The sequence below is a fragment of the Kribbella sp. NPDC002412 genome (genome assembly GCF_053592935.1).
Genome location: NZ_JBSFBL010000048.1, coordinates 1 through 54,833 on the forward strand (window position 1 = coordinate 1; position 54,833 = coordinate 54,833).

Genomic DNA, 54,833 nt, shown 5'->3' on the forward strand with positions numbered 1-54,833 from the left:
TCGCGGATGGACTTGACGAGGTCTTCGTCGACACGGAGCGGGCTGATGACCAGGCTCGGCGCCCGCCGGGGGCCCGACCGGCAGCGCTCCTCGACCACTCCGCCCGCCGAAGGCGGCGTCAGCACCGGCGGCTCCGCCGAGTCCGTGGGGGCGAGTGACTCCTCCGCAGCCTCTCGCGGGACGGCCGAGGGCGGCCGCCGCCGCAGCTCCAACGGCCGACGTTCCCCCGCCGCAGGCGGCGCCGGCACTGGCCGCCCCGCCGCAGGCGGCGCCGGCGCTCGCCGCTCCGCCGTACCCGCCGAAGGCGGGGTGACGCCTAGCCTCACCGACGTGGTGGCGAGGTTGGAGGACGTTACCGCGTACGACCGGGAGCAGTTGGGGCGGCGGTTGGAGCGGGTTCGGCGGACCAGCGAGCCGCGGAAGCGGGAGCAGGAGCTGCTGGGCATGCTCGGGGCGGTCGAGCAGGCCGAGCGGCGGGTGGAGGTACGGCGGGGCGCCGTCCCGGAGATCTCGTATCCGGAAGAGCTGCCGGTCAGCCAGCTGAAGGACGAGATCGCGGACGCGATCCGGGCGCACCAGGTCGTGGTGATCGCGGGTGAGACCGGGTCCGGGAAGACCACCCAGATCCCGAAGATCTGTCTCGAGCTCGGCCGCGGGGTGCACGGCATGATCGGCCACACGCAGCCGCGACGGCTCGCGGCGCGGACGGTCGCGGAGCGGATCGCCGAGGAGCTCGGCTCCGAGCTGGGCGAGACGATCGGCTTCGCGGTCCGGTTCACCGACAAGGTGAGCGAGCGCTCGCTGGTGAAGCTGATGACCGACGGCATCCTGCTCAACGAGCTGCAGCGCGACCGCGACCTGACCCGGTACGACACCCTCATCATCGACGAGGCGCACGAGCGCAGCCTGAACATCGACTTCATCCTCGGCTACCTCAAGCAGCTGCTCCCCCGCCGCCCCGACCTCAAGGTGATCATCACCTCGGCCACGATCGACCCCGAGCGGTTCGCCGAGCACTTCGCGGACAGCCAGGGCAATCCGGCGCCGATCGTCGAGGTCTCCGGCCGGACGTACCCGGTCGAGGTCCGCTACCGGCCGATCAACGACCCGGACGACCCGAGCACGATCGAGCGCGACCAGACGCAGGCGATCCTGGACGCCGTCGACGAGCTCGAGTACGAGGCGTCCGGCGACGTACTGGTGTTCCTCAGCGGCGAGCGTGAGATCCGCGACACCGCGGACGCCCTCAACGACAAGTACGCCGCGCAACGCGGCCGACCCGGCGCCGTCGAGGTGCTCCCGCTCTACGCGCGACTGTCCAACGCCGAGCAGCACCGCGTCTTCCAGCCGCACTCCGGTCGCCGGATCGTGCTCGCGACCAACGTGGCCGAGACGTCGCTGACCGTCCCCGGCATCAAGTACGTCATCGATCCCGGTACGGCGCGAATCTCGCGGTACAGCCATCGCACCAAGGTCCAGCACCTGCCGATCGAGCCGGTCTCGCAGGCGAGCGCCAACCAGCGCAAGGGCCGCTGCGGCCGGACCAGCGACGGCATCTGCATCCGGCTGTACTCGGAGGAGCACTTCGAGGGCCGGCCCGAGTTCACCGACCCGGAGATCCTGCGCACCAACCTTGCCTCGGTCATCCTGCAGATGACGGCGATCGGCCTCGGCGACATCGCCGCGTTTCCGTTCATCGACGAGCCGGACAAGCGCAGCATTACCGACGGCCTGCAGCTGCTGACCGAGCTCGGCGCGATCGAGAAGGCCGGCCGCCTGACCCCGGTCGGCCGCCAGCTCGCCCAGATCCCGCTCGACCCGCGGCTGGCCCGGATGATCGTCGAGGCGGACAAGCACGCGTGCGTGCGCGAGGTGATGGTGATCGCGGCCGCGCTGTCGATCCAGGACCCGCGCGAACGCCCGACCGACGCCGAGGCCCAGGCGCAGCAGGCGCACGCCCGGTTCCGCGACCCGAACAGCGACTTCCTCGGCTACCTGAACCTCTGGAACTACCTGAAGAAGCAGCAGAAGGAGCTGTCCGGCAACCAGTTCCGCCGGATGTGCCGCAGCGAGTACCTGAACTACCTCCGGGTCCGCGAGTGGCAGGACATCTTCGCGCAGCTGCGCCAGGTCGCGTCGCAGATCGGCGTCACCCTGAACAGCGGTGCGCCGGCCGATCCGCAGAGCGTGCACGTCTCGCTGATGTCCGGCCTGCTGTCCCACCTGGGCATGAAGGACCCGTCGAACCAGCACCAGTACCTCGGCGCCCGCGGCACCAAGTTCGCGATCTTCCCCGGCTCCGGCTTGTTCAAGAAGCCGCCGCAGTTCGTGATGGCCGCCGAGCTGGTCGAGACGTCCCGGTTGTGGGCGCGGGTCAACGCCAAGATCGAGCCCGAGTGGGCCGAGGACCTGGCCCAGCACCTGATCAAGCGCTCGTACTCCGAACCGCACTGGGAGCGCAAAGCCGGCGCGGTGATGGCCTACGAGAAGGTCACCCTGTACGGCGTGCCGATCGTGGCCCGGCGCAAGGTGAACTACGGCAAGGTCGACCCGGAGGTGTCGCGCGAGCTGTTCATCCGGCACGCGCTGGTCGAGGGCGACTGGGACACCCACCACAAGTTCTTCCACGAGAACCGCAAGCTGATCGAAGAGGTCGAGGAGCTCGAGGAACGGACTCGCCGGCGCGACCTGCTGGTCGACGACGAGACGCTGTTCGCCTTCTACGACGAACGGATCGGCAGTGAGGTGGTCACCGGGAGGCACTTCGACACCTGGTGGAAGAAGGCCCGGCAGCGCGACGCCGACCTGCTCGACTTCGAGCGGTCGCTGGTGGTCCGGGAGGGCGCCGAGGTCAAGGAGGACGAGTTCCCGCTGACCTGGACGCGGAACGGGATGACCTTCGACCTGACCTACGCCTTCGAGCCGGGCACCGACGCGGACGGCGTGACCGTACACATCCCGCTGCTGGTGCTGAATCAGGTCACCGCCGACGGGTTCGAGTGGAGCGTGCCCGGGTTCCGCGAGGAGCTGGTCACCACCCTGATCAAGTCGTTGCCGAAGGCGATCCGGAAGAACATCGTGCCGGCCCCGGACCACGCCCGGCAGGTCCTCCCCCGGCTCGACCCGGCGTCCGGCCCGCTGACCGACGCGCTCGCCCGCGAGCTGCGGAACCTCCGCGACGTGGTCATCGACCCGGCCGACTGGGACTGGAGCCGGGTGCCCGAGCACCTGCGGATGACGTTCCGGGTGGTCGACGACCACGGCAAGACCGTGGCCGAGGGCAAGGATCTGGCCCAGCTGAAGGAACGGCTGAAGCCGAAGACCAAGGCCGCGATCTCGAAGGTCGCGTCGAAGGCGGTCAGCGGGCTGGAGCGGTCCGGCCTGACCGACTGGACCTTCGGCGACCTGCCGCGCAGCTTCTCCGAGCACCGCAACGGACTCACGGTCGCCGGCTACCCGGCGCTGGTCGACGAGGGCAAGACGGTCGCGATCCGGCTGCAGGAGACCGAACGCGACCAGGCCGCCGCGATGTGGAACGGCACCCGCCGGCTCCTGCTGCTGACGATGCCGTCGGTGATCGACGTCGTCCAGCGGAACCTGACCAACCAGCAGAAGATGACGCTGATGGCCGGTCCGCACCGCAACGTCGGAGAGCTGCTGGACGACGCGATCTCCGCGGCCGTCGACCAGCTGATGGCAGCGGCGAACGGCCCGGCGTGGAACCTGACCGCGTTCTCCATCCTGCGCGACGCCGTACGGTCGGACCTTGCGGACACTGTGCTGACGATCCTCAAGCAGGTCGAGCAGGTGCTGTCGCATGCGCGAGCCGTGGACAAGCTGATCTCGCGGGCATCGAGCCCGGCCCTGATCGCGGCGTTGTCCGACGTTCGCGGCCAGCTGGAGGGGCTGGTGCACCCCGGGTTCATCACCGAGACCGGGGCGAAGCGGCTGCCGGACCTGGTCCGCTACCTGCGTGGGATGGAGCAGCGGCTGGACAAGATCGGCGCCAACGCGATGCGGGACCGTTCGGGGATGGCGATCATCCAAACGCTCGATGACGAGTACCGCGCCCGGCTGAACGCCGTACCGACCGGCAAGTACCCGAGCCCTGAGCTCCTCGAGGTCCGCTGGATGCTCGAGGAGCTCCGCATCAGCCTCTTCGCCCAGACCCTCGGCACGCCGTATCCCGTCTCGGAGAAGCGCATCCGGAAGGCACTCGCCGCGGCTTGATCGATCGTTGATGCCTGACAGGCATGGTCGGGGTATGACTGGACGATTGGTGAGGGTGCGGGCGGTGTGTGCGCTCGCTGCGCTTGTGATGACGCCGCTGGTTGCTTCGGCGCCGGCGAGCGCCGTGGCGGTCGGTGACTGGACCCAGTTCCGCAACGGGCCGGCGCATCAGGGCGTCAATCCGGCCGAGACAGCGCTGTCGGTGTCGACCGTCAGCGGGTTGCGGCAACAGTGGGTGACGAAGATCGGGGGCAGTGTCTGGTCCTCGCCTGCAACGGCGGACGGCCGGCTGTACGTCGGCGGGCTCGACGGCCGGCTGCACGCGCTCGACGCGGCGACGGGCCAGACGCTGTGGGCGAAGCCGGACAGCGCGCTGACCGGCGACTGGACGTTCACCTCGCCGGCCGTCGGCGACGGCGTGGTGTACCTGGGGATCAACCGGCCGGCGGCCGAGATCTGGGCGTTCGACGCGGTGACCGGGGCGACCCGGTGGCGGACCGGCGCCTCGGTCAGCAACATCAACGGGTCCCCCACGCTCGCCGGATCGGTGCTGTACGCCGCGACGACCGAGGACCAGGTGCTGGCGCTCGACGCCGCCACCGGCGCCCGGATCTGGGACGCGGAACCCAACGGGGGACGCGGATCCGGCTTCTACTCGTCGCCGACCGTTGCTGAAGGCAAGGTATTCGCCGCGTCCCTGAACCAGCGGCTGTACGCCCTCGACGCCGCGACCGGCGCGGTGCTGTGGTCATTCCCGACCGGCGGCCACAACTCGTCGACGCCGGCCGTGGTCGACGGGACCGTGTACTTCGGTTCCCGGGACGGTCATGTGTACGCCGTCGACGCGGCGACCGGTGTGCAGCGGTGGAAGACGCAGTACGGCACGAACATCCTCGCGTCGTTCCAGTCCTCCCCGGCAGTGGCCAACGGGACGGTCTACATCGGCACGAACAACGACCGGCGAGTGCTCGCGCTCGACGCGGCGACCGGTGCAATCCGGTGGAGCTTCCGCACCGGTGGCGTGGTGATGTCCTCTCCGGCGGTCGCGAACGGCGTCGTGTACGTCGGCTCGGACGACCGCGCCGTCTACGCACTGCGCGCAACGAACGGACAACGGCTGTGGTCTGCTCGGCTGTCCGGTGCCGTCGACTCCGGCCCGGTCGTCGCGCAGGGCAAGGTCTACGCCGGGACGTACGGCGACAACGGTGGCGGCAACGTCTACTCGTTCGCGCTCAGGCGCTGACCGTTGCCACGCGGTCCGGGCTGCTGCAGCGCCTCGCTGAGCAACCGTAGGCACTGCGCAGCGCCGCGCCGGTCGTCGGTGCGTTCGCAGATCGCCAGCGCGGACCGCAGACATTCCAGCGCTCGGTCGACGTGACCCAGGTCGCGGTGGGCCATGCCGAGGTGGGTCAGGCAGTGCGCCTGACCCGCCTCGTCGGCCAGGTCGCGGAACATCGCCAACCCCCGTGTGAATCCGGCGAGTGCCTCGCCTGGCGAGCCGGCGGCCTCATACACCTCGCCGACGTTCGTCCACGCCGCAGCACGGCCGCGGCGGTTGCCGAGCTCGGCGAAGATCGCTCCCGACTCCGCCAGGCAGCGGAGTGCTTCGTCGTACCGGCCGAGTCGTCCCAGCACCGGACCGAGGTTGTTCAGGTAGATGCCCTTGCTGTGCGGGTCACCTGCAAGGGACAAGGCCTGGGTCAGAGAGTCACCGGCTTGGTCGTAGCGTCTGAGGCTGTCGTAGACGGTGCCGAGGCCGTTCAGGCACGACGCGCGGTCTACTGGCTCGGTGAACAACCGGAGCGCCGCCCGAAGGTGGTCCACAGCCTGGTCGTACTCCCCCTGCAGCTCGTAAGCCGCGCCCAGATCCCGATGCGCGAAGCCCTCGGCATAAGAGTCCTGCGTACGGCGTGCCACCGCCAGCGCAGTCTGGTTGAGCCGGATCCAGTCCGCCCGATGACCCCTGATGTGGAAGAACGCAAACAGCCCACGCGCCAACTGCAACGGGATGTCGTCCGGTACGCCGTCGGTCGCCGCCGCCTGTTCGACCGTCGCCAGCAGATTCGACCGCTCGGTCTCGAACCAGTCCAACGCAGCCCGTACGTCGCCGAACGCCGTACCGCCCGCTGCCCACTCCCCTGCCGTCCGCAGCCGCGGATCACCCGGGCGCAGCATGGCGTACCCGTTCCACACGGTCGCGACCTGCCAGCGCATGGCTCTGGTCAGGACAGCGCCGAGGTCGTGCTCCGCGGCGACCTCACGGGCCAGCAACCGCAGCAACTCGTGCAGCCGATAGCGACCGGGCGCTGGGCTCTCCAGCAACTGCGCGTCGACCAGAAGTTCCAGCACTGGCGTCGGATCAGCTGAGCCGAGCAAGCGTTCCGCAAACGGCGGACTGAGGTCGGCTGCATCGGGCAAACCCAGCAACCCAAACGCTGCCGCAGCCTCCCGTTCTGCCGCCGACCCGTCGGCCAGCAACCGATGACTCAGCTGGAGCGACGCACGGACGTCGAGGTCACCCGCCCGTAGCTCGTCCAGGCGACTGCGGGTGTCCGCGAGCCGATCGGTCAGCGTCCGGACCGGCCAGGCAGGACGTGCTGCCAGTCGAGCACCGGCGATCCGCACTGCCAACGGCAGTCCTCCGCACAACGCAACCAGCTTCCGCGCGGCCGCTGGGTCAGCCGCGATCCGATCAGGCCCAGCCAGCTCCCCCAGCAGCGTCAGCGACTCACTGGCAGCCAGCGGACGAAGATGCAGGTGCCGTGCACCGTCCAGCGTCGCCAGCACCCGCCGACTGGTCAGCAGTACGGCGCAGCCCGGCCCAGCAGGCAGCAACGGCCGCACCTGCGCCGCGGCCGCCGCGTTGTCCACTACGACGAGCACCCGCCGCGTCGCCGTCTCCGCCCGGAACCGACCGGCCGCCTCGTCCAAGTCGTACCGCCCGGCATCAGGTACGTCGAGCGCACGCAAGAACCGCCCGAGCACCCCGATCGGCGTGCCGTCCGAGGACAGGTCGGCGTACAACTGCCCGTCCGGGAAGCTCGCCGCGACGAGATGCGCGGCGTGAACGGCCAAGGCGGACTTACCGATCCCCGCCACCCCGTCGACCGCCCCGATGGCCGCGTCGCCTTTCAGCAGGCCGGTCAGGTCAGCCAGCTCGGTACGGCGGCCAGTGAAAGCGGCCACGTCGGCCGGCAGCTGGCGCGGGACCACAGTCCGCCGGGCCAGCGACAAGTGGTCGGGTAGATCGAGCACAGGGTCGGCGGCGAGCATCTGTTCGTGGAGGTCCCGGACGGCGCGGCCGGGCTCGGTGCCGAGTTCGTTGGCCAGCCGGTCGCGGAGGCGGCGGTAGGCCGCGAGCGCATCGGCCTGCCGACCGGACCGGTACAGCGCGAGCATCCACTGCTGCCACAGGCGTTCTCGGAGTGGGTTGTCTGCTACGAGTGCGCGTAGCTCGGTAGTGAGCTCGGTGTGCTGACCGAGGGCGAGCCGGGCTTCGACCAGAGTCTCGCTGGCGGCCAGTCGTCGTTCCTCTGCCACGACCAGTCGCCCGTCGGGGTCGGCGTCGACGGGCACATCCTCGAGTGGGCGGCCGCGCCAGAGTGCCAGGCCTGTGCTCAGCTGCTGGGTGGCGGTCAGCGGGTCGCCATCGCGCAGTGCCTGCTCGCCGTGGCGGGTCAGCTCCTCGAAGGCCAGCAGGTCGAGGTCGGCGGCGGTCACGTCCATCCGGTAACCGGCAGCGTCAGTCACCAGTCGCGGCCGGGCTTCAGCTAGGCCTGGCCCGGTGCTGAGCTGGAGGTCGCGGCGCAGGGTCGACACGTAGGTGCGAAGCGCTCCGATCGCGGTCGGCGGCGGCCGCTCGGGCCAGACCGTCTCGACCAAGCGGCCCGCGGTCAGTGGTCGGTTGGCGCTCACGAGCAGAACCGCGAGGACGGCACGCAGCTTCGGCGAGCCCAGCCTCACCGGCTCGCCGCGGCCGTCGCGAATCTCCAGCGGTCCGAGCACCTTGAACCGCACCTGGGCCCCTCCCGTCGTCACCCTGACCAACGGATCACCCCGGCCCACGGTTCAACGCTGCAGCAGACCCGCCTTGTAGGCACTGGCCACCGCGGCCGCGCGGTCCTTCACCTCGAGCTTGGCGTAGATGTGAATCAGGTGAGTCTTGACCGTCGCCTCGGTGATGAACAGCCGGCCGGCGACGTCCCGGTTGGTCGCGCCGGCCGCGATCAGGCTCAGCACCTCGAGCTCGCGCGGACTGAGAGTCGCGCGTGGCTCAGGTCGCCTCGTCAGCACCTCCGCGACTGCGGGCGACAGCACGCTCTCGCCGCGGGCGGCCGCTTGGACCGCCTTCCTGAGCTCGGCTCTGGGTGTGTCCTTCAGCAGATACCCGGTCGCGCCTCGCTCGATGGCGGGCAGTACGTCGGCATCGTCGCCGAACGTCGTCAGGACCAGGATCCTGACCGCCGGCTGCTGCTCGCGGAGCCGGCGGATGACCTCGGCGCCGGGCAGGTTCGGCATCCGGAGATCGAGCAGCACGACATCCGGCTCGGTCCGGCGCGCGAGCGCCAGCGCCTCGGGCCCGTCACCCGCCTCCCCGACGACCTCGAAGGCGTCGTCGGCGGCGAACATCCCGCGCAGGCCGTCGCGGACGATCGGGTGGTCGTCGACGATGATCAGCCGGATCGGCATCAGTCCTCCGGGGCGGGGATCGCGGGAACGGTGGCGGAGATGCCGGTGCCTTCGCCGGGAGTGCTCTCGACCTCGAACGACCCCGCCAGCCGGGTCACCCGCTGCCGCATCCCGATCAGCCCGAAGCCGGCCGCCGTACCGCTCGACGTGAAGCCTCTGCCGTCGTCGCGGATGTCGAGGGCGACCACGTCCTCCATGTAGGAGAGCGTGACGCCGACCCGGGTCGCGTTCGCGTGCTTGGCGATGTTGGTCAGGGCTTCCTGCGCCACGCGCAGCAACGTGTGCTCGACCTCCGGGTGCAGGGCTCTCGGGTCACCGGTCGTCGACAGAACCGCGGGCACTCCTGACCCGTCCACAGCGCTTTGGAGTGCGGCGGTGAGGTCACCTTGCTGGAGCTCGGCCGGGCGCAGCGCGTGAATCGCTCGGCGAGCCTCGTTGAGGCTGTCTCGCGCGAGGCCTCGGATGGTGTCGAGGCGAGCGGTCGGCTCGCCCTCGTCTTCCGCCGCTTCCACCTGGGTGAGGATGCCGGTCAGGCCCTGGGCAATCGTGTCGTGGATCTCCCGGGCCATCCGCTGCCGCTCGGCGAGTACACCGGCCTCGCGTGCACTCGACAACAGCTGGGACTGCAGTACCGCGTTCTCCTCGGCCAGCTCCTGCAGCCGGTTGACGAGTTGCCGGCGCTCCTCGCTCTGCCGGGAGATCGCGTTGAAGAGCATCCCGGTGGCCGAGGCGATCAGCAGGGCGACGAGGAACGACGCCAGCAGTTCGCGCAGGCCGTCGTCGCCGCGAGGCCGGGCCAGCACCAGTACGGCGGACGTTGCGGCGACACCGACGTACGCCTGCCAGCCGGGGAGCAGCGTGAAGACCTGGACGAACAAGCCGACGCCGGTGACGGAGAACAACGAGTCCTGGTGGACGAGAGCGGCAAGGAGGACGAGTGTGCCGGTCAAGTAGAGCACCGCGAGCCCGGTGCTGGTCTCGGATCGGCGGTAGAGGCCTGCCGTCCAGGCGATGCCCAGCATGGTCAGGAGCAGGACGATCGGGCGCCAGTCGTCGATCAGCGCGAAGGTCGCGGGCAGCAGCAGGAACAGGTACGGCAGCGCCGGCAACACCCGCTCCCAGCGCTCGATCGGGGCGGTGCTCACGCGCGGAAGACCTTCGCCGCGGTGGCGGTGGCGAGGACGGAGATGATCGCCATGACCGCAAGGGTAGTGGCGGACAGGTCTCCTCCGGACCAGGCCGCGCGGATCGTGGAGACCACCGGCGCCATCGGCGTCAGGTCGCCGATCGTCCGCATCGCACCGGACGTCAGCTCGCGCGGAACCATCGCGCCGGACACGAACACCATCGGGAAGAACACGCTCAGCCCGACCAGCGTCGCGCTCCGGCTGTTCGGCACCAGCGCGCCGATCAGCATCCCGATCGCGCCAAGGCTCGTCGCACCCAGGATCCAGGCCAGCACGACCTCGGCCACGTTGGCCGGCGCGGCCAGGTCGAAGCCGATCTCCCCGGTCGCCACGATGACCGCCGTACCGAGCAAGGCCAGCAGGAGATGCGCGGCCCACTGCGCGCCGAGCAGCATGCCGGGCGAAGCCGGGGTGGCCAGCAAACGCTTCAGGATGCGGCGTTCCCGGTACTGCGCGAGAGTCCCGGGCAGCACGACCAGGGCCGCCAGGCCGATCACGAAGACGGTGAGCATCGGCACGTTCGCGTCGACCTCGCGGACCCCGCCGGGCAGGTCGTCGCCGCTGCGCATCTTGACCCAGAGCAGGACGACGGGGAACGCCAGCGCGAAGAACGCCGACATCGGGTCGCGGACGATCAGCTTCAGCTCGATCGCGACGACGTTCAGGAGGCCGGTCATGACAGGTCCTTTCCGGTGAGCGCGAGGTAGGCGCTGTCGAGTGAGTCGGTGCGTGCCTGGCGGACGAGTCCGGCGGGGCTGCCGGTCGCGATGATCCGGCCGTTGTCGACGATCGACACCCGGTCACACAGCGCCTCGGCCTCGTCCATGAAGTGCGTGACCAGCACGACGGTCAGCCCGCGGTCCCGCAGCTTCCTGATCAGCCCCCACGTCGTACGGCGGGCCGCCGGGTCGAGACCTGTGGTCAGTTCGTCGAGGAAGACCACCTCGGGTCCGCCGACCAGGGCCAGCGCGATGAACAGCCGCTGCTTCCAGCCCCCGGACAGGCTCCCGAACCGGGCCCGGCGGCGCTCGGTCAGCCCCCAGTCGTCCATCAGCGCGCGCCAGTCGACGGGGTCGTCGTACAGCGAGGCGTAGAGCCGGAAGGCCTCGTCCACCTTGAGCGCGTCCGGCAGCGCGGACTCCTGAAGTTGTACGCCGATCCGCTGCTGGAGCGCCCGGCGGTCGGTCTGCGGGTCCATCCCGAGCACCCGGAGGACGCCGCTGTCACGGTGCCGGAGGCCGGACGCGCACTCGACGAGGGTGGTCTTGCCGGCGCCGTTGGTGCCCGCGATGCCGAAGATCTCGCCACGGTCCACGGTCAGCGAGATGCCGTCGACCGCCGTCCTCGACTTGTAGGTCTTGCGGAGGTTCTCGATCTCGATCACTGTCATGCCTCGAGAATCCCGGCCGGCCCCGCTGTCCCACATCAACCGATCGGTCGATGGCTACGGGACGAAGGCTCGCTGGGAGCGGCGGCGGAACTCCCGCGGCGCGAGCCGGTGCGCGGCCGCGAAACAGCGGCTGAAGTACGACTGGCTCGCGAAACCACACCGCTCGGCGATCACCGCGACCGGCTCATTTGTTGCTGCCAGCAACGACGCCGCGTGCTCGAGGCGGAGGTCGGTCACGAAGTCCGTCGGGGTCACGCCGTACGCCGCCCGCATCGAGCGCGAGAGGTGCGCGGCGCTCACGCCCGCGAGCTCCAGCAGCCGAGGCACACCGCCCCGGAGATTGTCCTCGGCGCGCATCGCCGTACAGGCCCTGGCCAGCCAGTCCGGTGTCCCCGGGCGAGTCGACGGGTCGTGCGGCGAGACCAGGGTGAGCAGGTCGATCCAGAACCGCATCAGGTCGTACGGGCTGGGGTTGTCCTGGAAGCGTTCGAGGGCGCCCTCGAACACCGCGATGGCGGCGGGCGCATGAACAGCCAGGTGCGCACGGCCTGGATCGGTCCGGGTCAGGGCGAGGAATCCTTGCCAGGCCGAGCTCGGAAACGCCACGTTGATGAACTCCAGACCGCTCGGCGCCGAGCCGCGGACGGCATGCCGATCGTTCGGCCGGACCAGAACGACGTCACCGGCGCGGAGCCGCTCGACGCCGGTCGTCAGCAGGTGCTCGCCGGCACCCGAGACCACGCCCATGAACTCGTGGAAGTCCGCGTGGGTGTGCAACTCGGTGTCGCGGGCCCGCGCCGGGATCCGCACCCGGGCCGCGTGGTACGGCCGGCCGAACGCGTGCGACTCGAACCGCAGCACCTGGTCCACATCAACACGCTACAAGTTCTCGTCAGCTCGCTGCTAGTACGCCACTGGCCGGCGACCGCAGCATTGGGGCATGTACGAGACCGAGGGCTATGTCATCTTTCGTGACGTCATCGACCAGGAACTGATCAAGGAAGTGAACGACCATGTCGAGTGGCTGCAGGCTCGGCATCCCGACGTACGGCCCGAGCAGCTCGGGCACGTCTACCTGCGCGACGACCCGTTCTGGGTCCGGCTGGTGAGTGACGAGCGGCTGCTCGACATCGCGTCGGAGTTCGTCGGGCCGGACCTCGCGTTGTTCGCGTCGCACTACATCTCCAAGCCGCCGTACTCCGGCCAGCCGGTGCTGTGGCACCAGGACGCGGCGTTCTGGCCGCTGGATCCGATGCAGGTGGTGACGCTGTGGCTGGCCGTCGACCACTCGACGCCGGAGAACGGCTGCGTGCGCATCATCCCCGGCAGCCACCGGTCCGAGGTGGCCGGGATGCGGGACAACACCGAGGTCGAAAGCGTGCTGGGCAAGGAGATCGCGGTCGAGGTGGACGAGTCGGCGGCCGTCGACATGGTGCTCGCGCCCGGTGACGTCGAGGTGCACCACCCGAACATCGTGCACGGCAGCAACGCGAACACCTCGCCGATCCGGCGATGCGGGCTGACCATCCGCTACATCCCGACCTCGACCCGGATCACCGACCCCGAGACGCCGTACCCGAGTGCGTTCCACCTGCGCGGCGAGCCGGGCGTCAACAGCTACCAGCCACGACCGCGGTACGTCGAGGGCCGCCACTTCCCGTTCACCGGCAGCAGCGAGTGGGTCTGAGACAGCAGAAGCCCGCCCCGGCCGGGTGGCCGGGACGGGCTCTCGATCCAGGCAGCTGTTCCTACTCCAGGCAGATTCGGAACGGGTGGCCCGCGGGGTCGGCGTAGATACGCCAGCCGCGGGCGTTCTCGGCGGGTGGTGGGTCCAGGGGGTCGAGCGGCTCGGCCCCCAGCGCGGTCACGCTGGCATGACCGCTGGAGAGGTCCTCGACGATGAGGTCGAGATGGAGATCCTGCGCGTCGGTGCCGGGCCAGGTCGCCGGCACGAACTCCTCCGAGCGCCGGAAGGCCAGCGTCGAGAACCCGAACGACGAGCCGGGGCCGGTCAGGCTCCGCCAGTCGTCGTCACCGTTCTCATCGATCTCCAGCCCCAGCAGCGCCGAGTAGAACTGGGCGAGCTCGAGTGGGTCCGGGCAGTCCAGCACCACCGAGCCGAGCCGCCCGGCAGTACTGCCCGGCTGCTCTGCCACCTGCGTCATCTGTCCTCCAGCTTCTTTCTTCAACTGCCCGCCCCTGTCCGGGGCAGGACCGGCCAGGCCCGTCGTGGTCGGAAGGCCCGGCCGCCTACGATGACAGGTCGGACGGACACTTCGCATCTTTCGACACGCCTACTTGACGGGTCACGCGATTGCGGACGGTGAGCGTACCGCCTAACCGGTCATACGGTGGAAGCAGATCGGCGCTTCTCGCTGAGCTTGCGGATCTTGGCCCTGGTCCCGCAGTCCTGCATCGAGCACCAGCGGCGTGACCCGTTCCGGCTGCGGTCGAGGAAGAGGAAACCGCAGCCGCCCTCGTCGACCGGACAGGCCCGCAGTTGCCGCAGGTCGACGGTCCGCAGCAGCTCGACCGCGGCGGTGACCAACCGGTCCGGGATCATCGACGCCGGCGACGTGCCGACCATCAGCTCGGCCACGGCACCACCCGGCACGAGCACCGAGCGCGCCGCGGCCGCCGACCAGCGCAGCGTCAAAAGCTCAAGCGCAGCAGCGAATTCGGCGTCTGTGCCGCTCCTGCTCAGCACCGCATAGACGGCCTCCCGGATCTCGACCGTCGCATGCAACGCCTGCTCGGCCATACCTGGCGCACTGCCCCACGCGGAGCCGACAGCATCCGCCTCAGCCTCGGTGAGCAGCTTGGTACGGCGACTCCACGCCAGCAGGTCGCCCGGCACTGGAATGTAGTCGCGCTCGTCGTCCGCACCGCCCACGACTCGCGGTGCGACCGTATTCACCAACTCGAGGGCGGGATGCCCTCCGACGATCCGGAGTTCGTCATTGCGGTCCTCTGCCATACATGACATGCTACCACTATCACCCCTTTTACTGGAATCACAGGTGACGTCATGGTCAACACGTCCCGCCGAACCCAGGCCGTGCTCGCCGTTCTCGGCGCCGGCACCTTCTCCTACGTGACGATCGAGATCCTGCCGATCGGCCTGCTGACGGTGATCGCGGACGACCTGGGACGGTCCCGCTCCGACGTCGGCCTGCTGGTCACCGGGTACGCCGTGCTCGTCGCGCTGGCCGCCATCCCGCTGGCCCGGCTCACCCTCGGGCTCCCCCGCCGGCCCGTCCTGGGCACCACGCTCGGCCTGATGGCCGTCGGCGCGGCCGTCTCCGCAGCGGCGCCGACGTACGAGGTCCTGCTGGTCGGACGGCTGCTGACGGCGCTGTCGCACGCGCTGTTCTGGTCGATCATCTTCCCGATCGCGACCGGATTGTTCCCGCCCGCACTCCGCGGCCGGGTGGTCGCCAGGCTGTCGATCGGCTCCGCACTCGCCCCGGTCGTCGGCATCCCGCTGGGCACGTGGCTCGGTGAGCAGGCGGGCTGGCGGCTGCCGTTCGCCCTGATGGCTGTCGTCGCGGCAGCGACGGGTCTGACCGTCCTGGCCCTCCTGCCTCGCGGCAGCGCACAAGGGACGGAAAGCCGCCGCGGGAGTGCTGGTGGCACGCGCCGCTACGCCGTGCTCGTGGCCAGCACGGCGGTCGGGGTGGCGGGCTTCCTGACGTTCAACACCTACGTCACGCCGTTCCTGCTGGACGTCGGTGACTTCACTACCGGTGCGCTCGCTCCGATCCTGCTGGCCTGCGGACTGGGCGGCCTCGCCGGGACCCTGCTCATCGGCCGGCTCATCGAGCACGACCCGTGGGTAGCGGTCGCCCTGCCGCTGGCCCTGGTCGGCGCGTCGCTGCTCGGCCTCTACGCGGTCGGCCACGAGCAGGGGCCCGCGGTGGTGCTCTACGCACTCGTCGGGATGGCCTTCAGCATGCTGGCGGTCGGCATCCTGAGCCGGACGCTGCTGGTGGCGCCGGGAAGCTTGGACCTCGCGTCGGCGGGGACCAACGTGGCGTTCAACGTCGGGATCGCGGCCGGCGGACTGATCGGCGGGCTGCTGCTCGACCACACCGGCGTCCGCAGCGTGGCGCTGGTCGGCGGCCTGCTGGCGATCGTCGCGCTGACGGCGCTGACGGCGGACGAGCCGGTGCTGGCCCGCGGGCGCCGGTTGATGCAAGAGTGCGAGGATGGCTGTCGAGTTCGTGAAGAGGCGGCATGACGCTCCACCGGGGTTCTTCGAGGTCGAGGCGGCCGGCCTGCGCTGGCTCGCCGTACCCGGAGGGGCGCCGGTTGCGGAGCCAGTGGACGTCTCCCCCAGTCACCTGAGCACTGTCCGGCTCGAGCTCGCCCCGTCGAGCGGCGCCGCGGCCGACGAGTTCGGCCGGCGGCTGGCTGTGACGCACGACGCCGGCGCTCGGCACTTCGGCGTACCACCGGACGGCTGGGAGACCGACGGCTACATCGGCACGATCGGGCTGCCGCACACCCTGGAGCCGGTGAAGTCGTGGGGCGAGTTCTACGCGAACCTGCGACTGCGGCCGTACCTGCGGTCGGCGTACAACCAGGGCACGATCGACGGGCACCAACTGCAGGTGTTCGAGCAGGTCTGCATCCGGCTGGAAGCCGGGACGTACGACGACCCGACCGAGGGGCCGAGCCGGATCCACGGTGACCTGTGGTCGGGCAACGTCGTCTGGTGCACCGACGGCGTCCACCTGATCGATCCGGCGGCACACGGCGGCCACCGGGAGACCGACCTGGCCATGCTGGGCCTTTTCGGGCTTCCACAGCTCGAGCGAGTGCTTCGCGCGTACGACGAAGTGCATCCGCTCGCGGACGGCTGGCGGGACCGGGTCGGACTGCACCGGCTGCACCCGCTGCTGACGCACGTGGTGCTGTTCGGCGGGAGCTACGTCCCGCAGGCGATCGCCATGGCCCACAAATATGGCTGAGACCCTTGCAAGATCTTGACCCGGTGAGTGAGCAAGCGAACACTTCCGGTCATGACGCGACTAGTCCTCGAGCACCCGTTCGAGCAGCCAGGCGGTCGTCTGGTCGAGGTCCTGCTCGGCGACGGTGAGGTGCGTGGCGGGCGAGCCCGGCGCGTCACGCACCTCGACCCGGTACACGAACCGGTCCGGCTGGGGCATGCCCGAACCGAGCCGGGCCTGGTCCAGCGCCCGTACGGCGGCCTCCAGCCGGGCCGCGTCGGGCTGGAACATGGTGTCGAGCTCACCGTGGGCCATCAGGCCGGCGAAGCCTCCGCTGCGGGTCACTGTGACGATCAACCGTGCCTCCTTCGGGCTCACCATTGCGGTCCGCGCAACGATTGTCCAGAGGCGCGCGACACGCCCGAAAAATCGATCAGGTTCGCGCGTCCATCACCCGGCGTACCGGGCGCAGTCCCACGTTGGAACGGTTCGGCCGCCGATCGCGGCGGCGAACGAGCAGGTCGGCGCGGGATTTCGTGGTCCCGGCGGGCCGTTCCGGGCCTGTTCCGGGGTGTTCACGGAACGTGGCGACCGGCGACTATTAGCGACACGTGTTCTCGGTCACCCCTACCACCCGGCCGGATAACGGCTACAGTTATCGCGTTGCAGTTTTGGACTCCCTGACTTTTGCTGTGCTGCATGGCCGGTCTGTCGTCTGGGGCCTTTCGGCGACGCGTGGCCCATGAGGTGTGGGTCGCGGATTGTTACAAGCCATCGAGGAGATAGACACAAATGGCTGTCGGTACTGTCAAGTGGTTCAACGCTGACAAGGGCTTCGGCTTCATCACCCCGGATGACGGTGGCGCGGACGTGTTCGCGCACTACTCGGCCATCCAGATGTCGGGCTTCCGTTCGCTGGACGAGAACCAGCGGGTCGAGTTCGAGATCACCCAGGGCCAGAAGGGCCTGCAGGCGGAGAACATCCGCCCGATCTGATCCGTTCAGATCACCCTTCGAGAAACTGAAGTGAAGGGACCGCACACCCACCGGTGTGCGGTCCCTTTACCGTTTCCCGGCGGGTACCGTCAATGACATGACCGACAGTGAGGCTCGGTACGACCGCGACGGTGAGCACAAGACCGAGCGGCTCGACCGGCACTGGAACGAACTGCTGCAGGAGCTCCGGCTGGCCCAGACCGGCACCCAGATCCTGTTCGCCTTCCTGCTGAGCATCGCCTTCCAGGCGAAGTTCCAGGAGGCCGACACGTTCACCCACGACGTGTACGCCGGCACCTTGATCGCCTCCGCGCTGGCCGTCGGGCTGTTCCTCGCGCCAGTCTCCTTCCACCGCGTCGTCTACAGGCAGAAGCTCCGCGACCGGATGCTGCCGATCGCCGGTCACATGGCCTCGGCCGGACTGGTCTTCCTCGTCATCGCGATGGCCGGCGGCGTGCTGCTGGCGCTGGACGTCGTACTCTCCCGCTCGGTCGCGATCGTCGTCACCGCGATCGTTCTGGCCTGGTTCACCCTGTTCTGGTACGTCATCCCCGCCTGGGTCCGCGCTAACGCCAACGGGGAATGACCTCACCCGCCACCCTCTCCAGTACGTCGACGGACCCGGCGTACACGCCGTCCGCGCGTGGCCAGTGGGTGATGACGTCGGTGAAGCCGAGGTCGGCGGCGCGGCCGACGACGTCCTCGAAGGCGTCGACGCTGCTCAGGGAGAAGCGGGCCGAGTCGAGGGCGAGGTAGCGGTCGAAGGGCTTGCCTTCGAGTACGTCGTCCATCCGGTGGCTGAGGTCGACCACCGTCCCGAACCAGCTGTCGAAGTCGGCTGACTTCACGCCGGTCGTCACCCAGCCGGCGCCGTACCTGGTCGCGAGTCGCAGCGACCGGGGGCCGTTCGCCGCCATGATGAACGGCACCCGCGGCTGCTGGACGCATCCGGGCAACGTCCGGCCGTTGCGCGTCTCGAAGTACTCGCCCTTGAAGTCGACGCCGTCGGTCGTCAGCAGCTTGTCCAGCAGTACGACCCACTCCTCGAAGCGGTCCACCTTCTGCCGGGGGCTGAGGTCGGGCCCACCCTGGATCGTGGTGTCGATCCCGCCGCCCGACCCGACTCCGCACAGGAACCGGCCGTTCGAGACGTCGTCCAGCGCCAGGATGTCGCGGGTCAGCGCGAGCGGGTGCCGGAAGTTCGGCGAGGTCACGAACGTGCCCAGCTTGATCGTCGAGGTGACGAGAGCGGCCGCGGTCAGTGTCGGCGTCGTCCCGTACCACGGCGCGTCCTGCAGGCCGCTCCAGGTCAGATGGTCGTACGTCCACGCGTGGTCGAACCCGAGCTCTTCCGCCCGCCGCCACCGCGGCGCCGCCTCGCTCCACCGGTACTCCGGCAGGATCGTGATCCCGAATCGCATGAGCGCACCCTAGCCACAGTGTGGCCGAAACCACGATTGTTGCGTTTTGCCACGAACTTCGGCACGGTCTTGAGGCAGTCCCCCTACCAAAAGGAAACGGAGGCGCGCCGAAGCGAGGCGTGATTCACCTGTGGCGATCGATGTCGACAGCCCGGCAGAGAACACGAACCCCGACCATGCCCAACACCCTGCGATCGCAGCACCCCCGCCGCCCGGCAGCCGAAGTCGCGGCTCCGGCCTCGACCGCGTCGTCTTCGGCGTCACCGCGGTCATCGCCCTGGCCTTCGTCGCCTGGGGCTTCGCCGACGCCGCCGGCCTCGGTACGGCGTCCACCTCGGCCCTGACCTGGGTCGAGACCAACACCGGCTGGCTGTTCGTCCTGCTGGCCTCCGCCTTCGTCGTCTACGTGCTCTGGCTGGCGGCCGGCCGGTACGGGAAGATCCCGCTCGGGCGCGACGACGAGGAGCCCGAGTTCAAGACCGTGTCCTGGGTGGCGATGATGTTCAGCGCCGGCATGGGCATCGGCCTGATGTTCTACGGCGTCAGCGAGCCGCTGACCCACTTCACCAGCCCGCCGCCGGGAACCGTCGAGGCCGGCTCGTCCGCCGCGCTGGAGACGGCGATGGCGACCACGCTGTTCCACTGGACCCTGCACCCGTGGGCGATCTACGCCGTCGTCGGGATAGCCATTGCCTACGGCACCTTCCGGCGTGGGCGCTCGCAGCTGATCAGCTCCGCGTTCGCGCCGCTGCTCGGCCGCCGTACCGAGGGACCGATCGGCAAGGTGATCGACAGCCTCGCGATCTTCGCGACGCTGTTCGGCTCGGCCGCGTCACTCGGTCTGGGCGCCCTGCAGATCGGCTCCGGCGTGCAGATCCTGGGCTGGCTGGACAAGACCGGCAACGCGTTGCTGGTCGGCGTCATCGCCGTACTGACCGCGGCGTTCGTCGCGTCCGCGGTGTCCGGCGTCGCGAAGGGCATCCAGTGGCTGTCCAACATCAACATGGTGCTGGCCGTCGTGCTGGCGTTCTTCGTGTTCGTCGCCGGCCCGACCGTGCTGATCCTCAACCTGGTCCCGACCGCGATCGGCGACTACTTCCGCGACCTGGCCGAGATGGCGGCCCGGACCGAGGCCAGCGGCGGCGACGCGATGTCCAAGTGGCTGTCCGGGTGGACGGTCTTCTACTGGGCCTGGTGGATCTCCTGGACGCCGTTCGTCGGGATGTTCATCGCGCGGATCAGCCGCGGGCGCACCATCCGGCAGTTCGTCACCGGCGTGCTGCTGGTGCCGTCGCTGGTCAGCCTGGTCTGGTTCTGCATCTTCGGCGGTACGGCGATCGACCTGCAGCGCAACGGGGTCGACGTCGCCGGTCAGTCCACCACCGAGGGACAGTTGTTCGGGGTGCTCGACCACATTCCGCTGACCGCGGTGACGACGATCGTGGTCGTGCTGCTGGTGGCGATCTTCTTCGTCTCCGGAGCGGACGCCGCGTCCATCGTGATGGGCACGTTGTCCGAACGCGGCGCGATCGAACCCCGCAAGCCGGTCGTCATCTTCTGGGGCGTGCTCACCGGCGCCGTGGCGGCGGTGATGCTGCTGGTCGGCGGTGGTGGGTCCGAGGCGCTCCAAGGACTGCAGAACCTGACGATCGTGGCCGCGTTGCCGTTCGCTTTGGTCATGGTCGGGCTCGCGGTCGCGCTGGCCAAGGACCTGCGCACGGATCCGTTGATGCTGCGGCACGCGATCGGCTCGGAGGCGGTCGAGGCAGCAGTCATCGAAGGCGTCAGCAACCACGGCGACGACTTCACGCTGGTCGTCACCGGCAACGGCCACGACACCGCCGGCACCGATGTCCCGGAGTCACCGCAACCCCGGGACGAGGTCCCACCTCCCAAACCCTGACCTCGGCGGCACCGCGCCGGCCAGCGACGACCGTCCCCCGACGGCCTGGCCGGCGCGCGTGCGTCGGAGCGGGACGGGTTCAGCGGGTGGGGGTGGGGAAGGTCGCCAGGGAGTTGGTGCCGATGCTGCCCAGCCAGACGTGACCGTCGCGTTCGCGGACTCCGGTGGGCATGTGGAAGTTCGGGTGGTGGCCGCGGAGGTCGTGCACCAGCGTGCCGTTGTCGTCGTACGCCTGGATCTCGATGATGTCGGCCGCCTTCGGCTTCAGCGCCTCGGGCAGGTTCCACACCACGGTCCGCAGGAACGGCTGCTTCGGCAGCAGGAAGTCCAGCAGCGCGTTCCGCGGTGAGCCGATCGTCACCCAGATCAGCCCGTCAGACCCGCGCGCGATGTTGTCCGGCAACCCCGGGATCGCGGCGACCAGCTCCGGCTCCGCGCCCTCGGTCGCGAGGTCGAGCTTGTAGAGCCCGTACGTCGCGGTCTCGGCCCAGAAGAGCGTACGGCGGTCGCCGCTCAGCGCCACGCCGTTCGGGAAGGCCCGGCCCGTGGTCAGCCGTGTCAGCTCGCCGTCCGGGGTCAGGCGGTACACGCTCCCGGTCGTCGAGTGCTCGAGCAGGTCCGCCATCCACTCGTCGATGCCGAACCGCGTCGAGGAGTCGGTGAAGTAGATCGTCCCGTCCGGGGTGATGTCCGCGTTGTTGCAGAACCGCATCGGCCGGCCGTCGACCTCGGACAGCAGCGTCGCGATCCGGCCGTCCTTGTCGAGCGTCAGCAGCCCACGGTTGGCGTCACAGACCAGCACCTTCCCGTCTGGCATCCACTCCAGCCCGAGCGGCCGCCCGCCGGTGTCGGCAAGCGTCGTGATCGTCTTCCCGTCCGCGCTGACCCGCAGGATGCGACCGTCGTACAGCCCGGTGAGCACACTGCCGTCGTCGTCGATCAGCGTGTCCTCCGGCCCGTCCCCCGGCAACGCGACCGTCTGCACCTCGATCCGCGTCGGCTCACGCTTCGGCGGCGCAGCAGGCGGAGTCCAACGCACAGGCGAAATCGACGACTTCATGCGCCGACATTAGCGCTCCTCCGCGACGCAACGGAAAGAAACCGTAAACGCGTCGCGGCACAGTGCTGGAGTCAGGTTGGTTCCCAGCAGGAGGTTCGGTCATGTTCAGGGTCACGCAGGTCATCGATGCGCCACCGGTGGAGGTGGCTCGGGCGTTCACCGAGCCGGAGGCGTTCGCGGCGTGGTTCGTCGCGGAAGGGTTCAGCACGCCGTCGGATCGGGTCACGATCGACGCGCGGCAGGGCGGCCTCATCTCGGCGGTCTTCGTCGGCGACGGCGGGGCGGAGGTGCCGTTCAGCGTGCGGTTCGGGGAGTTCGATCTGCCGCGCAGCGTGGTGCTGCACATCGACGATCCGGAGGTGGTCACCGTGCGGTTGGAGGACCTTGGTGATCGCACCCGGCTCGACTACGAGAGCACCGGTATGGCGGCTGAGCACGAAAGCGCGATCCAGGCCGGCGTGACCACCATGCTCGGCCACCTGGCCGCCTACTTCGGTCAGCCCGGGTAGAGACCGGGGGCGGCTGGTGGGGGTGGGGTGTAGTCGGGGGTTTCGCCGTTGGTGGCGCCCAGGAGGCGGCGGGTCAGGGCGTCTTGGGCGGAGAGGAGTTCGGCGGTTGCCGCGCGGAGGTGGTCGGCGTCGGGGGGTGTGGCGGATTCGGCTGCCAGGAGGACGGTTCGCCGTACCAGCTCTTTGGTGAAGGAGGCGGTGGTGCCTTCGGTTTGGGCGACGATCTCGTCGATGACGGCGGGGCGGAGGTTCAGGTCGGGGCCGTAGAGCCGCAGCAGGCGGGCGCGGCCGTCGGCGTCCGGCAGTGGTACTTCGACAGCGAGGTCGACCCGTCCGGGGCGTTGCATGAGCGCGGGCTCCAGGAGGTCGGCGCGGTTGGTGGTCAGGAGGAAGGCGACGTCGGCGTCCTCCGCGAGACCGTCCATCTCGTTGAGCACCTGGAAGAGCAGCGGGTTCTCCATGCCGCGCGAGTAGTCGCGCGCCTCGGCCACCAGGTCGCAGTCCTCCAGCACGACCAGCGCGGGCTGCAGCAACCGCGCCAGCGAACACGCCTGCGAGATGAACCCGATGCTCGTCCCCGCCAGCAGTACGACGGTGAACTTCGGCAACCGGGAGAGCAGGTACCGCACGGTGTGCGTCTTCCCAGTCCCAGGCGGCCCATAGAGCAGCACGCCCCGCCGCAAGTGCTGACCGGCATCGAGCAGCGTCTGCCGGTGGTCGGCGATCCCGATCACCTCACGCTCGACCCGCTCCAGCACCCCAGCCGGCAGTACGACGTCCTGCCGGCCGATGCCCGGCCGCGGATGCAACCGGAACGGCCCCACCCCGTGCCCGAACTCGTGCCCTTCGAACGACACCACCTTCCCGCGGAAGATGTTGTGCTCCCGGATCAGCTCCGGCAGCGCATCGAGGAAACTGTCCGCCTTCCCGGTCGCCAGCACCTCCAGATCGACCCGCATCCGCCCGTACTGCGGGTTCGCCGACCGCAGCAGCGCGACGTACCGGTCCGCACCCCGCACGCCGAGGTAGAACCCGAACGCGACGCAGTCCATCTCCTCGTCCACGTCGATCGGCAGCCGCTCGTAGTCGACCGCCCCGATGCCGAACCGGTCGTACTGCGCGAGCTCGAGCACCTCACCGAGCGAGTGGTGACCGCGGTTCGACCCGGCCAGCCCGATCACCTCGAACGAGTCGAACCACGCCTCGATCGCGAGCTGCACGTTCGGCAGGTCGTACGACGCGAAGTTCGACGCGACCACCGGCAACTGCTCGGGATCGGCGCCGAGATGTGTCCGCAACCGGTCCAGCAGGCTGTCCCGGTCGCCCGCGCGGCGGTGCTGCTGCATCCGCTCCAGGAACCCGGTGAACAGCCGCGCGAACTCGTCGATCTCATCGCCGTTCGGCATCCCGCCGTACCCCCGCCTCGTTCGGATACCGGCCTGATCCGGAGGGTCCTCCGCAAAGCCGGATAGGATCTCCACCATGACAGATTCCGAGTCCACCGACCGTCCGTACGCCGCCTTCCCGGTCCGGATCGGCCTGCAGGTCCAGCCCCAGCACGCCCAGTACGCCGACATCCGGCGGACCGTGGCCGCGGCCGAGGAGATCGGCGTCGACGTGGCGTTCAACTGGGACCACTTCTACCCGCTGTCCGGTGAGCCGGAGGGCCTGCACTTCGAGTGCTGGACCATGCTCGCCGCGTGGGCCGAGGCGACCGAGCGGATCGAGTTCGGCGCGCTGGTCACCTGCAACTCCTACCGCAACCCCGACCTGCTCGCCGACATGGCCCGCACGGTCGACCACATCAGCGACGGCCGGCTGATCTTCGGCATCGGCTCGGGCTGGTTCGAGAAGGACTACGACGAGTACGGCTACGAGTTCGGTACGGCGGGCGGCCGGCTGGACGCGCTCGGCGAGGCGCTGCCGCGGATCGAGAAGCGGTGGGCCAAGCTCAACCCGCGGCCGACCCGGGACATCCCGGTGCTGATCGGCGGCGGCGGCGAGAAGAAGACGCTGAAGCTGGTCGCGCAGCACGCGAACATCTGGCACGGGTTCGGCGACGCCGAGACGATCGCGCACAAGCACGCCGTACTGGACGAGCACTGCAAGACGATCGGCCGCGACCCGGGCGAGATCGAGCGCTCGGCCGGCGTCGGCAACAAGTCCCCCGAGGACCTCGGCAAGTCCCTGCTCGACGTCGGCACCCGGCTGTTCACGGTCTCGTCGTCCGGCCCGGACTACGACCTGGGCCTGCTCCGCGAGTGGGTCGCCTGGCGCGACGAGGTCAACGCCGAGTAAGCCGCAGCTGCCGGGTGGCGCGAGCCACCCGGCAGGCGTGGTCGCCGGAGTGGATAGGATTTCCGGCATGTCTACGTTGCCTGAGAACGGTTCGGTGCGGCCTATCACCCGGTGGGGTGAGGACGTCATGCACCGGGTCAACAAGCCCGTGACCGACTTCGGGGACGAGTTCCAGACGCTGATCGCCGACATGGTCGCCACCATGAACGCGGCCGAGGGTGTCGGGCTGGCGGCGAACCAGGTCGGCGTGGACCTGCAGGTGTTCGTGTTCGACTGCCCGGACAAGGACGGCAACCGGGTCCAGGGCGTCGTCTGCAACCCCGTGATCGAGCTGCCCGAGGGCAAGGACCGCCGCCTGGACGAGGGCGACGAGGGCTGCCTGTCGCTGCCCGGCGCCTTCACCAAGTGCGCCCGCCCCGACTTCGCCCGAGTCACCGGCGTCGACCAGCACGGCGAGCCGGTCTCCTACGAGGGCACCGGCCTGCTGGCGCGCTGCCTGCAGCACGAGACCGACCACACCCAGGGCACCGTGTTCGGCGACCGGCTCTCCCGCAAGTACCGCAAGCGCCTCTTCGGCGAGGCCGAGGAGCTGGCCCCCGACTACCCTGCCGACTGGCCCGTCTCCCCCATGATCGAGCACGAGAACGACCACGAGGGCACCCCGGCGACCTGACCTACCAGCGGGCCTTCTCCAGGTCCGCGAGGATCGCCTCGACCGACTCCTCTGGGGTCAGGCTGGTCGTGTCCAGCCAGAGGCCTCGGCGTGGGGTGTTGTCGACGTACGTCTGGAAGGCTCGTACGGCGTCGATCAGACCGTCTGATGAGCCTTGCCAGTCGCGGTACGCGTTGTTGCCGCCGCGGGCGAGCTCGCGTTCCACCACGGACTCGGCCGACGGGGTCAGCATCACGAAGTACGGATCGACGTCGTGCAGCCGGCTGAACCATCGCTCGACGTCGTCCTCGAAGATGTTGTCGCTGCAGACGAAGTCGAAGCCGGCGTCGGCGTAGTGCTGGGCCACCAGCGCCGAAGCGTCGTACCGGAGGTGCAGCTGACGCAGTGCCTCGGGTGACGGGTCAGGCGTCATGATCTCGGCGCCGGCGACGACGCCGCGGTAGAACACGTCGCCGTCCAGCGTCGCGGCGGGCGGTCCGAGCCGAGCGGCCAGCAGCGGCGCGATCGTCGACTTCCCCGCGGCCTGCATCCCGGTCACGAGCACTACCTTCGGCATGCCCCCATCAGATCACCCGCGTCCACCGGTTTTCGCCGTACGCACGACTTCCCTACGGTTGCGTCGCGTAGAAGGCGACAGCGGCCGAGGATGCCACGTTCAGGGAGTCGACACCCCCAGCCATCGGGATGCGTACGGTCAGGTCTGCCTTTTCGAGCACGTGCGGCTTGAGCCCGTGCCCTTCGGTCCCGAAGATCAGCGCGAGCCGCTCGTCGCGGCGGGCGACCAGGTCGTCGAGGCTGATCGAGTCGTCGGTGAGCGCGAAGGCCGCCGCGACGAACCCGCGGTCGTGCAGGGTGTCCAGGTCGCCCGGCCAGGACGTGAGCCGGGTCCACGGGACCTGGAAGACGGTGCCCATCGAGACCTTGATCGACCGCCGGTACAGCGGGTCCGCGCAGGTCGGCGTGACCAGCACGAGCTCGACGCCCATCGCCGCGGCCGCCCGGAACCCGGCGCCGACGTTCGTGTGGTCGACGATGTCGTCGAAGATCGCGATCCGTCGTACGTCGCTCGTGAGCAGGTCGGGCAGGGGGACGGCCGGTTGACGCCGGTACGACGCCAGCGCGCCGCGGTGCACGTGGAAGCCGGTGACCTGCTCGGCCAGCTCCTCCGAGACGACGTACACGGGTGTGCCGGGCCACTTCGCGAGTACGTCGTGCAGGGAGTCGAGCCAGCGCGGCGCGAGCAGGAACGAGCGTGGTTCGAAGCCGGCTTCGGCGGCGCGGCGGATCACTTTGTCGCCCTCGGCAATGAACAGGCCGTGCTCCTCCTCGAGGAGGCGGCGCAGATTCACCTCCCGCAGCTGCACGTAGTCAGCCAGGCGCCGATCGGCCGGGTCGTCCAGCGGAACGAGCGGACTCATCCCGCCCCAGGCCGCACGCCGCCAACCCCGCCGCCCGCCTCCGCTCCGGCTTCTGCTTCCGCCTCCGCGGTGGCGGCGCCGCGGCCTTGCGCCGCGACGTCGACCACGTTGCCGATGACAACGATCGCGGGGGCGCCGACGCCGGCCTCCTTCATCGTCTCGGCGATTCCGGCGAGGTCGGAGGTGACCATCCGTTGTCCCGGAAGGGTGCCGTCGGCAATCGCCGCGGCCGGGGTGCTCGCCGGGCGACCGGCGGCGATCAGGCGCTCGGTGATCGCGGGCAGGTTCTCGACTGCCATCAGTAGGACCAGCGTGCCGGACAGCTGCGCCAGCGCGTCCCAGTTGATCAGCGAGTCCGGGTGCGACGGCGGGATGTGCCCGGACACCACGGTGAACTCGTGCGTCACGCCGCGGTGTGTCACCGGGATCCCGGACACCGCCGGCACCGAGATCGAGCTGGTGATCCCCGGCACGACCGTCCACGGTACGCCGGCCTCCGCGCAGGCCAGCGCCTCCTCGAAGCCGCGACCGAACACGTACGGGTCGCCGCCCTTCAGCCGTACGACGACCTTCCCCTGCCGACCGCGGTCGACCAGGATCCGGTTGATCTCCTCCTGCTGAGCCGCACGACCGCGCGGCAACTTGGCCGCGTCGAACAGCTCAACGTCCGGGTGCAACTCGTCCAGCAACTGCTGCGGCGCCAGCCGGTCAGCCACGACGACGTCCGCCTCGGCGAGCAGCCTGCGCCCGCGGACCGTGATCAAATCCGGGTCGCCCGGTCCCCCGCCCACGAGGTACACGCCCGGCCGCTTGTCGACCTCGCGCGCCGCCAGCGCACCGGTGCGCAGCTCCTCCAGGATCGCGTCCCGGACCGCGGCCGAGCGCCGGTGGTCACCGCCGCCGAGCACGCCGATCGTCACGTTGTCGTGCTGCCCGGACGCGGGTGTCCACGCGGTGGCGCGGGACCGGTCGTCGGAGCGCACGCAGAAGATCCGGCGCTCCTCGGCCTCGGCCGACACCCGGTCGTTGACATCCGGGTCGTCGGTCGCCACGACGACGTACCAGGCGCCGTCGAGGTCGCCGTCCTCGTAGCCGCGCTCGATCCAGCTGAGCGACGGGTTGGAGAGAAGGCCCTCGATGGTCGGGGTGATCGCCGGGGAGATGAGGTCGATCTGCGCGCCGGACTCGATCAGCCGGGGCAGCCGGCGCTGGGCGACACCGCCGCCACCGACCACGACCACGCGGCGGCCTTCGAGCACCAGGCCGGACAGGTACTGACTCGTCACGAGCTGATCCCCGCGGACTCGAAGGTGGCCATCTCGCCGAGCGCGCGGACGGCGCAGGTCAGGATCGGGTAGGCCAGCACCGCGCCGGTCCCCTCGCCCAGCCTCAGGTCGAGGTCGACCAGGGGCTGCAGGCCGAGCGTCTTCAACGCGACCGCATGTCCCGGCTCGGCCGAGCGATGCCCGGCGACGCAGTAGTCGATCACGGCCGGGTGCAACGCCTGCGCGACCAAGGCCGCGGCGCCCGCGATCACCCCGTCGAGGACGACGGGCACCTTGTTGGCCGCGGCACCGAGGATGTACCCGGCCAGGGCTGCGTGTTCGAGGCCGCCGTACGCCTCGAGGGCTTTGACTGGCTCCGTCGCCGGTACGTCGTGCCGTGCGAGCGCATCCTTGATCACTTTGGTCTTGTGGGCGAGCGTGGCGTCGTCGATGCCGGTGCCGCGGCCGGTGACCACGTCCGCGGTCGAACCGGTGAAGGTTGCGATCAGAGCGGCCGAGGCGGTCGTGTTCGCGATGCCCATGTCGCCGGTCAGGAGGCAGCGGTAGCCGTCGTTGACCAGAGTGTTCGCGAGGTCGAAGCCGACCGCGATCGCCGCCTTCACCTCGTCCTCGGTCAGGGCCGGCTCGGCGGACAGGTCTCGCGTGCCGGGACGGACCTTGGCGTGCACGATGTCCAACTCGTCCACATCGGCCGCGACGCCTACGTCGACCACGCGCACGTCGACCCGGTTGTTCGCCGCGAACGCGTTGACCGCGGCGCCACCGGCGGCGAAGTTCGCCAGCATCGCGGCGGTCACTTCCTGCGGCCAGGGCGATACGCCTTGTGCGTGGACGCCGTGGTCGGCCGCGAAGACGGTCACCACGGCGGGCGCCGGCACGGCGGGCGGGCAGCTGCCGGTCATCCCGGCCACGCGGACCGACAGCTCCTCCAGCACGCCGAGGGAACCGGCCGGTTTCGTCAATGCGAGCTGGCGCTCCGCGGCCGCGCGCATCGCCACCGCGTCCGCCGGGCCGATCCGGGCCAGGTACTCCTCCACCGCACGTCCTCCACTCGTCGCCTGGTCCGATCTTCGCATCTCCACCCGGGTGCCCCTGGACGAATCCATGTGATGTGGACAGTAATGTCGGAATCACCACACGTCGCGAGACCCCGGAGGCTCCCAGATGTCGCTCGATCGCCCCGTCGCACCGGACCCGTACCAGCTCCTCCCGAAGGCCGGCACCTTCACCGTCACCAGCACCGACGTCGCCGACGGCGAGCCGCTGTCCGACGACCACGCCTTCGCCGGCGGCAACACCTCGCCGCAGCTGAGCTGGTCCGGCTTCCCCGAGGAGACCAAGGCCTTCGTCGTCACCTGCTTCGACCCCGACGCGCCGGTCGTCTCCGGCTTCTGGCACTGGGTCCTGGTCAACCTCCCCGCGACCGTCACCTCCCTCGACACCGGCGCCGGCACCACCGAACGCCTCGAGAACGGCGCCTTCCACGTCCGCAACGACTTCGGCACCAAGAACTACGGCGGCGCCGCCCCACCCGCCGGCGACCAGGTCCACCGCTACTACTTCGCCGTCCACGCGATCGACGTAGAAGCCCTGGACGTCGACTCCGACGCCACCCCAGCCGTAGTCAGCTTCAACCTCGCCTTCCACACCCTCGCCCGAGCCCTCATCACCCCCACCTACCAGGTAGCCGAGTAGTCAACCCACGCGGTCGACCCACCCGCCCGCTACGCGCGCTCCTACGTCGCTTCGCCGGTCGCTCCCACCCACCCGAAGCTGACTTGCGGGCTGGTCGCCCGCGATCTGCCGGTTCCTTCGTCGCCGGCGGTCGACTGCCACCTGGTCACGCCAGCGGGGATCCGTCGAGGCGGACCCGGATCGAAGCCATCCGCTCCATTCATCATGTGATGGGGAGTCGCCTCACCCGAGGCGGCTCCCCGTTCGATGCTCAGTCTGGTGACCCGGGTCAGGAGCACACCATCGGCCTGACGGATCGCCTGGTGTCGCGACCACGTGGCTGTTGATCGCAGGCGACGAATGAGTCCGGCAGGTCGCGGGCGACAGCCCGCAGGGAAGGCTGGGTGGGTGGGAGCCCGGGCGTAGCGGTGCGTGGGCTTTCCCAGCGGCCGGTGAAATGGGGTGGACAGCGATTTCCGAGGTGCCATACGTTCTCAGTGGTGGCCGCACGTCGAGGGAGCGGAGGCGCCTGTGAGTCGTTGGGCTAGTGGGCACGGTTGATTTTTCGTCGGCTGGTGCTGTCGAGGGTCGCGTAGCCGGGACGGGCCGGGAGGTCGTCCGGCCGATCCAGCCTGGCGGGTTCGGGTGACTCCCGCGCTGTGCGCGGTGACGCTGCCCGGTCCGGCGGTCAACCGACTCTCGAAAGCGGTGCACCAATCGTGATTGCTCAGCAACCGGTGATCGCGGCGCGCGATCTCACCAAGACGTACACGTTTCACAAGCAGGCGGCGGGGCTTGGTGGGGCGGTCAGGAGCCTGGTCCGGCGGAAGTACGAGACGCGGCTTGCGGTCGATGCGGTGTCGTTCAGCATTGACCGGGGTGAGGTAGTCGGGCTGCTCGGGCCCAACGGGGCGGGGAAGACGACGACGCTGAAGATGTTGTCGGGGTTGCTCTACACGACGTCCGGTGAGTTGCAGGTGCTCGGGTGCACGCCGTCGGATCGCAAGTACGACTACCTGCGGCGGATCGCGCTCGTCATGGGGCAGAAGACGATGCTGTGGTGGGACGTGCCGGCCATGGAGAGCCTGCTGCTGCACAAGGACATGTACGGACTGCCGGCGGCGGAGTTCGAGCGGAACGTCGCCGAGCTCGCCGAACTGCTCGAGGTCCAGGACCTGCTGAACGTGCAGGTCCGCAAGACCTCCCTCGGTGAGCGGATGAAGCTCGAACTGCTGGCTGCCCTCGTCCACGGGCCGGAGATCCTGTTCCTGGACGAGCCGACGATCGGCCTGGACGTGGTCGCCAAGGCGCGGGTCCGGACGTTCCTCGAGGACCTGAACCGGGTTCGCGGTACGACGATCCTCGTCACCAGCCACGACATGGACGACATCGAGGCGCTCTGCTCGCGGGTGATGATCATCGACCACGGGCGCCTGCAGTACGACGGCGGCCTCGACGATCTCGTGCGTACGGCGCGACCGCGCAAGCTCGTCCAGGCGACGTACGCGAACGAGGTCGACGCCGGCCCGCTGGCGACGCTGGAAGGTGTCACCGCAGTCGAGAGCTCCGGCCTGGTCGTCAAGCTCGAGGTCGATCGGGAGCGCGCCGGGCAGGTCCTCGAACGGCTCACGCGGATCGGTCCGCTGGTCGACCTCGACGTCGCGGACGCCGACATCGAGGAGATCATGCGCGACCTGTTCCTGCGCCGCAGCACGCTGGCGGACCCGTCGTGAGCGCGCTGGTCCGCAACCTCCGGGTGCTGCGCCGGATGACCGCGGCCGAGATCGCACAGCAGTCGATCTACCGGGGCGCCTGGATCATCTTCATGGCGGCCAACATCTGCGTGCCGATCATCTCGTTGCTGATCTGGCGTACGGCGATCGCGACCGGGGCCCGGCTTCCGGTCGACGAGCGCTACCTCACGACGTACTTCGTGCTGCTGAGCTTCGTCACGATGGCGACCTCGTCGTGGATGACCGGCTTCCTCGCCAACGACATCCGGCTCGGCAAGCTGTCCAGCTGGATGGTGCGGCCGGCGTCGTTGCTGGTCGGGTTCGTCGCGAACAACCTGTCGGAGAAGTTCCTGAAGGTGATCGCGCTGGTCCCGATGATCGGCGTGCTGTGGTGGATCTTCCGCGACTCGATGAGCATCCCGGCCGGCCCGGGGCACTGGGCCTTGTTCGCGGTCAGCCTGGTGCTCGGCGCGATCCTGGTGTTCACCATCGACATCCTGATCGCGTCGCTCGCGTTCTGGATGGACGACGTGACCGCGCTCGCGCAGGCCCGGGTGATCATCGCGGGGGTGCTGTCCGGCTCCGTCGTACCGCTGGCCCTGATGCCGGACTGGTCGCGGGGGTTCATCGACCATCAGCCGTTCCGGTTCACGGTGTCGTTCCCGGTGGAGATCGTCGCGGGCTCGTTGTCCGGTCCGGAACTCCTGGTGGGGCTGACGCTTCAGTTCGGGTACGTCGTCGTGTTCGGCGTACTCGCTCGACTCGTCTGGTCGGTCGGGATCCGCGCGTACTCGGCGGTGGGCGCATGAGCGACCTTCGTACACAAGCGGATGAACGGCAACCGCTGGATCGCAGCTGGCTGCATGTGCAGTGGCGGCACATCAGGCTGTGGCGCCGGTTCCTTGCGCAGGCCGTCGTCCGCGAGACGCACTACCGGGCGCATTTCCTCACCACGCTGCTGGTCGGGTTGGTCCAGCTCGGGCTCGGGACCGTGCCGATCCTGTTGCTGTTCGGGTACACCGACGAGGTGCAAGGCTGGTCGCGGGCAGAGGTCATCGCGCTGGTCGGGATGTATCAGATCGCGACCGGGCTGCTGGCCACATTCGTTGCCCCGAATCTGAACCGGATGACGTCGTACATCACCGAGGGCGAGCTCGACGGCGTGCTGCTGCGGCCGGTGTCGAGCCAGTTCTACCTGACGCTGCGGTGGATCAACGTCGCGGAGCTGAGCAATGTTGCCAGCGGCATCGTGGTGCTGGTGGTCGGCCTGGTGCAGGCCGACGCCGCGCCGAACGCGTTGGACATCCTGCAGGCGCTCGTCCTCGCGGCGGCCGGTTTGGTGCTGCTCGTCTGCGTGTGGAGTGCGATGTCGTTCCTCGCGTTCTGGTTGCAGTCGGTGAGCCCGATCGGGTTCATCTTCCTCAACCTGGTCGAGGCGGGGCGCTATCCGCTGGTGTTCTTCCCGACCGCGGTGCGCGCGTTCCTCACGTTCGCGTTTCCGGTGGCGTTCGCGACAACGTTCCCGGTCCAGGCGCTGGCCGGTGGGATCGGGTGGACGCCGGTCGCGGGCGGAGTCGGGCTGGCTCTCGTGGCCGTCGTACTCGTGCGGCTGTTCTGGCGGCACGGGATTCGGTCGTACGCGAGTGCGTCCAGCTAGCCTCACAGTTCGGCCGGCCGCTTCGTCGTACCGGTATGACACAGACGAGCTATGACGTGGCAATCGATGAACTGCTGGAGCGGCGGGTCGAGGCCTGCCGGGCGAAGGACATCGACGCGCTGATGTCGCTGTACGCCGACGACATCGTCTACTACGACGTGATCGCGCCGCTGCAGTTCATCGGCACGGATGAGGTACGGCGGAACTTCGTCCGCTGGTTCGACGAGTACGCCGGCCCGATCGGCCTGGAGACCCAGGACCAACGCGTGGCGGTGAGCGGGGACGTGGCGTTCGCCCACATGCTCCACCTGGACAGCGGCACCCGCCGAAACGGCCTAGAACTCGCCGTCTGGGTCCACTCAACCGTCTGCCTACGCCACCTCGACAACCGCTGGCTCATCACCCACGAACACATCTCAATCCCCCACGACCCCAACGACTGGAAGGCCGTCGTCGACGCAACCCCCTAACGATGGGCGCGACCGGGCGGACGCCGGGTCAGACCGCTATCCGGTCCCTCACGTGTTCACAGGTGCTCGCCGGACGGCGCCGACCCGGGTGACGGCCGGCGGCCCCGGCGAAGGCGGCCGATAAGACAGCCGCCGCCCAGCGGTGTCCGATTGGCCCGCCCGCTACGTCAGGCGGAGGTAGTCGAGGTTGAAGCCGCCGGTCTCGCAGTGGACCGTCAGGAGTTGGTCTCCTGCTGGGAGAGTGAGTTGGGTGTGGATGGATTGGTAAGTGGACCACCCGCCGGTGTCGGGGACCGAGAGCTTTGCGAGTACGGCGCCGGAACCGTCGCGGATTGAGATTGCGTCAGGAGCCGGGGCGCCGGTGCCGTTGGCTACGCGGAGTTCCAGGTCGTAGGTGCCGGCGTTGGTGATGTCGAGGCGGTACTGCAGCCAGTTGCCGGCCGCGGTCCAGCCGACGTTCTTGCCGCCGCTCGCCGCCGGATTGCTCTCGATGAAGTTCGCGCCGCCCTCGGTCCACCCGTGCTGAGCGACGTACGACTCCGCCTCCGCCTTCTCCCCCACCGGCGTACCCCGCGGCCGGACAGTCACCGCGACCGTCACCTCGTCGTACACCGCGCCGTCAGTGACCCGGAACTTCAGATTCAGCGACCCGGCAACAGTCGGCCGGATGCTGACGAGCCCACTACGCGCGCCGACGCTGACCCCAGCCGGCAGGTCGACCGCGTAGTACGCGAGCCGATCCCGGTCCCGATCCGACGCCGACAACTGCACCTCGGTAGCGGCGTACTGATCAGCCACGACGTCCGGCACATCACGCAGTACCGGAGCCGAGTTGTGGTGCGACGACGGCACATCGCCACGCCAGCGGTACGTCGCGTACGACGACGCCGGCACCGTTACCTGGAACGACTTCCCGGCCAGCACCACGCGCACCTTGCTGGGCGTTGTGTTGGCGTTCCCCACGATCGCTACGAAGTCGTCATGCCGATCCTTGAACACCACGTTGCTGATCCCGTTGGCGGTCGCGCTCGACTCGACCCGCGTGTGCTCCGGACCGAGGTACCTCGCAAACTGCCCCATCGCGTACAGCTCGTTGCGGACGCTGAACGTCCGCGTCGTGGTGTCGACCTTGACCAGCCGATTCGGCCACTTCGTCGTACGCCCGACCTCCGCCCAGTCGACGTTGTTGTCGCGCAACGGCGTCCAGTGCAGCGTGCCGCCGTCCTGGTCGGTCGCCTGCGCCCACATCACGTACGACGACGCGTCGAGCCGGAAGTAGTTCAGGATCGTCGCGGGCGACAGGTCGCTCGTCTCGGTCATGTGGACCGGCTTGCCGAACTCCTCGTACGCGTCCCGCATCACGGCGGGGTCACCCCAGTACGGGTGGAACGCGATCCCGTCAGCGGCGCGGCGAGTCGCCGGGTCTTCGAAGATGCGGTGGTAGTTCTTCGTCTCGGTGCTGTTGGGGTCGCGCCAGTCCCAGAAGTTGAAGTCGTGCACGTACAGGTCGGTGTCGAGGCCGGCCCGCCGTACCTCACGCTTGATCGCGACCGCGAGCTTCTGCTGCTGCGGGATGCTGATGTCCATCGCCGGGTAGACCACGTCGATGCCCGGCTCGTTCAGCAGGGTCAGGGCGTCGACCTTGATCCCGTGCTTGGCGTAGGCCTGCAGGTACTTCACGTAGTACCGGGCGAACACGTCGATGCAGTCGTCGCGCAGCTTGCCGACCTGGTGGTACGACGTGGTGCTGCCGGGATTCAACGCGACCTCGCCGGTGAACCGGTTGTTCGTCTTCATCCACGCCGGGGCGCTCCACGCCGACGCGAAGAACGTCGCGCGCGGGTTGTACCGCTTGATCAGCTGGGCCGTCTCGACGATGTGGGTGTCGAGGTCGCGCTGGATCGAGAAGTACTTCAGCCCGAAGTCCTCGGTGACGCCCGCGGGAAGCTCGTCGTACGACCAGAACGGCAGGTGCTCGATCAGGTCCGGGCTCCCGATCGTCAGCCGGAACCGGTCCAGCCCCGCGCCGGTCTTCGAATCGACCAGCAGCCGAATCGCCCGCTCCCGCTCGGCCGGCGTCAGCTTCCAGAGGTTCGACACACTGGTCTCGTCGAGCGAGAACCCGACACCGGAGTACTGCTGCCGCTCAGCACTCGGATCGATCACCACCGTGGCGTCCGTCGCTGTGCCGTCGTCATTCCCGACGTACGTCGTCGGCAGCGCACGCCAAGACTGGTCCGGCCCACTCGAATAGGTCCCGCCGACCACGGCACCACGCCCAGCCCTGTCCGCGGCGGCCGGCCCGGCGTTCATCACCCCACCAACCAACGCCGCCACCACAACCGCCACCCCAAGAGTCCGCCTCACAAACCCTCCTCGTCCCGGCAAGCGCTTACTCGCAGCCGCGACAATACGCACCCAACCCCCTTCCCACACCCCTCTCCCGGTTCCGGAACTTCCCACCCCGGTTCCGGAACTTCTGGGCATGCTGCTGCCCGTCCCCCGATCCGTTGCGCGCGCCGATCTGGCGACTGCATCTCGCCGACTCGTGGGAACATTCGAGGATGGTCGAGCCCATCATTCGGCGCGGTATCAAGATCGCCGGTGAGAATCCGATGATCATTCTGTATCGCCCTGGCAGCGACGACATCGTCGTACTGGTGAGCATGTGGACAGCGCGGTACTCACCTGTCGGGGCGGGACGGGCGCTGTTGATCTGGACCGATCCGGCCGGCTCGGGACTCGGATCCGATGCGCCGGTCGGCATGTACGCCGACAACCCGGAGCTGGCCGGGTACGTCTGGGAGCACTTCTCTCGCGACTACGACCTGATCCGCGGACGCGGGATCGAGTCCGGTCCGCCGGTGCCGGCCCGGTTCGTCGAGGTCTCCGGCGGCGACCGGTTCCACCGCATCACCTGCGTCGCCGCCACGACCACGATCGAGCTCGAGTGGCGCGACGTACTCGATTGCTTCGAGGTGAGGACGCAACTCACCGGCTTCGAGACCTGCGCCGTCGCCTGCCCGTGCGCCGCAGCCGACGTTCGCGTCAACGGCGTCGCGGCCCGCGGCGAGATCCACCAGCCGGAAGGCTGGTTCGGAAGCTCCGCCGCGCTGGCCTTCGCCGAAACCTGGCGCGAGACCTGATCCACCGCCGGCCGGAGCTGGTCTGCGAAGCTAGCCGCCGAACATTTCGCGGAGCGCGGCCTCCTGCTCGGTCGTGAGGTTCGACTGGATGAGTTGGGGCATCTGGAGGCCGGTGGCGGCGAAGGTGGCTCTGATCTTGTCCTGTACGGCGTCGCTCGACAGCAGGAACAGGGCCGACGTACCGGGTGTGACCTGGTCACGGACCGACTTGATGAAGTCGTCGCTGATCCCCACGTCGACCAGCGATCCGGCGAGCGCACCCGACGCGGCCCCGATCGCAGCACCGGCGAACGGCATCAGGAAGATCATCCCGAACAACATCCCCCAGAACATGCCGCCGATCGCACCGACCCCGGTCAGATTCCGCACCTGCCGAGTCCGCGGCCGCCTCGCCTCCGGCTGCCACGACACCGACGCAGCATCATGCACCTTGATCAACCCCTGCTTGGCCAACGACTCCAACGTACCGATCGCCTGATTGGCCCCATCCCAAGTCCCAAACTTCCACACCGTCAAAGCCGCCATCCGAACCTCCCCCACCACCCTCCCGAACCAACCCCACCCCCACCTCATCCCGCCCAGGTGAGACCTACTCGCCGCGGTCCGCTGATGCGAGCGGCAGCGCACGGGCGCTCCCCCACAACGTCTCGAACTGACTCGCGACGAGCTCGGCGGCGTCCTTCGCCGCCGGGGTTGCCGTCTATGCAGCTGTTCGCCGGCGTACGCCGGGTGCGTTCACGATCCGCGGCGCGGGCAGAGCCGGCTAGCAAGACAGCCGCCGCGCAGCGGCGTCCGACCGGCGGGCGTTGGTGGGGCGACCGGCGGGGAGCCTGGTGGACTCCCCGCCGGAGTCTCAGTTGTCCGCCGAAGACGCCGAGGCGTGGTCACGAGCAGCGCCGACGAAGTCGGCAAACGGGACAGCCGCCGCGCAGCGGTGTCCGTTGTTGCCGTCTGTGCAGTTGTTCGCCGAAGCGGTGTCCGTTCAGTCCTTCAGGCCGGACTGCGTCACTCCCTGGATCAGGTAGCGCTGAAGGAACAGGAAGATCAGAACCAACGGAAGGATGGACACCGCCGCAGCCATGAACAGCTCGTGGATGTTGATGGTTTGTGCAGTGACGAAGGTGGACATGGCTACCTGGACGGTCCACGAGGACGAGTCCTGGCCGATCACGAGCGGCCAGAGGAACGAGTTCCAGTTGCCGATGAACGTGATCGCGGCCAACGCCGCGAAGAACGGCAGAGAGTTCGGTACGACGATCCGCCAGAACACCCCGAAGTGCCCGGCACCGTCCACCCGCGCCGCCTCCTCGAGCTCCCGCGGGAAGTTCAGGAAGTACTGCCGGAACAGGAACGCGGCGAACCCGCTGAACAGCGTCGGGATGATCAGCCCGCGCAGTGAGCTGACCCAGCCGAGTGACGACACCACGATGAAGCTCGGGATGAACGTGACCGCGGCCGGGATCATCAGCGTGGCGACGATCGCGTAGAAGACCTTGTCGGCGTGCCGGTACGGAATCCGGGCCAGGCCATAGCCGGCCATCGATGCCAGCAGCAACTGTCCGGCCGTGCCCACGATGCCGACGACGGCCGAGTTGTACAGCGAGCGCGCCATCGGCACCTCGGTGTCGTTGAACAGCTCGCTGATGTTGCCCCACTGCAGCTCACGTGGGAACAGCGTCCAGTCCGGCGCGGTGATGTCGGCCTCGGTGGCCAGCGCGTTGCGCAGGATCAGGTAGAACGGCAGCAGGAACAGCACCACCGCCACGACCAGCGCCACCCACCGTAGCGCCAGCCCGACCCGGCCGGCGGTGCTACGGCTGAAGCCGATCGGCTGCGGGGTTCCCGTCGTACGCTCGGTGACGGCCATCAGTCACTCGCCTTCCCGAATCCGAAGATCCTGTTCTGCAGCAGCGTGACGAGCATGATGATCACCGCCAGGATCAGCGCGCCGGCCGAGCCGTGGCCGAGGTCCTGGATGGACCCGAGCGAGATGCCGTAGAGGTAGACCAGCGGCGGCCGGGCGAAGTTCACGTTGCCGACCAGGTTGTAGAACTCGTCGAACGCCTGGTACGCCGCGATCAGGTTCAGGATCAGTACGGCGACCGACGTCGTCCGCAGCTGCGGCAACGTGATGTATCGGAAGACCTGCCACCCGGGCCGGGCGCCGTCGACGTACGCCGCCTCGTAGAGCGTCGGCGAGATCCGCTGCAGCCCGGCGATGAACAGGATCATGTAGAACCCGAGCTGCAGCCAGAGCCGGACGGTGATGAGCGGGATCCAGTACCACGGCGGGTCGACCGTGGACAGCCAGGCGATGTTCTCGATGCCGAACCAGCCGAGCACGGTGTTCGCGAGCCCGAACCGGACGCCGTTGAAGATCGACAGCCGCCAGATCAGCGACGCCACCACGTACGAGCACGCGGTCGGCAGGAAGAACACCGACCGGAAGAACGCCCGGGCCACCTTCACCTGGTTGACCAGCAGCGCGAGCCCGAGCGACAGCACGAACGTCAGCGGCACGATGAACACCGCGAACACGGTGAACGTGCCCAGGCTGGACAGGAAGGCCTGGTCGGTCAGCATGTCGACGTAGTTCTGCAGCCCGACGAACTTGGACGGCGTGACCGTGTTGTAGGCCTCGAAGAAGCTGAGGACCAGGCTCCAGATGATCGGCAGGTAGGAGAAGACGAGCAGGCCGAGGAAGAACGGCCCCACGAACACCCAGAACCAGCGGGTGTTGCCTGCGATCCCCTGTTTCCGCCGACGGCCCCGCTGCTCACCAGTGGCAGCGGGGCGAACCGTCTTCGCGGGAGCGGTACTGGTCATCCGAACAGCCGCGTCAGCTCGGTGTTGACGGTCTTCTCGGCTTTGGCGATCTCGGCGGCGGGGTCGGCTCCCTTCCGGATGATGTTGGTGAGCATGTCGTTGAACGCCGTGTTCATCTTCGGCGTCCAGGCCGGGTCGTCGGTGTGGCCGTGGTCCTGGGTGAGCTTGACCGTCTCGGCCGCGACGCCGCTCTGCAGCTTGGAGGCCTTGGCGGCGAGGCTCTTACGCGGCGGGATGTGGAAGCCGTAGTTGAGGGACCAGTCCTCCTGGAAGTCCTCCTTGTCGATCCACAGCCACTTGACGTACTTCTTCGCGGCGTCGATGTTCGGGCTCTTCGCCGAGACGAACTGCGTCCAGCCGCCGGAGTACACGGCCGGCTGCCCTTGGGCGTCGAGCTTCGGGAACGGGATCACCCCGAGGTCGTCCCCGAGCGCCTTCTGCATCCCCGGCACTGCCCACATGCCGATCCACTGCATCGCGACCAGGCCCTGGTTGATCGCCCCCGGGTCCCACCAGTCCGTCGGGGCACCGAGCAGCACGCTCTTGTCGGCGTACAGCTGGTGCAGCTTTCCGAAGGCCTGCGCCGCGCGGGCGTCGGTGAACCCGGGCTTGTGGTCCTCGGTCAGGCGGTCGCCACCGGACGACCAGAGCGCCGGCCCGCCCATCGCGAGACCGCCGTCGTTGCCGACGAAGATGCCCTTCATCTTGTTCGTGGTGAGTTCCTTGGCCGCGGCGATCAGGTCGTCGACGGTCTCCGGCGGCTTGATCCCGGCCTTGTCCAGCAGGCTCTTGCGGTAGTAGATGACCTGCGGGTCGACGATCATCCGGATGCCGTAGACCTTGCCGTCGACGGTGTTCGTGGCCAGGTCGCCCGGCTGGAAGTCGTCCTTGACGTCGGCGATGATGTCGTCCAGCGGCACCACCTGGTTGCTCTTCACCATGCCGATGTTCAGCTGGCTCTCGAAGACGTCCGGTCCCTTGTTGGACAGCAGGCCGGACGACAGCTTGCTGCCGTAGTCACCCGGAGTCCACTGCACCGCGACGTTCGCGTCGGTGTACGCCTTGGCGTACTTCAGCGCCGCTTCCTTCGTGCCGGTCTCGCCGTACTGGTGGTACCACTGCGACAGCGTGACCTTGGCTCCGCCGGCGTCTCCCCCGCCGCCGGACGGCCTGCCGGTATTGCTCCCGCACGCGGCCGCGAACGCGGCCAGCGCGGCCAGGCCGCCGGTCCGCTTGAGCAGGTCCCGCCGGGTCAGACCGGCGTTCGGAACATGAGCAGGCATGCACAAACCACCTTCCAGGAGAGCTGCAGAGTTACTTAACGGCGTTAAGCATCTCCGGTTTCGCACACGCTACAACTCCGCCGACCCATTGCAACAGAGCTCGGCAGATGACGGTTCGGGTACGGAAACCCGGACCGGCCAAGTCGCTCTATGGTCAGGTGAATCGTTGGAGAAGTGCCAGCACCATCGCTCAAAAGCGCGTCCGGCGCAAGACCGGACGCGCTCTTCTTTGTTCGAGTTTGTTGGGAATCAGCGGAAGGTCTCGCCCGCCTCGGCCTTGCGGACCAGCAGCGCCGGCGGCTCGAAGCGATCGCCGTACGACGCCGCGAGCTGGCGGGACCGCTCGACGAAGGCCGGCAGTCCGTACGCGTTGACGTACTGCAGCGCGCCACCGTGCAGCGGCGGGAACCCGATGCCGAAGATCGAGCCGATGTTGGCGTCGGCGACGGAGCGCAACACTCCCTCGTCGAGGCACTTGACCGTCTCCAGCGACATCGCGAACGTCATCCGCTCCTGCAGATCGACCAGCGGTACGGCGTCCTTCGCCCGGTCGAAGTGCTCCCACAGACCCCGCCACAACCGCTTCGGCCCGTCGGCCGGGTAGTCGTAGAACCCGGCGCCGGCCGCCTTCCCGCGGCGGTCGAACTCGTTGACCAGCCGGTCCGTCACGGCCATCCCCGGGTGGTCGTCGAACGCGCCGGCGCTGTCCCCGGCCGCGAGCGCCGCGTCCCGGATCTTCTGCGGCAGCGTCAGCGTGACCTCGTCCAGCATCGCCAGCGGCGGCGCCGGGAAGCCCATCTGGGTGGCGGCCCGCTCGATCGTCACCGGGTCGACGCCTTCGGCAACCATCGCGGCGCCCTCCATCACCAGGGTGCCGAACACCCGCGAGGTGAAGAAGCCCCGGCTGTCGTTGACCACGATCGGCGTCTTCTTGATCTGCCGGACCACGTCGTAGGCCTTGGCGACGGCCCGGTCCGAGGTCTTCTCCCCCACGATCAGCTCGACCAGCGGCATCCGGTCGACCGGCGAGAAGAAGTGCATGCCGATGAAGTCGCCCGGCCGGTCGATGCCGCCGGCCAGCGAGGTGATCGGCAGCGTCGAGGTGTTCGAGCACAGCAACGCGTCCGGCTCGACCACGCCGGCGATCTCGGCGAAGACCTTCTGCTTGAGCTCCTCGCTCTCGAACACCGCCTCGATCACCAGGTCACACCCGGCCAGGTCGTTCGGGTCCGCGGTCGGCGTGATCAGGCTCAGGAACTCCTCCACCTCGCCCGCCGTCTTCCGGCCCTTCTGGACCTGCTTGGCGAGCAGCTTCTCGGAGTACTCCTTCCCACGCGCGGCCGCCTCGAGCGAGACGTCCTTCAGGATCACTTCGATGCCGGCGTTCGCGCACACGTACGCGATCCCGGCGCCCATCATGCCCGCGCCGAGCACCCCGACCTTGCGGGTCGAGTACTTCGGCACGCCGTCCGGCCGTGAGGCGCCGGCGTTGATCGACTGCAGGTCGAAGAAGAACGCCTGGATCATGTTCTTCGCGATCTGCCCGGTCGCGAGCGAGACGAAGTACCGGGACTCGATCCGCGAGGCGGTGTCGAAGTCGACCTGGCTGCCCTCGACCGCGGCGCTCAGGATCGCGCGCGGCGCCGGGTACGGCGCGCCCTTCAGCTCCTTGCGCAGGTTCGCCGGGAAGGCCGGCAGGAACGCGGCCAGCTTCGGCGAGGCCGGTGTGCCGCCGGGGATCTTGTAGCCGTCGCGATCCCAGGGTTGCTTGGCGTCCCCGTCGTACGACGCGATCCACCGGTATGCCGCCTCGAGCAGGTCGTCGGCGGGGACGACCTCGTCGACGATCCCGACCTCGAGGGCGTGGGCGGGCTTCATCCGCCGGCCCTGGAGCAGGACCTTCATCAGCGCGTCCTGCAGGCCGAGCATCCGGACGGTACGGGTCACGCCGCCACCGCCCGGGAGCAGTCCGAGCGTCACCTCGGGGACGCCGAGCTCGATCCGGTTGTCGTCGGCAACGATGCGGTGGTGGCAGGCGAGCGCGATCTCCAGCCCGCCGCCGAGCGCGCTGCCGTTGATCGCGGCGACGACCGGGACGCCGAGGGTCTCCAGCGACCGGAGCTGGCGCTTCACTTCTTCGATGGCCTCGAAGACCTCGGCCGCCTGCGAGGGCTGGATCTTCGCCAGCATCTGCAGGTTGCCGCCGGCGAAGAACGTCGACTTGGCGCTGGTGATCACGACGCCCTTGAGCGTGTCCTTCTCACCCCGGAGCCGGTCGACGGTCGCACCCATCGCCGCGACGTAGGCCTCGTTCATCGTGTTCGCCGAGGCCGACGGGTCGTCGATCGTCAGCGTGACGACACCTTCGGCGTTGTTCCAGGAGATCATGCCGCCAGCCTCTCGATGATGGTTGCGACGCCCATGCCGCCGCCGACGCACAGGGTGGCCAGGCCGTACCGGAGCTCACGCCGCTCCAGCTCGTCCAGCAGGGTTCCGACCAGCATCGCGCCGGTGGCGCCGAGCGGGTGGCCGAGCGCGATCGCGCCGCCGTTCACGTTCACCTTCTCGTGCGGTACGCCGAGATCCCGCATGAAGTGCAGTACGGCGGCCGCGAACGCCTCGTTCATCTCGAACAGGTCGATGTCGCTCACCTCGAGACCCGCCTTGGCCAGCGCCTTCCGGGCGGCCGGCGCCGGTCCGGTCAGCATGATGGTCGGGTCGGCCCCGCTGACCCCGGTCGCCACGACCCGGCCGCGCGGCGCCTGCCCGAGCGCCTCCCCCGCCTTCTCATTGCCGATGGCAACCAGGGCGGCACCGTCCACGATGCCGGACGAGTTGCCCGCGTGGTGGACGTGCTCGATGCGCTCCACCGTCAGGTACTTCTCCAGCGCCACCGCGTCGAACCCGCCGTGCTCCCCGATCGCCGCGAACGACGGTCGCAGGCCGGCCAGCGTCTCGACCGTCGTACCAGGGCGGACCAGTTGGTCATGGTCGAGGATCTGCAGGCCGTTGCGGTCGCTCACCGGGACCACCGAGCGGGCGAAGTAGCCGTTGGCCCAGGCCTTGGCGGCGCGCGCGTGCGACTCGGCGGCGTACGCGTCGACGTCGGTGCGGGAGAAGCCGTCCAGGGTCGCGATCAGGTCGGCGCTGATGCCCTGCGGGATGAAGTTCGTCTGCAGCGCGGTCTCCGGGTCCATCGCCCAGGCGCCGCCGTCGGAGGCCATCGGCACCCGCGACATCGACTCGACCCCGCCGGCCAGGATGAAGTCCTCCCAGCCGGAGCGCACTCGTTGAGCCGCTTGATTGACTGCCTCCAGGCCGGACGCGCAGAAGCGGTTGAGCTGGACGCCGCCGGTCGTCTCCGGGTAGCCGGCCGCGAGCACCGCCGTCCGGGCGATGTCCATGCCCTGGTCGCCGATCGGCGTCACCACACCGAGGACCACGTCGTCGATGGCGACCGGGTCGAGGTCGGGATGCCGGTTCCGCAACTCGTGCAGCAGGCCGGTGATCAGCTGGATCGGCTTGACCTCGTACAGCGCGCCGGTCGGTTTGCCCTTGCCACGCGGCGTGCGGATCGCGTCGTACAGGAACGCTTCACTGGTCATGCACCTGATTGTGACAGTTATGGTGTCACGATGGTCAAGTAGGGGTCGTTATGATCTCCGCCATGTCGGAAGTCGCGGGGGACGAAGCGACCTTGACCGTCGACGAGTTGTCGACGCGGGTCGGAATGACGGTACGGACGTTGCGGTTCTACGCCGGGCGCGGGCTGATCCCGCCGCCGATCCGGCGTGGGCGGGTCGGGTACTACGGGCCGGAGCACATCGCGCGGCTCGACCTGGTGCGCGAACTGCAGGCGCACGGGTTCACGCTGTCGGCGATCGAGGGCTACCTGGAGCGGATCCCGGCCGACGCGACGCCGCAGGACATCGCGCTGCACCGGACGCTGCTGACCCCGTGGATGCGCGACCTCCCGGAGACCCTCGACCGGGCGACCTTGGTACGGCGGACCGGCCGTGACCTCACCGACGATGACATCGAGATGCTGGTCGCGCTCGGCGTGGTGGAGCCGACGCCGGACGAGGACGTGTTCCAGGTCGCGACCGCGCACCTGAGTCTCGGGGTCGAGCTCCTCGACCTGGACCTACCGGTAGAGGCGGTGCTTGCGGCGGGCCGGATCTTCACCGAGCACGGCCGCGCGATCGCCGAGGAGCTGACCGAGGTCTTCCGCACCAAGGTCTGGCCGCACTACCGCGACTCCGGCGGGCCGCCGGAGCACATCCAGCAACTGGTCGAACGGTTCAAGCCGGTGACCATCCAGGGCCTTGTCCTCGCCTACGAACGAGCCGTAGGCGAGACGCAACGCGACACCATCCGGCGGACCGGCACCAAGCCACCTCGGCGCTGAACTCAGGCGCGGCCGTGGGTGGTGCGGGACCGGCGAGCCAGGGAGTCGACGCCCACTGCCAGAAGCAGGACGACGCCGGTGACGAAGAAGCGGCAGGACGATGCCGTACCTCGACCGCCGAAGAGTGACGTGCCGCCGATGACGGCTGCGGCGATCGCGTAGACCGCCTTGCCCCACTTCGTGGACGTCAGGCAGTAGTGCAGCACCAGCGCAAGTGCGCACCAGCAGGAACCGAGTCGACCGAGCGGACAGATTCGCGGTACGGCGCTTCCGCGCATGCAGGAACCCGACCGCGAAGAGCAGGCCCGCGGCGAGCAGCACGAACGCGTACGACAACCACGCCGGGACGAACCGAAGCTGCGCGAACTCGACCAGCCCGGCAGCCCGCTGATCGACCCGACGGACAGGTCGATCTGGCCGACCAGCAGCACGCACACGATGCCGAGGGCAATGATCCCGACCGGCACGCACTCCATCAGCAGGTTCACCAGGCCGGGTCAGGTGACCCGGGGTCTCTCAGAAGGTGATGTCGAAGCCGGTTCGGCCGCTGGGCGGCTCCTCGACCACGTCGACGTGGTCGACGGCGGCGTACGGCGGTCCGTGGCCGGCCCAGTCGACCATCCGCCGGACGGCGTCCTCGGGACCCTCGAACAGCGCCTCGACGGTGCCGTCGGGCCGGTTGCGGACCCATCCGGCGACTCCCGCCGACCGGGCCTCCCGGCGGCAGGAGTCCCGGAAGAACACGCCCTGGACGCGTCCGTGGACGACGACCCGACGGCAGATCACTCGTTCGGCACCTTGAGGTACGTGAGTCCGCGAAGATCCAGGTAGGTGTCGGTCGGGGTGGTCACGACGCGCAGCAGCACGCCGTCACAGCCGGTGCAGCGGGCGACGAGTCCGGGCGCGTCGACGTACAGGCGGGTGTCGGCGAACACGCCGGTCTGGCCGCAGCCTGCGCAGCGGGCGATCGCGGCGGTGATGTCGACGGCGAAGAGCTGGCTCATGGCGCCCGCAGCCGCGTTGCCGTCGAGATGGGTGGCTTCACTCATCGTCGTCCCTCGCTTCGCTGCGGGCGCCGACGAGGCACGAGCGGACTGTGCTGATGGTGAACTCGCTTCGCTCGCTCACTACGAGCCTCCTGTCGGTCCGAAACGTTCGGTTCGCACGCGGGCCGGGTCGTGGCCGGCCGCGACCAGCAGGTCCGCGGCCGTCTCCACGAACGGCGTCGGCCCGCAGACGTAGGTTGTCGGGTTCTCGGCCGGCGTGAACGCGAGCCGTTCGATCACCTGGGCGTCGATCCGCCCGACCCGCGGCTCACCCTCCGGCGCCTCCCGCGTGTAGACGAGGCTGACGTGGACGTTGTCCGCCGCGGCGTGCCGCTTCAGGTCGTCCACGTAGATCACCGAGGTGGGACGCCGTACCGAGTAGATCAGGCGCACGGGCGCCGTACTGCCTGCATCCGCGTGGGCGCGCAGGATCGCCATCAGCGGGACGATCCCGGATCCCCCGCCGATCAGCTGCACCGGCCCTTCCTGCTCCGGCTTCCAGACGAACCAGCCACCGACCGGTCCACGGATCTCCAGCGGGTCACCCGCCTTCACCACGTCGACCAGGTACGGCGAGACCTCGCCGTCGGGCACCACCTCGACGGTCAGCTCGATCGTGCCACCGGCCCACGCGGACCCGATCGAGTAGGACCGGGAGGCCCGGTACCCGTCCGGTGCGGTCAGCCGGACGTCGAGGTGCTGCCCGGCCAGGTGCCCAGGCCAGTCCGGTACGTCGAGCACGAGCGTGCGAGCCGTCTCGGTCTCCCGCCGTACCTCGGCGACCGTGGCCACCTGCCAGCTCAGTCGCCGGCGTATCGCTGTTCTTTCCATGGATCTCCGTACTCGTGGTAGCCGGCGGTCTCCCAGAAGCCGAGATCCTCGGTGTCGGACAGGACCAGCCCGCGGACCCACTTGGCGCTCTTCCAGAAGTACAGGTGCGGCACGAGCAGCCGAGCCGGTCCGCCGTGCTCGGCGGCCAGCGGCTCACCGTCGTACTCGTAGGCGATCCAGGCCTGGCCGTCCAGCAGGTCCTCCAGCGGCAGGTTGGTGGTGTAGCCGCCGTAGCTGTGCGCGAGCGCGAAGTCGGCCCCGGTCTCGACGTCGGCCAGCAGGGTGTCGAGCGAGACGCCCTTCCAGGCCGTCTCGAGCTTCGACCACCTGGTCACGCAGTGGATGTCCTTCGTGATCTCCTCGGCCGGCATCCCGAGCAGCCCGGCCCAGTCCCACCGGTACGTCTCCCCCGACTCGGTGGTGACCGTGAACTCCCAGTGCTCGGTCAGGATGTGCGGCGTCGGCCCGGCCGACAGCACCGGAAAGTCCTCGGTCAGGTACTGCCCCGGCGGAACCTCGGATCCACCCCGCCGCCGCCCGGCGAACCCCGGTGAAACGATCCCCATGACGACCTCCCCTCTTCACCTAGAGGGCAGTCAATCACGCCCACGCCGGATTCGCGCCCATCCACGGCCGGAGGTGCATAGACTGCTAGCTCTCGTCGCCGCCCAGGACCCTGGCGGCTTCGCGTGCTGCGGGCTGCATCAGGGAGGCGAGCACAGATGAGCGAATGGTTCGCCCTCCGCCCGCTGCACGAGCCCGCGACGCGGAAGCGCGAGGCCGTGCGCCGCCCACCACCGGACCCCGAACCGGACCCGGAATCGAAGCCGGCCCCGGAATCGGCCGAGGACACCCCCGAAGACGAGTAAGGAACCGCCCGCTGGGTCCCAGGCCTGATCAGGCGCGGCCACATTCAGCCTGATGTTTACGGAGTGCGACAGATCTGGCGCTTGGTCGGTCCGGGGGTTACTCTGAGCGAGCCTGTGCAGGCCGGCCCAGACCTCGGCGGCCGACGGTGCCGCACGCCGGAGGGGTCGCGCGGTTCTGGGAGATCGAAGTGCGGACGCCCGCCGCACGACAGATGGCATCAGGCGCAGAATCCCGCCGCCCTGCGCCAGCCCCGGGCACCGCGGCGGGCCTGCTGCGTCTCAGATCCCCATCGTGCGGCCGATGATTTCTTTCATGATTTCGGTGGTGCCGCCATAGATGGTTTGGATGCGGGTGTCGAGGTAGGCCTTGGCGATCGGGTACTCGGTCATGAAGCCGTAGCCGCCGTAAAGCTGCAGGCAGCGGTCGGCGACCTTCTTCTGGAGCTCGGTGGTCCACCACTTGGCCATCGCGGCCTCGGCGACGGTCAAGGTGCCGGCGGTCAGCTCCTGGATGCAGCGGTCGACGAAGACGCGGGCGATCTGGGTCTCGGTGGCCAGCTCGGCGAGCACGAAGCGGCTGTTCTGGAACGAGCCGATCGGCCGGCCGAAGGCCTTCCGCTCCTTCACGTACTCGAGCGTCCGCGCGAGCAGGTTCTCGCACGCCGCGGCCGCGACGACCGCGATCGCGAGCCGCTCCTGAGGAAGCTTCTCCATCAGGTAGACGAAGCCCTTGCCCTCCTCGCCGAGCAGGTTCGCGACCGGGACCCGGACATTGTCGAAGAACAGCTCCGCGGTGTCCTGCGCCTTGAGCCCGATCTTGTCCAGGTTGCGGCCGCGGTCGAACCCGGGCATCCCACGCTCGACGACCAGCAGCGAGATGCCCTGCGCACCCGCCGCCGGGTCGGTCTTCGCCACCACGATGACGAGGTCGGCGAGGATGCCGTTGGAGATGAACGTCTTCTGCCCGTTCAGCACGTAGTGGTCGCCGTCGCGACGGGCCGTGGTCTGGATGCCTTGCAGGTCGCTGCCGGCGCCGGGCTCGGTCATCGCGATCGCGGTGATCGTCTCGCCGGAACAGAACCCGGGCAGCCAGCGTGCCTTCTGCTCGTCGTTGGCGTAGTCCAGCAGGTACGCCGAGTTGATGTCGGTGTGGATCGCGAACCCGACCCCGCTCGCCCGGGCCCTGGTCAGCTCCTCGATCACCACGGCGTTGAAGCGGAAGTCGCGGGCGCCGCCCCCGCCGTACTCCTCCGGCATCATGAAGCCCAGCAGCCCCGCGTGGCCGGCCGCGGTCCAGAGCTCGCGCGGGACGATGCCGGCCTCTTCCCAGGAGTCGTGGTGCGGCACGATCTCCTTGTCGCAGAAGGCCCGGGCGGTCTCCCGGAAGGCGTCGTGATCGGCGTCGAACAGCTGACGTTCCACGGGCGGTTCCTCTCAGTCCTGGACGGCGGCGCCGGAGTCCAGCAGGTCGTCGATGTCGGTGACACCCCAGTCGGCCAGGGCCTCACGGGTGTGGTGGCCGGCCCGCGCGGGCGGTCGCCCGAGGCTGGTCGGCGTACGGGAGAAGCGGGGCGCCGGAGCGGCCTGGCGGACGCCGTCCCGCTCCACAAAGGTGCCTCGGGCAACGAGGTGGGGGTGCTCGCCGGCCAGCGGGAGGACCGGCGCGACGCAGGCGTCCGAGCCGTCGAAGACCGCCGTCCACTCGGCCTGGGTGCGCTGGAGGAAGGTCTCGGTCAGCGCCTTGCGGAGCTCGGGCCAGTTCGCCGGGTCGTTGCGGTCCGGTACGGCGATGCCGAGCTTGGCGATCAGCTCGTCGTAGAACGGCTGCTCGATCGCTCCCACGGCCAGGTGCTTGCCGTCCGAGGTCTCGTACACGTCGTAGAACGGCGCACCGGTGTCGAGGAGGTTCGTGCCGCGTTCCTGCCGCCAACTCCCGGCGGCCAGGGCGCCGAGCATCATCGTGGTCAGGTGCGCGGAACCGTCGACGATCGACGCGTCCACAACCTGACCACGGCCGCTCTGCTGCGCCTCGTGCAGCGCGGCGAGCACGCCGACGACCAGGTACAGCGAGCCGCCGGCGAAGTCGCCGAGCACGTTGGACGGCACCTGCGGCGGGCCGCCCGCGCGACCGATCAGGTGCAGCGCACCTGACAGCGCGATGTAGTCGATGTCGTGGCCGGCGGTCTGCGCGAGCGGCCCATCCTGACCCCAGCCGGTCATCCGTCCGTAGACGAGCTTCGGGTTGATCGCGAGCAGGTCGTCGGGCCCGAGCCCGAGCCGCTCGGCGACCCCGGGCCGGAACCCTTCGACGAGTACGTCGGCCTGCGCGACGAGGCGCCGTACGACGTCGATCGCCGCCGGGTTCTTCAGGTCCAGGGCCACGCTGCGGCGACCGCGGTTGACCAGGTCGAGCTCGGGCGGGCCGAAGGACAGACCGCCGCCGGGGCGGTCGATCCGCAGCACGTCGGCGCCGAGCTCGGCCAGCATCATGCAGGCGAACGGCCCGGGACCGATCCCGGCCAGCTCGACGACCTTGACCCCGTGGAGTGGACCCATGCCGCCTATTGTGACAGTCCTACTGTCACAGTCGTCAAGCCATCCTGCGTGTGCCGGTCAGGGCGCTGATCAGGGCGGTCAACGGCAGCAGCACGCTCAGCGTGATGATGGCGACCAGGACGGCCGACCACCCCGGCGAATCGCCCTCGAGATGCCCGAGGTGGAAGACGAGGTGCGTCACGGAGAACGCCAGGTAGGCCAGCAGTGCGACCCGGGTCAGCAGCCAGTCGAAGCTGACGGCGGCCGCGGTGAGCACGATGGCAAGCCCGAGCTTCGCGCCCCCGAGGTCGCGGAACAGGTGCTCGCTGTACGGCGGCGTCCAGTCGACCGTCGGCATCTCGTAGAAGCTGGCCGGCAGAAACGTCATCCACACGCCCAGCACGAGTTCGAACGCGGCGAACACCACCAGGACCGACCGCACGTAGAGGTTCACTCCTTGCCGCCGAGGTAGTCGTCGAAGGTGATCGTGCCGTACGGCGGGCCGGCAACGTTGGCGTGGCCGTCCACGAAGGCCCGGAACATCTTGCCCGGGGCGCGAACCGGCACTACCGGCCGCCGAGATCCCCGCGCCGCCTTCCAGGCCCGGGCGAGCTCCGGCACCGGCCGGGTCTCCGGCCCACCGATGTCGGCCGCCCGGCCGATCACCGGCCGGCCGACGAGCTCGGTCAGCCGGGTGGCGACGTCGGAGACGGCGATCGGCTGCAGCGCGGCGGCCGGCGCGAAGATGGCCGGCATCTTCAGGCTGAAGACCCGGTCGAGCAGGTTGTGGAACTGGGTCGCCCGCAGGATCGTGTACGACGCCCTGGACTCGACCAGCCGCTCGGCCTCGAGCTTGTGCCGGTAGTAGGCCAGCGGGATCCGGTCGATGCCGGCGATCGACATGTACAGCACGTGCGTCGACGCCGGAGCGGCGTCCAGCAGGTTGCGGGTCTGCTGGATGTCCTTCTTTCCCTGCGCGGTGGCGAGGTGGACGATCATGTCGACGCCGTCGGCGGCCGCGCGGATGCCGTTGCCGGTGGTCAGGTCGCCGGTGACCAGGCCTGGCCCGGTCCGGCGACTGAGCACCCGGACCGTGTGACCGGCCGCGCGAAGGTGTTCGACGGTGGGCCGGCCGAGGGAGCCGGTGCCGCCGGTGACGAGGAGGGTTGTCATGGAGGTGTCCTTTCGGTCACCAATGAAGATCCGACAGCCCACCGATTCGTGACAGTTGCGCGGCCGCGAACGTGAGTTTGTCCGGATTCATCACGAACCGGAGGTCGGTCACCCCGCCGGCGCCGAAGTCGACGAAGCAGACCGCCTCGACGCCGCGGGGGCTGACGGCAAGGAACGTCGGCTGCCCGTTCGCCTCGCCGAACCGGACCTCGAGCCCCTCGCCGAACTTCTCCAGGGCGCCGACCAGGTAGCGCGCGACCCGCTCCCGGCCGATCAGCGCGTTCCGCGCCGCGAAGACCTTGCCGCCGCCGTCGGCCCGCGACACCACGTCCTCGGCGAGCAGCGCCTCCAGCTCGGCCAGCTCTCCCTGCTGGGCGGCCGCGATGAACCGTTCGACCAGCCGGCGCCACTCGGCCCGGTCGACCCGGCGCTCGCGCCGCGGCTCGGCAGCCACCCGCTTGGACGCTCGGGACACCAGTTGCCGGGCGTTGGCCTCGGACGTGCCGATCAGTTCGGCGACCTCGCGATAGCTGTAGGCGAAGGCTTCGCGCAGCACGTACGCCGCCCGCTCGGCCGGAGTGAGCCGTTCGAGCACGACCAGCAGCGCCATCGACACCGACTCGCGCTCGGCGACCACGTCCAGCGGGCCGAGCTCCTCGAACTGTCCTCCGGTGAGCACCGGTTCGGGCAACCACTCCCCCACGTACGTCTCACGCCGTACCCGGGCCGAGGTGAGCTGCTTGATCGACAGGTTGGTGACGATCTTCGCCAGGTAGGCGTCGGGGTCCTTCACCGCGTCCTGGTCGACGCCCTGCCAGCGCAGCCAGGCCTCCTGGACGATCTCCTCGGCGTCGGCCGCCGTACCCATCATCCGGTAGGCGATCCCGAACAGCCGTCCGCGCAGGCGCTCGAAGTCATCCACGCTGCCTAGTGTTCCGCACCGGGTTCGAGCGTCAGCGGAAGGTCTCGGCCGCGCGCTGGATCTTGGTGTAGAAGTCGGTCCAGGCAGCTTCGTCCATCATGTCGGCGTCGGCGCCGCCCTGGCCGTCGATCAACTCGCGGACGATGTCGGCATGGCCGGCGTGGTGGGCGGTCTCGTCGACGACGCGGACCAGCAGGGCGCCGAACGTCGTACTACGCTTCCCCTCGGCCCAGTGTGGGACCTCCGCCGGGGCGTCGAGCGGGAGGTCGGCGATGCTGCGGTCGCTGTGCGCACAGGCGGTCCGGTAGAGGTCGGTGAGGTACTCCGTGCTCTCGGACGGGAGCGCCCACATGTCGGCGCCCTCCCAGACCGAGCCGTCCTCCTCCCACGGCAGCGGCTTCTCCGGCGGGCGGCCGACACTCGTGCCGAGGTAGACGTACTCGATCCCGGTGAGGTGCTTGACCAGGCCGAGGAGGTTCGTCCCGGACGGCACCAGCGGGCGGCGGCGGTCGTACTCGCTCAAACCGTCGAGCTTCGCGAGCATCAGCGCACGGGTGGCCTGGAGGTACTTCTGCAGCTCAGCCTTCATGACAGAGCACGCTAACCGAGGCCTCAGACAGTTTCCGGCGCACCCGGCGGGACGAAGGGTACGGCGCTCGGTCCGTGCTCGATCAGCTTCATCAGCGCAGCCGTGTCGACGTGCGAGTCGATGGCGTCGGCCAATCGGTCGAGCCGGGCCTCGCGCAGCCCGGCGAAGGAGACGGTCCCGTCCGGCGCCGGCTTGCCGGTCAGCCCGGCGACCTCGGTCAGGAACGCGTGCCGGGCCGCATCGTCGTCGAGCAGCCCGTGCCAGATCGTCCCCCACGTGTTCCCGACCCGGCACCCGCCCGGAAAACCGTCGGCGTCCCCCGCGACGGTCACCACGCCGTGGTGGATCTCGTACGCCGTCGCCGCCGGCCGCGCCAGCACCTTCTCGGCCGCGAACACAGTTGCCACGGGCAACAGCCCCAGACCGGTGTGCTCCCCGCCGCCCTCGACACCGTGCGGATCCGAGATGGCACCACCCAGCAGCTGGTACCCACCACAGATCCCGAGCACCGGTCGCCCGGCCGCGACCCGAGCCGCCACCGCGTCCGCCAGCCCGTGCTCACGCAGCCACTGCAGGTCTGCCACGGTCGCCCGCGACCCCGGCAGCACGACCAGATCGGCGTCCCGGACCTCGGCCGGGCTGGTCGTGAAGAACACGCTGTTCGTCGGCTCGACCGCGAGCGCGTCCAGGTCGGTGAAGTTGCTGATCCGCGGGAACCGGACCACCGCGATCGTGAGCAGGTCGGCCGGTGCGCTCCGCCGTACCGGGATGTCGAGGGCGTCCTCCGAGTCCAGCCACAGCTCGGGCAGCCAAGGCAGGACGCCGTACGTCGGCCGGCCGGTCGCGGTCGTGAGCATGTCGATCCCCGGCTGCAGCAGCGACACGTCACCGCGGAACTTGTTCACCAGGAACCCGCTGAGCAGCGCCTGATCAGCGGCGTCCAGCAAGGCGACGGTCCCGAACATCGACGCGAACACTCCCCCGCGGTCGATGTCGCCGACCACGACGACCGGAGCCTTGATGTGCTGCGCGAGTCCCATGTTCACGTAGTCGGACTGCCGCAGGTTGATCTCCGTCGGGCTGCCGGCGCCCTCGCTGATCACCACGTCGTACCTGGACGCCAAATCGTCGTACGCCGCGAACGCCGCCTTGGCCAGCTCGGCCCGCTCGGTGAGGAAGCCACGCGCGCTCAGCTCGCCCCACGGCTCCCCCATCAGGACGACGTGACTGCGGCGATCGCTGCCCGGCTTGAGCAGCACCGGGTTCATCGCGGCCTCCGGCTCGGCACCGGCGGCGACGGCCTGGATCCACTGCGCCCGGCCGATCTCGGCGCCGTCCGCACAGACCATCGAGTTGTTCGACATGTTCTGTGCCTTGTACGGCGCCACCCGGACACCCTGACGCGCCAGCCACCGGCACAGCCCGGTCACCACGGTCGTCTTGCCCGCGTCGGACGTCGTACCGGCAATAAGCAGCGAACCCACCCGGCCTACCTTAGTGCGCGCATCACCAGGGCCAGGTAGAGGCGGAAGCGCCCGTTGGGATTGCCGAGCTCGAAGCCCAGCAGGCTCTCTGCGTGCTCGAGGCGGTAGGCCACCGTGCTGTGGTGGCGGTAGACCAGCGCGGCCGCCTTCCGGACCGAGTCGGTGAAGCAGTACG

General features: G+C 69.2%; 55 protein-coding genes (1 of these 55 running past the window's edge). 19 read left to right on the top strand and 36 right to left on the bottom strand.

Translation table 11 applies throughout. The features are described 5' to 3' along the window. The first annotated feature begins 330 nt into the window (after window positions 1-330). Together hrpA and ACWCOV_RS31240 are read left to right on the top strand one after the other, a co-directional pair. The gene (gene hrpA, locus ACWCOV_RS31235; protein WP_449832919.1) at window positions 331-4,230 is read left to right on the top strand and encodes an ATP-dependent RNA helicase HrpA; all 3,900 of its coding nucleotides are present in this window, start codon (window positions 331-333) and stop codon (window positions 4,228-4,230) included. A gap of 34 nt (window positions 4,231-4,264) precedes the next feature. Continuing rightward, window positions 4,265-5,473, top strand: a complete 1,209-nt coding sequence (locus tag ACWCOV_RS31240; protein WP_449832920.1) for an outer membrane protein assembly factor BamB family protein — start codon at window positions 4,265-4,267, stop codon at window positions 5,471-5,473. Here ACWCOV_RS31240 and ACWCOV_RS31245 read toward each other — a convergent pair. From ACWCOV_RS31245 to ACWCOV_RS31270, 6 genes are read right to left on the bottom strand one after another with little or no spacing between them, the layout of a single operon-like run. Continuing rightward, the gene (locus tag ACWCOV_RS31245) at window positions 5,449-8,268 is read right to left on the bottom strand and encodes a BTAD domain-containing putative transcriptional regulator (protein ID WP_449832921.1); all 2,820 of its coding nucleotides are present in this window, start codon (window positions 8,266-8,268) and stop codon (window positions 5,449-5,451) included. The two genes, ACWCOV_RS31240 and ACWCOV_RS31245, sit on opposite strands and share 25 nt — an antisense overlap. 30 nt (window positions 8,269-8,298) lie before the next feature. Further along, a complete protein-coding gene (locus ACWCOV_RS31250; RefSeq protein WP_449832922.1) occupies window positions 8,299-8,919 on the bottom strand; it encodes a response regulator in 621 nt (206 codons plus the stop codon). Continuing rightward, complete coding sequence (locus tag ACWCOV_RS31255; protein ID WP_449832923.1) at window positions 8,919-10,064, bottom strand: sensor histidine kinase; 1,146 nt, start codon at window positions 10,062-10,064, stop codon at window positions 8,919-8,921. The genes ACWCOV_RS31250 and ACWCOV_RS31255 overlap by 1 nt, the downstream gene beginning before the upstream one ends. Further along, the gene (locus tag ACWCOV_RS31260; RefSeq protein WP_449832924.1) at window positions 10,061-10,783 is read right to left on the bottom strand and encodes an ABC transporter permease; all 723 of its coding nucleotides are present in this window, start codon (window positions 10,781-10,783) and stop codon (window positions 10,061-10,063) included. Before ACWCOV_RS31260 ends, ACWCOV_RS31255 begins: the two co-directional genes overlap by 4 nt. Next, entirely contained in the window at window positions 10,780-11,496 is a 717-nt protein-coding gene (locus ACWCOV_RS31265) for an ABC transporter ATP-binding protein (RefSeq protein ID WP_449832925.1), read from the bottom strand. Before ACWCOV_RS31265 ends, ACWCOV_RS31260 begins: the two co-directional genes overlap by 4 nt. A 54-nt stretch (window positions 11,497-11,550) precedes the next feature. Beyond that, window positions 11,551-12,366, bottom strand: coding sequence for an AraC family transcriptional regulator (locus tag ACWCOV_RS31270; RefSeq protein ID WP_449832926.1), 816 nt, complete (start codon window positions 12,364-12,366; stop codon window positions 11,551-11,553). Window positions 12,367-12,436: 70 nt separating this feature from the next. Here ACWCOV_RS31270 and ACWCOV_RS31275 point away from each other — a divergent pair, with 70 nt between their 5' ends. Then, the gene (locus tag ACWCOV_RS31275; protein WP_449832927.1) at window positions 12,437-13,183 is read left to right on the top strand and encodes a phytanoyl-CoA dioxygenase family protein; all 747 of its coding nucleotides are present in this window, start codon (window positions 12,437-12,439) and stop codon (window positions 13,181-13,183) included. A gap of 61 nt (window positions 13,184-13,244) precedes the next feature. Here the strand turns inward: ACWCOV_RS31275 and ACWCOV_RS31280 are convergent, their stop codons facing one another. Together ACWCOV_RS31280 and ACWCOV_RS31285 are read right to left on the bottom strand one after the other, a co-directional pair. Continuing rightward, entirely contained in the window at window positions 13,245-13,661 is a 417-nt protein-coding gene (locus ACWCOV_RS31280) for a VOC family protein (RefSeq protein ID WP_449832928.1), read from the bottom strand. 179 nt (window positions 13,662-13,840) lie between these two features. After that, window positions 13,841-14,473: a CGNR zinc finger domain-containing protein gene (locus ACWCOV_RS31285; protein WP_449832929.1), complete on the bottom strand. Its 633-nt coding sequence runs from the start codon at window positions 14,471-14,473 to the stop codon at window positions 13,841-13,843. 51 nt (window positions 14,474-14,524) lie between these two features. On the opposite strand from ACWCOV_RS31285, the gene ACWCOV_RS31290 reads away from it, so the two are divergent. Then, on the top strand, window positions 14,525-15,736 hold the full coding sequence (locus tag ACWCOV_RS31290) for an MFS transporter (RefSeq protein ID WP_449832930.1): 1,212 nt from the start codon (window positions 14,525-14,527) through the stop codon (window positions 15,734-15,736). Then, the gene (locus tag ACWCOV_RS31295) at window positions 15,705-16,469 is read left to right on the top strand and encodes a fructosamine kinase family protein (protein WP_449832931.1); all 765 of its coding nucleotides are present in this window, start codon (window positions 15,705-15,707) and stop codon (window positions 16,467-16,469) included. The genes ACWCOV_RS31290 and ACWCOV_RS31295 overlap by 32 nt, the downstream gene beginning before the upstream one ends. Window positions 16,470-16,529: 60 nt before the next feature. On the opposite strand, the gene ACWCOV_RS31300 is transcribed toward ACWCOV_RS31295, so the two are convergent. Next, on the bottom strand, window positions 16,530-16,805 hold the full coding sequence (locus ACWCOV_RS31300) for a protealysin inhibitor emfourin (protein ID WP_449832932.1): 276 nt from the start codon (window positions 16,803-16,805) through the stop codon (window positions 16,530-16,532). Window positions 16,806-17,240: 435 nt separating this feature from the next. On the opposite strand from ACWCOV_RS31300, the gene ACWCOV_RS31305 reads away from it, so the two are divergent. Then, window positions 17,241-17,444: a cold-shock protein gene (locus ACWCOV_RS31305; RefSeq protein WP_360533635.1), complete on the top strand. Its 204-nt coding sequence runs from the start codon at window positions 17,241-17,243 to the stop codon at window positions 17,442-17,444. Window positions 17,445-17,541: 97 nt separating this feature from the next. Beyond that, a complete protein-coding gene (locus tag ACWCOV_RS31310) occupies window positions 17,542-18,030 on the top strand; it encodes a DUF6328 family protein (RefSeq protein WP_449832933.1) in 489 nt (162 codons plus the stop codon). Here ACWCOV_RS31310 and ACWCOV_RS31315 read toward each other — a convergent pair. Beyond that, window positions 18,011-18,865, bottom strand: a complete 855-nt coding sequence (locus ACWCOV_RS31315) for an LLM class flavin-dependent oxidoreductase (RefSeq protein WP_449832934.1) — start codon at window positions 18,863-18,865, stop codon at window positions 18,011-18,013. The two genes, ACWCOV_RS31310 and ACWCOV_RS31315, sit on opposite strands and share 20 nt — an antisense overlap. 130 nt (window positions 18,866-18,995) lie before the next feature. On the opposite strand from ACWCOV_RS31315, the gene ACWCOV_RS31320 reads away from it, so the two are divergent. Continuing rightward, entirely contained in the window at window positions 18,996-20,768 is a 1,773-nt protein-coding gene (locus tag ACWCOV_RS31320) for a BCCT family transporter (protein ID WP_449832935.1), read from the top strand. Window positions 20,769-20,847: 79 nt separating this feature from the next. Here the strand turns inward: ACWCOV_RS31320 and ACWCOV_RS31325 are convergent, their stop codons facing one another. Next, on the bottom strand, window positions 20,848-21,828 hold the full coding sequence (locus ACWCOV_RS31325) for an SMP-30/gluconolactonase/LRE family protein (protein ID WP_449832936.1): 981 nt from the start codon (window positions 21,826-21,828) through the stop codon (window positions 20,848-20,850). Window positions 21,829-21,929: 101 nt separating this feature from the next. On the opposite strand from ACWCOV_RS31325, the gene ACWCOV_RS31330 reads away from it, so the two are divergent. Next, on the top strand, window positions 21,930-22,337 hold the full coding sequence (locus ACWCOV_RS31330; protein ID WP_449832937.1) for an SRPBCC family protein: 408 nt from the start codon (window positions 21,930-21,932) through the stop codon (window positions 22,335-22,337). Here ACWCOV_RS31330 and ACWCOV_RS31335 read toward each other — a convergent pair. Beyond that, window positions 22,325-23,743 (bottom strand): AAA family ATPase, encoded by a 1,419-nt coding sequence (locus tag ACWCOV_RS31335; protein ID WP_449832938.1) that lies wholly within the window; start codon window positions 23,741-23,743, stop codon window positions 22,325-22,327. The genes ACWCOV_RS31330 and ACWCOV_RS31335 overlap by 13 nt on opposite strands. A 76-nt stretch (window positions 23,744-23,819) precedes the next feature. Here ACWCOV_RS31335 and ACWCOV_RS31340 point away from each other — a divergent pair, with 76 nt between their 5' ends. Beyond that, entirely contained in the window at window positions 23,820-24,635 is an 816-nt protein-coding gene (locus tag ACWCOV_RS31340) for an LLM class F420-dependent oxidoreductase (protein WP_449832939.1), read from the top strand. 67 nt (window positions 24,636-24,702) lie between these two features. Then, window positions 24,703-25,308, top strand: a complete 606-nt coding sequence (gene def, locus ACWCOV_RS31345; RefSeq protein ID WP_449832940.1) for a peptide deformylase — start codon at window positions 24,703-24,705, stop codon at window positions 25,306-25,308. Between the two features lies 1 nt (window position 25,309). Here def and ACWCOV_RS31350 read toward each other — a convergent pair whose 3' ends face one another. The 4 genes from ACWCOV_RS31350 to cobT are packed head-to-tail and all read right to left on the bottom strand — an operon-like array spanning window position 25,310 to window position 29,049. After that, on the bottom strand, window positions 25,310-25,864 hold the full coding sequence (locus ACWCOV_RS31350; RefSeq protein ID WP_449832941.1) for an AAA family ATPase: 555 nt from the start codon (window positions 25,862-25,864) through the stop codon (window positions 25,310-25,312). Between the two features lie 52 nt (window positions 25,865-25,916). Next, the gene (locus ACWCOV_RS31355) at window positions 25,917-26,726 is read right to left on the bottom strand and encodes a TrmH family RNA methyltransferase (RefSeq protein WP_449832942.1); all 810 of its coding nucleotides are present in this window, start codon (window positions 26,724-26,726) and stop codon (window positions 25,917-25,919) included. Then, window positions 26,723-28,012, bottom strand: coding sequence for a uroporphyrinogen-III C-methyltransferase (gene cobA, locus ACWCOV_RS31360; RefSeq protein WP_449832943.1), 1,290 nt, complete (start codon window positions 28,010-28,012; stop codon window positions 26,723-26,725). Before cobA ends, ACWCOV_RS31355 begins: the two co-directional genes overlap by 4 nt. Beyond that, the gene (cobT, locus tag ACWCOV_RS31365; RefSeq protein ID WP_449832944.1) at window positions 28,009-29,049 is read right to left on the bottom strand and encodes a nicotinate-nucleotide--dimethylbenzimidazole phosphoribosyltransferase; all 1,041 of its coding nucleotides are present in this window, start codon (window positions 29,047-29,049) and stop codon (window positions 28,009-28,011) included. The genes cobA and cobT overlap by 4 nt, the downstream gene beginning before the upstream one ends. 127 nt (window positions 29,050-29,176) lie before the next feature. Here cobT and ACWCOV_RS31370 point away from each other — a divergent pair, with 127 nt between their 5' ends. The 5 genes from ACWCOV_RS31370 (at window position 29,177) to ACWCOV_RS31390 (ending at window position 33,546) form a co-directional block, all read left to right on the top strand. Continuing rightward, a complete protein-coding gene (locus tag ACWCOV_RS31370; RefSeq protein ID WP_449832945.1) occupies window positions 29,177-29,707 on the top strand; it encodes a YbhB/YbcL family Raf kinase inhibitor-like protein in 531 nt (176 codons plus the stop codon). Between the two features lie 698 nt (window positions 29,708-30,405). Then, window positions 30,406-31,419 carry an ABC transporter ATP-binding protein gene (locus ACWCOV_RS31375; protein ID WP_449832946.1) on the top strand — a complete coding sequence of 338 codons (1,014 nt, stop codon included), beginning with the start codon at window positions 30,406-30,408 and terminating at the stop codon, window positions 31,417-31,419. Continuing rightward, the gene (locus ACWCOV_RS31380) at window positions 31,416-32,228 is read left to right on the top strand and encodes an ABC transporter permease (protein ID WP_449832947.1); all 813 of its coding nucleotides are present in this window, start codon (window positions 31,416-31,418) and stop codon (window positions 32,226-32,228) included. Before ACWCOV_RS31375 ends, ACWCOV_RS31380 begins: the two co-directional genes overlap by 4 nt. Then, a complete protein-coding gene (locus tag ACWCOV_RS31385; RefSeq protein WP_449832948.1) occupies window positions 32,225-33,076 on the top strand; it encodes an ABC transporter permease in 852 nt (283 codons plus the stop codon). Before ACWCOV_RS31380 ends, ACWCOV_RS31385 begins: the two co-directional genes overlap by 4 nt. Window positions 33,077-33,132: 56 nt before the next feature. Further along, a complete protein-coding gene (locus ACWCOV_RS31390; protein ID WP_449832949.1) occupies window positions 33,133-33,546 on the top strand; it encodes a YybH family protein in 414 nt (137 codons plus the stop codon). Window positions 33,547-33,708: 162 nt separating this feature from the next. Here the strand turns inward: ACWCOV_RS31390 and ACWCOV_RS31395 are convergent, their stop codons facing one another. Then, complete coding sequence (locus tag ACWCOV_RS31395; RefSeq protein ID WP_449832950.1) at window positions 33,709-35,913, bottom strand: carbohydrate-binding protein; 2,205 nt, start codon at window positions 35,911-35,913, stop codon at window positions 33,709-33,711. Window positions 35,914-36,161: 248 nt separating this feature from the next. Here ACWCOV_RS31395 and ACWCOV_RS31400 point away from each other — a divergent pair, with 248 nt between their 5' ends. Next, window positions 36,162-36,692 carry a hypothetical protein gene (locus tag ACWCOV_RS31400; RefSeq protein ID WP_449832951.1) on the top strand — a complete coding sequence of 177 codons (531 nt, stop codon included), beginning with the start codon at window positions 36,162-36,164 and terminating at the stop codon, window positions 36,690-36,692. 30 nt (window positions 36,693-36,722) lie between these two features. Here the strand turns inward: ACWCOV_RS31400 and ACWCOV_RS31405 are convergent, their stop codons facing one another. The 6 genes from ACWCOV_RS31405 to ACWCOV_RS31430 form a co-directional block, all read right to left on the bottom strand. Further along, on the bottom strand, window positions 36,723-37,145 hold the full coding sequence (locus tag ACWCOV_RS31405) for a DUF1269 domain-containing protein (protein ID WP_449832952.1): 423 nt from the start codon (window positions 37,143-37,145) through the stop codon (window positions 36,723-36,725). 529 nt (window positions 37,146-37,674) lie between these two features. After that, entirely contained in the window at window positions 37,675-38,559 is an 885-nt protein-coding gene (locus ACWCOV_RS31410) for a carbohydrate ABC transporter permease (protein WP_360533566.1), read from the bottom strand. Continuing rightward, complete coding sequence (locus ACWCOV_RS31415; protein WP_449832953.1) at window positions 38,559-39,518, bottom strand: carbohydrate ABC transporter permease; 960 nt, start codon at window positions 39,516-39,518, stop codon at window positions 38,559-38,561. Before ACWCOV_RS31415 ends, ACWCOV_RS31410 begins: the two co-directional genes overlap by 1 nt. Then, window positions 39,515-40,801 carry an ABC transporter substrate-binding protein gene (locus ACWCOV_RS31420; RefSeq protein WP_449832954.1) on the bottom strand — a complete coding sequence of 429 codons (1,287 nt, stop codon included), beginning with the start codon at window positions 40,799-40,801 and terminating at the stop codon, window positions 39,515-39,517. Before ACWCOV_RS31420 ends, ACWCOV_RS31415 begins: the two co-directional genes overlap by 4 nt. A gap of 249 nt (window positions 40,802-41,050) precedes the next feature. After that, on the bottom strand, window positions 41,051-43,189 hold the full coding sequence (locus tag ACWCOV_RS31425) for a 3-hydroxyacyl-CoA dehydrogenase NAD-binding domain-containing protein (protein WP_449832955.1): 2,139 nt from the start codon (window positions 43,187-43,189) through the stop codon (window positions 41,051-41,053). Continuing rightward, on the bottom strand, window positions 43,186-44,406 hold the full coding sequence (locus tag ACWCOV_RS31430; protein WP_449832956.1) for an acetyl-CoA C-acetyltransferase: 1,221 nt from the start codon (window positions 44,404-44,406) through the stop codon (window positions 43,186-43,188). The genes ACWCOV_RS31425 and ACWCOV_RS31430 overlap by 4 nt, the downstream gene beginning before the upstream one ends. Before the next feature lie 62 nt (window positions 44,407-44,468). Between ACWCOV_RS31430 and ACWCOV_RS31435 the strand changes: the two genes are divergently transcribed. Beyond that, complete coding sequence (locus ACWCOV_RS31435; protein WP_449832957.1) at window positions 44,469-45,209, top strand: MerR family transcriptional regulator; 741 nt, start codon at window positions 44,469-44,471, stop codon at window positions 45,207-45,209. 2 nt (window positions 45,210-45,211) lie between these two features. On the opposite strand, the gene ACWCOV_RS31440 is transcribed toward ACWCOV_RS31435, so the two are convergent. From ACWCOV_RS31440 to ACWCOV_RS31460, 5 genes are all read right to left on the bottom strand, one after another. Then, window positions 45,212-45,697: a hypothetical protein gene (locus ACWCOV_RS31440; RefSeq protein WP_449832958.1), complete on the bottom strand. Its 486-nt coding sequence runs from the start codon at window positions 45,695-45,697 to the stop codon at window positions 45,212-45,214. Between the two features lie 28 nt (window positions 45,698-45,725). After that, window positions 45,726-45,995 (bottom strand): acylphosphatase, encoded by a 270-nt coding sequence (locus ACWCOV_RS31445; protein ID WP_449832959.1) that lies wholly within the window; start codon window positions 45,993-45,995, stop codon window positions 45,726-45,728. Continuing rightward, on the bottom strand, window positions 45,992-46,258 hold the full coding sequence (locus tag ACWCOV_RS31450) for a DUF6510 family protein (protein ID WP_449832960.1): 267 nt from the start codon (window positions 46,256-46,258) through the stop codon (window positions 45,992-45,994). Before ACWCOV_RS31450 ends, ACWCOV_RS31445 begins: the two co-directional genes overlap by 4 nt. A 78-nt stretch (window positions 46,259-46,336) precedes the next feature. After that, window positions 46,337-47,086: a ferredoxin reductase gene (locus tag ACWCOV_RS31455; RefSeq protein ID WP_449832961.1), complete on the bottom strand. Its 750-nt coding sequence runs from the start codon at window positions 47,084-47,086 to the stop codon at window positions 46,337-46,339. Further along, a complete protein-coding gene (locus ACWCOV_RS31460; protein WP_449832962.1) occupies window positions 47,056-47,652 on the bottom strand; it encodes a sulfite oxidase-like oxidoreductase in 597 nt (198 codons plus the stop codon). Before ACWCOV_RS31460 ends, ACWCOV_RS31455 begins: the two co-directional genes overlap by 31 nt. A gap of 156 nt (window positions 47,653-47,808) precedes the next feature. Between ACWCOV_RS31460 and ACWCOV_RS31465 the strand changes: the two genes are divergently transcribed. Beyond that, window positions 47,809-47,955, top strand: a complete 147-nt coding sequence (locus tag ACWCOV_RS31465) for a hypothetical protein (protein ID WP_449832963.1) — start codon at window positions 47,809-47,811, stop codon at window positions 47,953-47,955. A 279-nt stretch (window positions 47,956-48,234) separates the two neighbouring features. Here the strand turns inward: ACWCOV_RS31465 and ACWCOV_RS31470 are convergent, their stop codons facing one another. The 8 genes in view from ACWCOV_RS31470 to ACWCOV_RS31505 are tightly spaced (at most 34 nt apart) and all read right to left on the bottom strand, a layout consistent with a single transcriptional unit that may run on beyond the window. Beyond that, window positions 48,235-49,377 (bottom strand): acyl-CoA dehydrogenase family protein, encoded by a 1,143-nt coding sequence (locus ACWCOV_RS31470; protein WP_449832964.1) that lies wholly within the window; start codon window positions 49,375-49,377, stop codon window positions 48,235-48,237. Between the two features lie 12 nt (window positions 49,378-49,389). Further along, the gene (locus ACWCOV_RS31475) at window positions 49,390-50,511 is read right to left on the bottom strand and encodes a CaiB/BaiF CoA transferase family protein (protein WP_449832965.1); all 1,122 of its coding nucleotides are present in this window, start codon (window positions 50,509-50,511) and stop codon (window positions 49,390-49,392) included. Window positions 50,512-50,545: 34 nt separating this feature from the next. Continuing rightward, window positions 50,546-50,932 carry a hypothetical protein gene (locus ACWCOV_RS31480; RefSeq protein ID WP_449832966.1) on the bottom strand — a complete coding sequence of 129 codons (387 nt, stop codon included), beginning with the start codon at window positions 50,930-50,932 and terminating at the stop codon, window positions 50,546-50,548. 8 nt (window positions 50,933-50,940) lie between these two features. Then, window positions 50,941-51,663, bottom strand: a complete 723-nt coding sequence (locus ACWCOV_RS31485) for an SDR family oxidoreductase (protein WP_449832967.1) — start codon at window positions 51,661-51,663, stop codon at window positions 50,941-50,943. Window positions 51,664-51,679: 16 nt separating this feature from the next. Next, on the bottom strand, window positions 51,680-52,585 hold the full coding sequence (locus ACWCOV_RS31490; RefSeq protein ID WP_449832968.1) for an RNA polymerase sigma-70 factor: 906 nt from the start codon (window positions 52,583-52,585) through the stop codon (window positions 51,680-51,682). Window positions 52,586-52,616: 31 nt separating this feature from the next. After that, on the bottom strand, window positions 52,617-53,174 hold the full coding sequence (locus ACWCOV_RS31495; RefSeq protein WP_449832969.1) for a DinB family protein: 558 nt from the start codon (window positions 53,172-53,174) through the stop codon (window positions 52,617-52,619). A 23-nt stretch (window positions 53,175-53,197) separates the two neighbouring features. Then, window positions 53,198-54,658, bottom strand: a complete 1,461-nt coding sequence (locus ACWCOV_RS31500; protein ID WP_449832970.1) for a cobyric acid synthase — start codon at window positions 54,656-54,658, stop codon at window positions 53,198-53,200. 5 nt (window positions 54,659-54,663) lie between these two features. Continuing rightward, window positions 54,664-54,833, bottom strand: the 3' portion of a protein-coding gene (locus ACWCOV_RS31505; protein WP_449832971.1) for a helix-turn-helix domain-containing protein. The gene runs 64 nt beyond the window's last position; only the last 170 of its 234 coding nucleotides appear in the window; its start codon lies off the right edge, out of view; it ends in the stop codon at window positions 54,664-54,666.

What these genes read in the sequence shown, in the direction of transcription:
- ACWCOV_RS31420 (WP_449832954.1), bottom strand. Translation starts at nt 40,801, where the DNA reads ATGCCTGCTCATGTTCCGAACGCCGGTCTGACCCGGCGGGACCTGCTC.
- ACWCOV_RS31330 (WP_449832937.1), top strand. Translation starts at nt 21,930, where the DNA reads ATGTTCAGGGTCACGCAGGTCATCGATGCGCCACCGGTGGAGGTGGCT.
- ACWCOV_RS31430 (WP_449832956.1), bottom strand. Translation starts at nt 44,406, where the DNA reads ATGACCAGTGAAGCGTTCCTGTACGACGCGATCCGCACGCCGCGTGGC.
- ACWCOV_RS31495 (WP_449832969.1), bottom strand. Translation starts at nt 53,174, where the DNA reads ATGAAGGCTGAGCTGCAGAAGTACCTCCAGGCCACCCGTGCGCTGATG.
- ACWCOV_RS31260 (WP_449832924.1), bottom strand. Translation starts at nt 10,783, where the DNA reads ATGACCGGCCTCCTGAACGTCGTCGCGATCGAGCTGAAGCTGATCGTC.
- ACWCOV_RS31385 (WP_449832948.1), top strand. Translation starts at nt 32,225, where the DNA reads ATGAGCGACCTTCGTACACAAGCGGATGAACGGCAACCGCTGGATCGC.
- ACWCOV_RS31340 (WP_449832939.1), top strand. Translation starts at nt 23,820, where the DNA reads ATGACAGATTCCGAGTCCACCGACCGTCCGTACGCCGCCTTCCCGGTC.
- ACWCOV_RS31240 (WP_449832920.1), top strand. Translation starts at nt 4,265, where the DNA reads ATGACTGGACGATTGGTGAGGGTGCGGGCGGTGTGTGCGCTCGCTGCG.
- ACWCOV_RS31450 (WP_449832960.1), bottom strand. Translation starts at nt 46,258, where the DNA reads ATGAGTGAAGCCACCCATCTCGACGGCAACGCGGCTGCGGGCGCCATG.
- ACWCOV_RS31415 (WP_449832953.1), bottom strand. Translation starts at nt 39,518, where the DNA reads ATGACCAGTACCGCTCCCGCGAAGACGGTTCGCCCCGCTGCCACTGGT.
- ACWCOV_RS31295 (WP_449832931.1), top strand. Translation starts at nt 15,705, where the DNA reads ATGGCTGTCGAGTTCGTGAAGAGGCGGCATGACGCTCCACCGGGGTTC.
- ACWCOV_RS31400 (WP_449832951.1), top strand. Translation starts at nt 36,162, where the DNA reads ATGATCATTCTGTATCGCCCTGGCAGCGACGACATCGTCGTACTGGTG.
- ACWCOV_RS31290 (WP_449832930.1), top strand. Translation starts at nt 14,525, where the DNA reads ATGGTCAACACGTCCCGCCGAACCCAGGCCGTGCTCGCCGTTCTCGGC.
- ACWCOV_RS31310 (WP_449832933.1), top strand. Translation starts at nt 17,542, where the DNA reads ATGACCGACAGTGAGGCTCGGTACGACCGCGACGGTGAGCACAAGACC.
- ACWCOV_RS31265 (WP_449832925.1), bottom strand. Translation starts at nt 11,496, where the DNA reads ATGACAGTGATCGAGATCGAGAACCTCCGCAAGACCTACAAGTCGAGG.
- ACWCOV_RS31435 (WP_449832957.1), top strand. Translation starts at nt 44,469, where the DNA reads ATGTCGGAAGTCGCGGGGGACGAAGCGACCTTGACCGTCGACGAGTTG.
- ACWCOV_RS31465 (WP_449832963.1), top strand. Translation starts at nt 47,809, where the DNA reads ATGAGCGAATGGTTCGCCCTCCGCCCGCTGCACGAGCCCGCGACGCGG.
- ACWCOV_RS31315 (WP_449832934.1), bottom strand. Translation starts at nt 18,865, where the DNA reads ATGCGATTCGGGATCACGATCCTGCCGGAGTACCGGTGGAGCGAGGCG.
- ACWCOV_RS31335 (WP_449832938.1), bottom strand. Translation starts at nt 23,743, where the DNA reads ATGCCGAACGGCGATGAGATCGACGAGTTCGCGCGGCTGTTCACCGGG.
- ACWCOV_RS31475 (WP_449832965.1), bottom strand. Translation starts at nt 50,511, where the DNA reads ATGGGTCCACTCCACGGGGTCAAGGTCGTCGAGCTGGCCGGGATCGGT.
- ACWCOV_RS31285 (WP_449832929.1), bottom strand. Translation starts at nt 14,473, where the DNA reads ATGGCAGAGGACCGCAATGACGAACTCCGGATCGTCGGAGGGCATCCC.
- ACWCOV_RS31250 (WP_449832922.1), bottom strand. Translation starts at nt 8,919, where the DNA reads ATGCCGATCCGGCTGATCATCGTCGACGACCACCCGATCGTCCGCGAC.
- ACWCOV_RS31355 (WP_449832942.1), bottom strand. Translation starts at nt 26,726, where the DNA reads ATGAGTCCGCTCGTTCCGCTGGACGACCCGGCCGATCGGCGCCTGGCT.
- ACWCOV_RS31280 (WP_449832928.1), bottom strand. Translation starts at nt 13,661, where the DNA reads ATGACGCAGGTGGCAGAGCAGCCGGGCAGTACTGCCGGGCGGCTCGGC.
- ACWCOV_RS31350 (WP_449832941.1), bottom strand. Translation starts at nt 25,864, where the DNA reads ATGCCGAAGGTAGTGCTCGTGACCGGGATGCAGGCCGCGGGGAAGTCG.
- ACWCOV_RS31460 (WP_449832962.1), bottom strand. Translation starts at nt 47,652, where the DNA reads ATGGGGATCGTTTCACCGGGGTTCGCCGGGCGGCGGCGGGGTGGATCC.
- ACWCOV_RS31410 (WP_360533566.1), bottom strand. Translation starts at nt 38,559, where the DNA reads ATGGCCGTCACCGAGCGTACGACGGGAACCCCGCAGCCGATCGGCTTC.
- ACWCOV_RS31305 (WP_360533635.1), top strand. Translation starts at nt 17,241, where the DNA reads ATGGCTGTCGGTACTGTCAAGTGGTTCAACGCTGACAAGGGCTTCGGC.
- def (WP_449832940.1), top strand. Translation starts at nt 24,703, where the DNA reads ATGTCTACGTTGCCTGAGAACGGTTCGGTGCGGCCTATCACCCGGTGG.
- ACWCOV_RS31425 (WP_449832955.1), bottom strand. Translation starts at nt 43,189, where the DNA reads ATGATCTCCTGGAACAACGCCGAAGGTGTCGTCACGCTGACGATCGAC.
- ACWCOV_RS31370 (WP_449832945.1), top strand. Translation starts at nt 29,177, where the DNA reads ATGTCGCTCGATCGCCCCGTCGCACCGGACCCGTACCAGCTCCTCCCG.
- ACWCOV_RS31275 (WP_449832927.1), top strand. Translation starts at nt 12,437, where the DNA reads ATGTACGAGACCGAGGGCTATGTCATCTTTCGTGACGTCATCGACCAG.
- ACWCOV_RS31455 (WP_449832961.1), bottom strand. Translation starts at nt 47,086, where the DNA reads ATGGAAAGAACAGCGATACGCCGGCGACTGAGCTGGCAGGTGGCCACG.
- ACWCOV_RS31485 (WP_449832967.1), bottom strand. Translation starts at nt 51,663, where the DNA reads ATGACAACCCTCCTCGTCACCGGCGGCACCGGCTCCCTCGGCCGGCCC.
- ACWCOV_RS31325 (WP_449832936.1), bottom strand. Translation starts at nt 21,828, where the DNA reads ATGAAGTCGTCGATTTCGCCTGTGCGTTGGACTCCGCCTGCTGCGCCG.